Origin of the sequence: Donghicola mangrovi (genome assembly GCF_013377535.1) — a bacterium.
In the GTDB taxonomy this organism is placed as follows: Bacteria; Pseudomonadota; Alphaproteobacteria; order Rhodobacterales; family Rhodobacteraceae; genus Donghicola; species Donghicola mangrovi.
The window spans coordinates 56,380-114,050 of record NZ_JABCJE010000010.1 but is presented as its reverse complement, the minus strand read 5'-3'; the positions used below and the strand labels follow the sequence as shown (position 1 = coordinate 114,050).

The following is a 57,671-nucleotide window of genomic DNA, read 5'->3' as shown; positions in this document are numbered from 1 at the left end:
CCCCCCGCCGTCCCATCCACTCTGAAAAAGTTCCGTTCCTGCTGCTCGTCCCCAATATGGTGACGCTGGCGGGGATGTGTCTGGGTCTGACCTCGATCCGGTTTTCGATGGATCACCACTATGCAGGGGCGGTGACGCTGATCCTGCTGGCGTCGGTGATGGACGGGCTGGACGGCTTGCTGGCGCGTCGTTTGAACGCGACCAGCAAGATGGGCTCCGAGTTGGACTCCCTGTCGGATTTCCTGTGCTTTGGCGTTGCGCCGGGCGTGCTGCTCTACAAGTCCATTCTGGACCAGCTGGGGACCTTTGGCTGGGTGTTCGTGCTGATCTTTGCCGCCGCGACCTGCCTGCGACTGGCCCGCTTCAACGTGATGAAGGGTCAGGCCGACGAGGACGAGAAATCCCACAACTATTTCGTCGGCGTGCCCGCCCCCGGTGGTGCCTATCTGGCAATGTTGCCGCTGTTCCTGTGGCTCGGGGATGTGGTGGACACCCATTCGGTGCCGACGCTGGTCGCCTTGTGGATGGCGTTCACCGCGCTTCTGATGATCTCGACCCTGAAAACCCTGTCGCCCAAGGCGCTGCGGGTGCCGCGCCCCCTGATCGTGCTGTTCATGTTCGCGGTTGTGGTCGGGATCGGCGTGATCTTTACCCGCCCGTTCATGCTGCTGGTGGCGGTGGACTCGATCTACGTGGTGCTGCTGGCAAAATGCGTGTGGGACGCGCGGGGCCGGTTCTTTAGCTAACAACAGGGGGCGTTTAGCGCCCCCTTAGTATAGCACGAACTTACGACTGTTGCGGCAGTCGGCAATCAGAACCATCTTCTGATGCACCGGCATTTCGGTGCCAAAGAACTCCACATCCTTGTATTTTGGGTTGAACTCCAGCCGCACGCGGTTCCGTTCGACCGTCTGCAAAACGGCGTTCCCCCCGTAAAAGGGCGCGAATTTGTCGGTCTTCATATCGCGCACCACAAAGACCGAGTCATTGTATTCGCAGCGGTTATCCAGCTGGATCTCGGCCACAATCGGCAAAGGCTCCAGCGTCAGCAGATCGCCGATCTCGTAGCGGAAATTATAGGCCATCAGGCCCGAAAACACTGTACCAAGCACCCCAACCACAACTTTGGCAGCGTCCATAGCCCGATCCATTGTGATGAGTGGACCCGCCCGCAATGGGGCGGCCCCGATGGCTTTACCTTCGGCACTCTGGGGGCAAAGGTCAATCGGGGGCGCTGTCGCACGCTCCCACAGGCATCATGCAGACCGCTGCAGAATTTCCAGATAATCGCGCTGGGTGGCGTTGCGCGGGTTGGTGGCGTGGCAATGATCCTTGAGCGCCTCGTGCGAGATTCGCTCCATCATGGCGGGGGTCACGCCCATCGCGGACAGCCCCGAGGGCATCCCAAGGCGGCGGTTCAGTGCCGCGCATTGCTCAGCAGGATCGCCGCCCATGCGCTGGGTCAGAACCTCCCATTTCGCGCCGATGGCGGGACGGTTAAAGCGCAGAACCTCGGGCATCAGGACCGCATTCAGGGTGCCGTGGTGCAGGTTCAATTCGCGGATCGCACCCAAGGGGTGGGTCAGCGCGTGCACCGCCCCAAGGCCCTTTTGGAACGCCATCGCACCTTCCAAAGCGCACACCATCATGTCACGGCGCGCAGCGCGGTCCATGCCGTTGGTGGTCGCTGCCTCGATAGCGCGCAGGCCGCAGTCCAGACCGTGCAGGGCAATCGCCTCGGCCGGCGGGTTGAACGCGGGCGCCATGTAGGTTTCCAGACAGTGCGAGATCGCGTCCATCCCCGTAGCGGCCGTCAGCATCGGCGGCAGGCCATAGGTCAGCTCGGGATCGCACAGGGCAATCGAGGGCAGGTTATAGGGCGACAAAATCCCCAGCTTGCGGCCATCGGCGGTGATGATCACCGCGCCGCGCCCCACTTCGGAGCCCGTCCCCGCCGTGGTCGGAACCGCGATCAGCGGGCGAATTTTGCCGTGAATGCGGGTCACGCCGCCGTTCACCGCCGCGTATTGCCCCAAAGGCGCGGGATGGCCGGTCAGGATGCGCACGCCCTTGGCCAAGTCCAAAGACGATCCGCCCCCGATCCCGACAATGCCGTCACACCCCTGATCCTTGTAGACCTGATAGGCGTCCAGAACGGCCTCTTCGGTGGGGTTGGCGGGGGTGCCATCATAGACGGCGAATTCTTTGATTTCAGTGGTGGCGCGGCTGATGACACCGGCAGCGACCAGACCGCGATCGGTGCAGATCAAGGGCCGCGTGATCCCCAGTTCGTTCAGCAGCGATGGCAGCTTGGCAATCGCGCCCTCTCCGAACTCGATGCGGGTCAAATACGAAATGACGCCCGCGACAGAGTCCTGCTCTGCCCCAAGCGTTGCGCGGATATTCATGGATTTCCTCCGGTCCCGATTTGTCGGCGGGGGCCACGCTCCTCTTCGTGATTGCCCCAGCGGTTTGCGTCCGAGAGTGAGGGCTGCCAGCCCTTGCGTCAACGATAGATAAAGGAAAATCCGGTCAATTCCCGCCATGCACGACTGCATTTCGCGCAAAAAAGCCAGCATGCGTAATGCTGGCTTTCGTGTTGTAAAAATCCGCCCGATCAGAAGGTTTTGGTCAGGGTCAGCTTCAGGTTCCGGCCGGGGGCAGAGCGGGTCGCCAGATAGGGTGTGTAGTCCAGATCCCCCGCATTCTCGAGGCCGAGGCGCACCTCGAATCCGTCCAGAACACCGGCCTGCGGACGGTAGGTGGCGCGCAGGTTGTGGACGACGCTGGCCTCGGTGATGGTGTCGGCATACTCGCGCTCGGCATTCGCGACGACTTCCCAGCTGAGGTCCAGTTCCTCGTTCCAGCGTTTGCCAAGGGTGACGCTCAGCTGGTTGGCGGGGGTGTACTGCCAGTCGTTGTCCGCCCCGTTGGTGGTGTCGCGGCCAAAGCTCCAAGTGCTGTTCACGTCCGTATAGAACCCGGTTTCGGTGCTGTAGGACCCTTCCAACTCATAGCCCTGAAGCGCGATGTTGGTGACGCCGGAATAGCTGGTCACATCCCACAGCTCGGTGCGGTAATGGGTCAGCTTCACCGCCGCACTGTCGCCCGCCGCAAACAGACCCGTCCTGTCATAGGCCGCCCCCAATTCAAAGGTGTGCGCCTTCTCGCTGCGCTCCATGTAATCGGCGTTGGTCAGGTCATCGAGGATCGGCAGGTTCTCGGAATAGGCGGCGCTGCCGAACACCGACATGCCGTTCTGGAACGCATAGCGCGCGGACAGCCCGCCCATCAGCGCCTCGTTTGCGTAGTCGCCATAATCGCTGCGGATCGCCTGCTTTTCATAGCGGATCGCGGGGGTCAGGGTCAGGCCGCCCCACTGGATGTCATCCACCACAAAGACCGCATCGCGCAGGTCCTTGCCCCCGGGGGCAGAGGACGCATCCAGACGGTCCTTCTGGTTATGCTCGTAGCCAAAGCGCAGATCGTGGCGCAGTGCGCCGGTGCTGAACAGCGACTGGTTCTTTACCGTCGTTTTCGCGGTCACATAGTGTTGGTCCGCATTCACCAAGGGCTGCAGCGACGGCCAGATAAACGGGCTGGCCTCATAAACGGAACTACCGGAGACATAGCTGGAGTCGATCTGCTGCTCGGCCCGCGAATGTTCGACCGACACATGGATCAGGTCATTGCCGGGCGCGTCATAAGTATAGCGCAGGGTCCGCGTTTCCGAGAACACACTGCGATCCACATTGCCGAAGCTGTCCGTGGACGCGGCGAAGCTGTTATAGGGCACGTCCTTTTCTTCGGAGGTGGTTTCCGCCATCGACAGGGTCAGCGCATGGGCCCGGTCCTGCCCGAAGCGGTAGCGCGCCTTGACCGCCCAAGAGGGCAGCTCATAGCCGTCATCGCTGACGTTGTCGCCATTGCCGTCCTTCTGCGCCTCTTGGCTGCGGTAGGTGTAGTTCCCGAGCAGCTCCAGATCCTCGGTCGGCTGCCACGCCAGAATGCTGGAGCTGGAAAACTGCCCACCGTTCGAGCCGAATTGCAGGGTCTGGCGCAGTTTGAAGCCGGTTTCGCCACCGGTGAAATCGGACGCATCCTTGGTTTCCAGTTGCACCATGCCACCGATCGCCCCGGAGCCGTATGCAAAGGTCCCCGCCATCCCGCGGATCACCTTCACCTCTTTGTACAGCGCCGGATCGGTATAGAGCTGCGTGCCGATACGATAGAGTTCCTCGGAACCCACATTGGCGCCGTCCACTTGGATCAGCACCTTCTGGTCATTGCCATAGGTGCCGTTCGCCCCGAACCCGCGAATGTTGATCCCAGACCCTTGGGGGCTGGAGCCGTTCACCAGCGTCACACCGGGAACCGAGTCCACCAGTTCCGCGATGGTGCCCGCCTGACGATCCTCGACCTCTTCTTCGGTGACGATGGTTTCAGAGGTGGCGGTGTCGGTCTGAACCTCGCGCTTGGATTTCGCCAGCAGAACAGGGTCCAAGGTGATTTCTTGCGCAGTAGCAGCGGTGGCCAGCAGGGTTGCCGCGCTGGCCATCAGGGCCAAACGCAGGGTGAGTGAAGTCCGCATGAAGCAGTCCCCTTTTTCAGGAAGGTTGGAGTGCTGGCGCAGCGGCTGGCATTTGAGGGATTTTGGATTGTGATCGGCCTGTGTGCAGATCGGACTTGCATCGGATAGATTCGTTGACTAATTTTGTCAAGATTACGAAATCACCCCGCAGCGCCGCCGTGTCCCCTCATGCACCGCCGCGTCGCCAGGCACCCCACGCAACCCATCCTGCACGGTGCCCAAATGCCCAAAGACATCCACCTGACCGCCGCCGATATCCGCTCCTTGCGGGCTGAAAACCCCAAGCTGCGCATCCGCGACTTTGCCACCCAGCATGGCCTGTCCGAAGCCGCCGTGCTGGACGCCCATATCGGTCAAGGCGTGACCCCGATCACCGCCGATCTGACCACGGCGCTGGCCCAAGTGCCCCGTTTTGGCAAGGTCATGGCGCTGACCCGCAACGACCACGTGGTCAGCGAAGTGCATGGCGTCTATGGCGAATACCGCGCGGGCGAACGGGCGGGCATGATCCTGAGCCGCCCCATCGACATGCGCTACTTCCCCCGCCATTTCGTACGGGCCTACGCGGTCGAGCGTCACACCGACGAAGGCCCGCGCCATTCCTTGCAGTTCTTTGATCATTCGGGCGATGCGATGCACAAAGTCCACCTGACCGGAGCCTCTGATGCCTCGGTCTGGCAGGACGTGGTGAACACCCTGCGCGTGGACCTCCGCCCCGCCGATTACGAACCCCGCCCCATGCCCGAGGCCCCCAAAGAGAACTACGACAAAGCCGATCGCCTGCGCGAACAGTGGGCCGCGATGACGGATACGCACCAGTTCCTTGGCCTCGTGGACCGTCTGAAAATGAACCGTCTGGGGGCTTACCGCGTGGCCGGTGCGCCCTATGTCCGGCAACTGGACACCGGCGCGGTGATGGAAGCGTTAGAGCAGGCCGCCCTGCGCGAAGTGCCGGTGATGACCTTTGTCGGCAATCAGGGCTGCATCCAGATCCATTCCGGTGCGCCCCAGAACATCAAGGTCATGGGCCCGTGGTTCAACATTCTGGACAACGGTTTCAACCTGCACCTGCGCACCGACCCCATCGCCGAGGTCTATGCCGTTGAAAAGCCCACCCGCCGCGGAATGGCCGTCTCGGTCGAGGCGTTCGACGCGATGGGCGGTTTGATCCTGCAAATCTTTGGCGTCCGCACCCGCGAAGAGGATCACTATGCCGGTTGGAACGACATCGTCCGGGCTCTGCCCAACGCGGCGGTGGCAGTCTGATGCGCTGGCTGGCCCTGATCGCCCTGCTGCCGACCGGAGTGGCGGCACAGGAAACGCCCCGTGTGCTGTCCCTTGGCGGGGCGGTCACGGAAATCGTCTATGCTCTCGGCGCAGGCGAGGCTCTGGTCGGGCGCGACCAGACCTCGACCTATCCGGCACAGGCGGAGGCACTGCTCGATGTGGGCTATGTGCGCCGCCTGTCGCCCGAGGGCATCCTGTCTGTCGATCCGACCCTCATTCTGGCCGAGGCTGGCGCGGGCCCCGCTGAAACTGTCACCTTGATGGAGGGCGCGGGCGTGCCCTGGATCACCATCCCTGGCGGCTATGACGCCGATACCGTGCCCGCCAAAGTCCACGCCGTTGCCGACGCCTTGGGGCTGCAGGAACAAGGCGATGCATTGGCCGCAGAGCTAACCCAGCAACTGGCCGATGCGCAGGCCGCCGCCCCCGATCAGCCGCTCAAGGTGATGTTCGTGATGTCCCTTCAGGCGGGCCGAGTTATGGCCGCCGGACAGGACACCGCCGCGAACGGGATGATCACTCTAGCAGGTGCGCAGAACGCCATCACCAGCTTTGACGGTTACAAACAGCTGACGGACGAGGCGATCCTGACCGCCGCCCCCGATGTGATCTTGATGATGGCGCAGGCAGGTGACCACGCCGTTACCAATGCCGACCTACAAGCCCATCCCGCCTTGGGCGCGACCCCCGCCGCGCAGAACGAGGCTGTGATCCGCATGGACGGCATGTACCTCTTGGGGTTCGGGCCGCGCACCCCCGCGGCAATACGCGACCTGTCCGCCCGACTGTCCGCCCTGCAACCGGAGGCAGGCTGATGGTGGCCTACGCCGACAGCATAGCCCCCCGCCGCGCCATCGCCCTGCGCGTTCGCGGCTGGCTGTGGGTGGCGCTAATAGCCTCTTGCATCCTGAGCCTGACCACTGGCGCCACCGGCGTGACCCTGTGGGACGCCTTGGTCGCCCTGTTAACCCCCGCAGAGCTGCCCCTGTCGTCCAAGGTCGTCCTGTGGGACATCCGCCTGCCCCGCATGTTGATGGCGATGGTGGTGGGGGCGTCCTTGGCCGTGTCGGGAGCGGTGATGCAGGGGCTTTTCCGCAACCCCTTGGCCGATCCGGGCATTGTCGGGGTCAGCGCGGGCGCCGGAACGGGCGCGGTGGTGGCAATTGTGCTGGGGGGCGCGATGCCCTTCGCCGCCTTGGGCCCTTGGCTGGTGCCTGTGGCGGCGGCGGCGGGCGCGTGGGCCACGATCATGGTGCTGTACCTGATCGCCACACGGCGCGGCGTGACTGCCATCGCGACCCTATTGCTGGCGGGCATTGCCATTGCCGCGCTGGCAGGGGCGCTGTCGGGCGTGCTGATCTATGCCGCCGATGACACCCAGTTGCGCGATCTGACCTTCTGGGGGCTGGGGTCCTTGGCCGGAGCCACATGGACCAAACTGCTGGCCGCGGGGCCGCTCATGCTGGCGGGTTTGGCCTGCGCCCGCCCCTTGGCGCGCGGATTGAACGGGCTGGCGCTGGGAGAGGCCGCCGCCCACCACATCGGCCTGCCCGTCCAGCGGCTCAAACGTCTGGCAATCCTGTCCACCGCCGCCGCAACGGGGGCCGCCGTGGCCGTCAGTGGCGGGATCGGTTTTGTCGGGATCGTGGTGCCGCACCTCTTGCGCCTGATCTCTGGCCCCGACCACGAGGAACTCCTGCCCAACGCCGCCCTCATGGGGGCCAGCCTGCTGCTACTGGCGGACCTGATCAGCCGCGTCATCGTGGCCCCTGCCGAGCTGCCCATCGGGATCGTGACGGCCACCCTTGGCGGGCCGTTTTTCCTGTGGCTCTTGCTGCGTGGCCGCACCTTCGGAGGGCTGTAATATGTTGATCGCAAATGACATCCACGTGCGACTGGGGCACAAAGAGATCCTGCGCGGCGTCACCACCAGCTTTGCTCCCGCCCAAGTTTCGGTGATCGTCGGGCCGAACGGGTCGGGCAAAACCACCCTCTTGCGCGCCCTGACCGCCGAATTGCCCTGTGCGGGCCAGATCACCTTGAACGGTCATGACATCCGCGCCACGCCCGCGTGGAAGCTGGCGGCAATCCGCGCCGTTCTGCCCCAAAGCACCGTGCTGACCTTCCCCTTTACCGTGGCCGAGGTGGTGCGGCTGGGGCAGATGGGCGGCATCGGCGCGGGTGGGCCTGACCGGACGGTCGAGGCTCTGAACCGCGTCGGGCTGCAAAGCTATGGCGAGCGGTTCTACAGCGATCTGTCGGGGGGCGAGCAACAGCGCGTCCAGCTGGCGCGGGTGCTGCTTCAGGTCTGGCGGCCCGTGGGGCCGGACGGCTCCCCCCGCTGGCTGATCCTCGATGAACCTGTCAGCAGTCTGGACATCGGCCACCAGCTCATGGTCATGCAGATCGCGCGGGATTTCGCGGACCAAGGGGGCGGGGTCGTCGCCGTAATGCATGATCTGAACCTGTCGGCGATGTTCGCGGATCATATGGTTCTGATGCGGAATGGCCGGATCGCGGTCCAAGGCCTCGTGCGCGAGGTGCTGGTAGATCACCATCTGAGCGCCGCCTACGGCTGTGGTCTGCGGGTTGGGGTGACCCCGCCTGAACAGCCCTTGTTCGTGCTGCCCCAAGCCGCCCTGACCGAGGACTAACCCATGCGCAGCGCGATCGAATTCGGTGGATTTCTGATGCTGGCCACGGTCCTGCACGGAGGCGTTGCGCTGATCGGCGCGCCGGAGGGGGGCGTACAATCTGCGGGGGCTGGCGGGGCGGACCTGATGTCCCTGACCGCCAGTTCAGAGTCTGTGGCTGCAATGGTCGCCGCGTGGGATGCTCCTCCGCCCGCGCCAGCCGCTCCGCCCGTGATGCAGGCGCCGACGCCTGTGATGACCGCGCCCGAAATGCCGATCCCGAGTGTGCCAGACATGCCCGTGATCGGCTTGGCCCTACCCCAAGCAGAGGTCCCCCCGACTGCCCCCGAATTGCCAACGGTTGACCACAGCACTCCGGACCCAGCGCCGAAAATGACCTCACTCAGCCCCCCCGTGCGCCCCACTCCGCCGGTCCGCACAAAACCCGCGAAGGTCGCGCCAAAGGCCAGCGCTGCATCCTCCGCATCGAACGGGGCCAAAGCTTCGGGTGCGGGCGACGGGACGGCAGCAGGCACGCAAGGGTCGGCGCAGGTTGCCACCTTGTCCCCTGCCCGCGAACGCAGCCTGATTGCCGAATGGGGGGCGTCAATCCGCGCGCGGATCGCCCGCAATGTTCCGCGCGGCGCGGGCAAAGGGACGGCGACGCTGCGGGTCGTGGTCGGCTCTGACGGGGCGCTACACGGGGTGACTTTGGCGCAGTCCTCGGGGGATGCGCAGATCGACCGGCTGGCCCTGCTGGCGGTAGAGCGCGCGGGCCCCTTCCCCGCCGCACCAAAGGGGCTGAAGGCGCACGCGCAATCCTTCAAACTGCCGATCCAGTCACGATAAAGGGCGGTCAGGTTTCCCTGCCGCCCCGATCGCATCCTTAGCTGGCTGCGATCATCTTCTGGATTTGCGCCATCATCTCTGGCGGGATGTTGGACAGGTCCGGCAATTGCGGCCCGCCGCGCCCCGATTGAACCTCTCGCAGGCTGAAGTGCTGCACCTTGTCCAGCATCGCGCGGGTAGCCGACTGCATCTGGATCGCGGCGGCGTTCAACTCGTCGGCCTGATTGGTGATCCGGCCGCCCGAAACCGACAGTTCGCCAAGGGCCGATGCAATCTGCTGGGTGCCGCGCGCCTGTTCCAGGCTGCCTTGTTCTACGCGCAGGGCTTCTGCCTCGATCTCTCGGATGTTGGTGAAAATCTCGGTGAAGGCGGATTTGGTGTCGTTCGCCAGTTCCACGCCGGAATTCACCTTCTTGGTCGAACTTTCGATCAGTTCGGCGGTTTCCTTGGCGGCCTTGGCCGAGCGTCCGGCAAGGTTGCGCACCTCTTGGGCCACAACGGCGAACCCGCGACCATGGGTGCCGGCGCGGGCGGCCTCGACCGCAGCGTTCAGCGCCAGAAGGTTGGTCTGGAAGGCGATGTCGTCGATCACCTTGATGATGCGGCCAATGTCGTCCGATGATTTGCGGATGTCTTCCATCGCCTGAACCATGCCCGCGACCTGCCCCTCGCCCGAGGTGATGATCGTCAGGGTCTCGCCCACAGAGGACGCTGTTTTCTTGGAGGCTTCGGCGTTCGAGCGCACCATGCTGTCGGCTTGCTCGACCGTGGCCGAGATTTGCGCCAGCGCGGTGGCCTGCCCTTGGGCGTTGTCGTTCAGACTGCCCGCCGAGCGGGTGACCTGAGTGATCGCCTCGGAAACCTGCGCGACCTCTTCCTTGACCGCCGACATTGTGGTGTTCAGCGCCTCGAAAGAGCGGCCGAAATTCTCGACGATCAGGCGGTAAGCGCCCTCGTATTTCGCGGGATCGGGCTGTTTGGTCAGATCACCGTCAACCAGAGCGTTCGACAGAAGCTCGATTTCCGACATGACGGCGCGGATGGTGCCACGCACGCCTTCGATCGCGCCGCTGATCTTGGCCCCTTCGCCCGGCAGATCAGGGAAGGGATGATCAAAGTCACCGCGGGCAAAGGCCTCGATCACGTCGATGATGGTGTTCTTGATGCCTGCGTGCCCGTCGATCATCGAGTTCACGCGGCTGGCCAGATCGGCATACTCGCCCTTGAGCGCATCTACGTTGATGCGCTTGCTGTGGGCACCGGCCTCTTGGGCTTCGGTCAGGATTTTCACGCCGTTCAGCAGGGTCGTGGTCTGGCTTTGGGCAAAGTCGATATCCGTACGGTCCGCCCATTCCACGTAGAAGGCCACGGTTTTGCCCGCCTCGTCGAACTGGGGGGTGGCCTTGAAGGCCAGCGACTTGCCGCCCACCTTGAACTTGCCCTCATGGGTGTTTCTGAGGCCCGCCAGCATCTTGCGCTGGTTGGCGGGGACGCGGTGGAACAGGTCGATCGACCGGCCGATGATGTCTTCTGTGTTGAACGCCGGAAGGTCCGCACGAAGGTCCCCCTCAATCACACCGAACATCGCGTAGGCGGCTTTGTTCACGAAACGAATGATCAGGTCCGAGTCCGAAATCATCACGGGATAGGACAGCAGATCCAGCGCCGCAGACACGTCCTTGGTAACGGTAAAGTCGGTCTTGGAGGTCATTGTCAGTTTCCTTGTGTAGTCCGCCGGCACGTCGGCGTCCGAGTTACCCTTTGGCAACGGCAGGTCCCCCAAACTTTTAGAGAAGAACCGCCCGCTGCTGCCTTCGGGTGCGACCAAGGGGCTGCAAACCATGTGCCAACTCCCGAAAGGCCATGAAATTGCAGGCAATTCGCTCAACCCATGCATGTTTTAGGCTGGATTTCAGCCCGCGGCTGGGTGCGGCCGGAAACTCTCAGATCGCGAATGATTTTTCTGCAGTTGCACAATCGCAAGACAATGACAGGAATGTGACAGCCCTTACATCTGGTTACCGTCACAATCCCGATACATCTCAGAGGGATAAGGGGTCAAACTCTGCAATGCCCCAAGCTGATTTTGAGCTCGCCGAGACCGATGTTACCGTTCAAAGAAATACAGCCCGACACCCGAATTAGCTGCCGCAGCATTTTCCTGTCTGATTGGCATCTGGGGGCGCGTGCTGCAAATCCGGCGACAATCCTGTCGGTCCTGCGCAATCTTAAGGCGCAGAACATATATTTGGTAGGTGACATTCTGGACATCTGGCACGGTGGACGCGTCCATTGGAGTGCAGAGGCAGACGAAATCCTGTCCGAGCTGCGCCGTATGGCGCGGGCGGGTGCCCACATCACCTACCTGCCCGGCAACCACGATGCCCCCATGCGCAGCGGAGCCGAGGCGCCTCATGGCGGGTGGAAAATCACCAACGAACTGATCCACGAGACCGCCGATGGCCGCCGTTTTCTGGTGATCCACGGGGACCAGTGCGACAGCCGCCTGTTCCGCCAGCACTTCATGACCCGTCTTGGCAGCCGTCTGGACAGCTCGCTGCGGTGGCTGGACAATATCTATCGCAAGAAATTCGCGCTGGAGCGCGGGCAGCAGACTCCGTTCGAGTGGATCATCTCCAAATCGAACGAGCTGATGAGCACCGGCTATGTGTTCGACCACCGCGCCCTGTCGCTGGCCACTGCGGTCGGGGCGGATGGTGTGATCTGCGGCCATTCTCACAAGCCAGCGATGCGCGAATGGGACGGCAAGCTGTTCGCGAATTGCGGCGACTGGGTTGACGGCATGACCGGCTTGGTCGAACGATTTGACGGCACGCTTGAGCTTCTGGACTTTTCTCCGGTGGCCCATGCGGTATGGGCCGCGACCCACGCCCCCGAAGAGGCCGAGGCGCTGGCCGAGGTTATTGGATGACGACGGTACTAATGATTGCGCTGGTTGCGGCGGTTCTGCTGCATCTGGCCACTGTTTTTCTGGCGGCGCAGCGGTATTCCGGCCGCCCGCCTGTTCCCGCCGAGGGCGCGGAGCTGACCCCGTTAACGCTGCTGCGCCCCGTCTGCGGGGTCGATGCCTTTGACGAGGAAACCCTGCGCAGTTCATTCTTACAGGATTATCCCGACTACGAGATCATCTTTTGCGCCGCCCGCGCGGACGATCCCGCCTGCGCACTGGTCCAGAAACTGATGCAGGACTACCCGCAGATTCAGGCCCGCCTGATGATCGGCGAGAGCACGATCACCGGCAACCCCAAGGTCAACAACATGCACAAGGGCTATGACGCGGCCCTGCATGACCACATCGTCATGACCGACAGCAACCTGATGCTGCCCCCCGATTACCTGCGCCAACTGGTCGCCCGCTGGACCGATGACAGCATCGGTCTGGTGACCGCACCCGCTGCGGGTAACCGCGCGGTTTGCCTGTGGGGGGCACTGGAATGCGCCTTTCTGAACACCCACCAAGGGCGCTGGCAGTTGGCGGCGGATGCGGTCGGGTTGGGGTACGCTCAGGGCAAGACGCTGTTCGGCAAACGCTCGGTGATCGAGGCGGGGGGCGGCTTGGCCGCCCTTGGCCGTGATCTGGCCGAGGACGTGGCCATGACCAAGTTGATCCGAGGCCAGAACAAAAGCGTGCGCCTGACGCAGCAGCTGTTCTTTCAGCCGATCGGCAAAAAGACGTTCAAACATGTGTGGGCCCGTCAGGTGCGCTGGTCCCAGATCCGCAAACAGGGCTTTTTGCATCTGTTCCTGCTGGAAATGGTTCAGGGGCCGGTGCTGCCGATCGTGCTAACGGCGGTTCTGATCGGCTTTGGCGTGCTGCATTGGCTGGTGTTGCCCGCGCTGCTGGTTCTGTGGTACGGGGCCGAATGGGCGCTGGCGCGGCGCGCAGGCTGGCCGTGTGGGACCAAAGATATCTTCGCCTGTATCTTGCGCGATGCGCTGATCCCAGCCATCTGGTGCGTGACATGGACCCGAAAAGGGCTGGTCTGGCGCGGCAACGCGGTGGGCAAGCCCTCTAGCCAGAGCGCCGTATGATTGACCTATCGACGATCCAAGACCTGATAGCCGCCCACGGCCTGTGGGTGGTTGCGCCGATTGCGGTTCTGGAAGGCCCGATTGTCACGGTGATCTCGTCCTGGCTGGCGCAGCAGGGACTGTTCGATCTGCCTCGGTTGATCGCAGTCTTGGTGGCGGCAGATCTGGTCGGGGATGCGATCCTGTATGCGGTGGGCCGCTGGGGCCTGCACCGTTTGCCGCCCGCGTGGCTGCGCCGCATCGGCCTGCGCGAAGGGCGCATTCGCCTGATGTCCCGCAGGTTCGATCACCAAGGGGGCCGCATTCTGGCCTTTGGCAAGCTGACCCATGCCGCAGGTGCCGCCGTGCTGGTCGCCGCCGGTCTGGCGCGGATGCCGTTCGGGTCGTTCCTGTTCTTTAACACTCTGGCAACGATACCCAAGACTTTGGCATTTGTTGCACTCGGCTATCTGATCGGGCACGCTTATCGTCTGATTAACCTGTGGATTTCCAACGCATCCATTGCCCTCCTCGTTTTGATTATTCTTGGGGCGGGCTTCTGGATGCTGCGCCCGAAGTTTTGTAAATGAGTGTTTCCTGCATCATCCCCGCCTATAACGAGGCTGGCCGCATTGCCCATGTGTTGCGCGTAGCCCTGTCCCATCCCGACATCACGCAGGTGATTGTCGTCGATGACGGCTCGCACGATGGCACCCCCGAGATCGCCGAGGCCACAGCAAACGGCCACCCCGTTTTTCAACTGATCCGCCAGCCCCAGAACGGCGGCAAATCCCGCGCCATCGCTACGGGGATCGAGGCCGCGACCGGCCGTCACCTGCTGTTTCTGGACAGCGATCTGGTTGGCGTCAAACATACAGACCTCAGCGCCCTGATCGCGCCGGTGCTGGAGGGGGACTCGGACGTGGCCCTGTCCTTGCGCCGCAATGCGCCGCGGGTGTGGCACTGGATCGGGCTGGACTATATCTCGGGCGAGCGGATCATGCCCCGCGCCCTGCTGGCTGAGCACACAGACCGGATCAGCGCCCTGCGCAGCTTTGGCCTTGAGGTGTTTCTGAACCGTCTGTGGATCGCCGAAGGGCTGACTGTGTCCGTCGTCCAATGGCCCGAGGTTGACAGCCCCCTAAAGGCCCAGAAATACGGGATGATTGCGGGTGTTCTGGCAGATGTACGGATGCTGGCAGACATGTTCCGCACCGTCACCCCGATGACCGCGCTAAAGCAGATCGTCGCCCTGCGGGGAATGCGCGTCCCGCAATAGGGTCTGCCATCGCGCCCCGATCCATGCCATAAGCCGCCAATCGCGGAGGGCAAAATGGGTCACGATCTAAACCTGAACGCCATGAACTATTTCGAGGCCGTCGCCCGTTTGGGCGGCGTCTCTAAGGCTGCCGAGGAGTTGGGCGTCTCCGCCTCTGCCGTCAGCCAGCAGATCCGCCAACTGGAGCAGCAGTTCGGTGTCCGCCTGTTCCGCCGCGAGAAACGCCGTCTGTCCCTGACCCTGGACGGAGAGCGCCTGTTCCAGACCACCACCCAAGCGTTCCGCATGATGCGCGACGTGCGCAGCGCCATCGTCCGCCAGCGCGAGAACCGCCATTTCATCATGCGCGTCAGCCCCAGCTTCGGCGTGCGTTGGTTGGCACCGCGTCTGAAGGGGTTTCTGGACGCCAACCCCGGCTGGGATTTGCGCGTGGACGGGGCGCCGGACTTTTCGGATTTCGAGACCGAGATCGTGGACCTTGACCTGCGCTATGGCGCAGGCGACTGGTCGGGCCTGCACCAAGAGGCCGTGGTTCATGACTATGTTCTGCCCATGTGCTCGCCCGCCTATCTGGCCGAGCTCAAAGAACTGGCGGGCGATCCCATCGGGCAGCTGATGAAGGCGCGCCTGATTGACTCGGTCAAAACGCACTTCCGTTGGGATTTCTGGCTAGCCCGCCACGGGGCGATGGGCGGCCGGATGGTCTATCCCTTGCGGTTCGACCGCTCGACCATGGCCATTCAGGTGGCCGCTGACGGGGGCGGTGTGGTTCTGGAAAGCGCGACCCTTGCCATCAACGAGCTAGAGCGCGGCGATCTGGTGCCCCTGTCCCGCGCCTTTGAGGTGATCAAGGTGCCGACCTATTGGCTGGTCTGCCCTGCCCGCCACACGAACCGGCGGATCGTGCGCCTGTTCTCGGACTGGATGCGCCGAGAGGGGTTCGAGCACGACATCAAGACCGCAGAAATCCTGCGCAATCTTGGCTGCACCATCACCGAAGAAGAAACCACGCTGCTGTCCCGCGACAGCTAAGCAACCGCGCCCCAAAACCCGCCGTGCGACCGCGTCTGCGCGCGGGCGGAACGCGCGCCCACCATACCTTTGCCCGGATATGGCCGGTGGGACATATGCGCCCTAACCGGTCGCACATCTCTTTTTCAGAAGTGCCCTACACCATCGCATACAGACGAAAATTGCAATTACACTTGTACCAAGCGACTTTTTTGCATTCACGCAAATACAAACCGCGATGGACATAAATTTTCGTCGAAGGCGCTAACATTTTCTACACAGGCGTGAAAACGCACGCATCTCCTATGGGTTGCAAATTTGCAATGCATTCAGGGTAAAAAATATGCTTTTTCATATAAATTTCAGATCGCTTCGCAAAGCCGAAAACTAGCCAAACCACTCGCCATTTACGAGAAATTAACCCGTAGAGCGGTTATTCCTCGCAACGTTTCGAAAACCATTACCCGACAATTGTGCAAACAACGACGAAACTTCCTAAAGGCGCTGTCCGTCCAGTTGTTATAACAAATCGAAAGTGTGGGCTGGCTTATGGCACAGTATCTTCTTGGTGGTTTGTACAAGTACAATGGTTCCCTTCTTGGCGTTGATGTTACGTCTCTCGATGACGTTCTCGGGATTTCATATGTCCTCAGCAGCTTTGACCCTGTCACGAGCGGTACGGTTTCTGACTCCGATGGCGTTCTGACATCCAGCGATACGGACAGCACGATCTGGCTGGATGGCGCGACCGAGGCTTCGGCCGTCAACTATCTGGGTGGGGGGACGATTTCTGGCACGTTCCTCGACACGCGCGACGTGTCGATCATGGTCATCGACGGCGAAATCTATTTCTACATGCCCGAAGGCCAACCGCTGCTGTCGTTTCTGGCATTTTCGCTGAACGTCAGTGCCAACACCAGCCTGACCCTGCCCAACGAAACCGATGGCATCGTCAATGGCACCTCCGGCGGAGAGGTGATGGGCGTTGGCTACACGGATGCCGACGGCGACGTAATCACAAATGACGCGGACACCATCAACGGCAACGGCGGCAACGACACGATCTCAGCCGGTGGCGGCGATGACGTGGTCAATGGCGGCGCGAACAACGATGTCATCGACGGTGGCGCAGGGGATGACACCATCGACGGTGGCAGCGGCGCTGACGCCCTGACGGGTGGCGACGGGGACGACACCTTTGTTTACGTGGCCGGACAGGGCGCCGATACGATCACCGATTTCGGGAACGACACCGGCACTGCCGACGATGGCGATGCCACCAACAACGACTTCATTGATTTAACCAATTTTTACAACGACACGGTCGTGACGGCGGTCAACGGGTCCGACGCCAACGCCGACAACGATTTCAAACACGCGCTCGAAATGCTGAAGGCCGACCAGGCCGATGGCACCTTGGACGGCATCATCAATGGCGTGAACTACAGCGCCTATATTTCGGGGATCAACCTCAAGCTGGAACTCAGCGGCGCGGCGGTGGCCAGCAGCGAGCTGACCGCCGAGACCACCGGCGTGATCTGTTTCGGCGCGGGCACTCTGATCACCACCATGCGCGGGGCAATCCCGATCGAATACCTGCTGCCCGGTGACAAGGTCCTGACCATGGATAACGGCTATAAACAAGTGCGCTGGCTGGGGAACCGCACCGTGCGTGCCACGGGCAAGAACGCTCCGATCCACATCCCTGCGGGGGCACTGGGGAATGAGCGCGATCTGGTCGTGTCCCCGAACCACCGGATGTGGCTGCGCTCGTCCGAGGCAGAGCTGCTGCTTGGCGACCACGAGGTTCTGGTGCCCGCAAAGTTTCTGGTCGGTTTCTTTGGCATCACCCAGCAGCGGGGCGGGCTGATCGGCTATCACCATATGCTGTTCGACCAGCACGAGATCGTCTTTGCCGAAGGGTGCGCCAGCGAAAGCTTCCACCCCGGGGTTCAGGCGATGGACACGCTGGAACAGGCCGCGCGGGACGAAATTCTGGAGCTGTTCCCCGAACTGGCCAAAATAGACGGCGACGCCATGCGCAATATGGCGCTGGCCCGCCAGTCGGTCAAAGCGCACGAGGCGCCCTTGCTTCTGGTCTGAGTTACCGCCGGACGCACCCCCAACGCGCGTCTGACGGATGGACGCCCTGCCACCTCCGCAGCGGGGCGTCGCCAATTTTTGCGGCAATTCCGCGTGGATGTATCCCAGCTTAACAGACCTTGTAGGATTTCTTAAATTAAGCCCCGTTCCCCACTTGGACGGCTTTCGCTAACACTCGCCTCCAACACAGGCGCGGCAATTTCCGTGCGTCGAGGAGGACATATCATGAAATTGGGTTTGGGCAGCTACGCCTATCGCTGGTCTATTGGCATCAAGGATCAACAGCCTGCCGCGCCGCTGAACGCGTTCGATCTGCTGGACCGCGCCGAGGCCTTGGGGCTGGAAGTCGTGCAATACGCCGACAACATGCCGCTTGACCGCTATTCCGAGGCCGATCACCACAAGCTGTACGAAGTCGCGCAATCCAAAGGCATCGCGCTGGAGCTTGGCACCCAGTGCTTTGACGCGGCTCAGGTCGAAGAATATCTGGCCATCGGCCAGCGTCTGCACGCCAAAATCATGCGCGTCGCGCTGGACGAAGAAGACAGCCACATGGCTGTGCCCGATCTGGCCGAACAGCTGCGTCCCCTTCTGGACAAAGCCCGCGCCGCCGGCATGCGCATCGCGATCGAGAACCACTTCAACTACCCCTCACCGCGGATGGTCGAACTGCTGGACACCATCAATGATGACACGCTGGGTGTGTGTCTGGACGTTGCGAACTCGATCTGCGCGAACGAATGGCCAGAAGAGACCATCAAGATGCTCGCGCCCTACACGATCAACCTGCACCTCAAGGATTATGAGATCACGCCCGATCCCTATGGCGTCGGTTTCCGCATTCACGGCACCCCGCTGGGTCAGGGCCGCGCGCCGATCCCGTGGATTCTGGATCAGCTGACCCACTGCCCCGCCGACATGAGCGTGCTGCTAGAGCATTGGCTACCCCTCGGTGCCGGTCTGGAAGAGGCCCGCGCGCAGGAACAGCCCTGGATCGAGCAGACCGTCGCCGCCGCAAAAGAATTCGTCAAAGGCCGCTAAGAGGAGGACGACCAATGACAGCAGATATCCGCACCAAGAAACTGATTAACGCGCCCGAGAATATTATCTCGGAAATGATTGCGGGCATGGTGTCCGCGCACCCCGACATCCTGTCCGTCGAAGGCCCCACCGGCCGCGCGGTTGTGGCCGTGGATGGCCCCCGTGACGGCAAGGTCGGCATCGTGATCGGCGGCGGCTCGGGCCACGAGCCTGCGTTCGCGGGCTACGTGGGCCGTGGTCTGGCGGACGCAGCGGCTGTGGGCAACGTCTTTGCCTCGCCCTCGCCCGAGCAGATCATGGATGCGGCGCGTGCCGTCGATGGCGGCGCTGGCGTAATGTTCCTGTACGGGAACTACACCGGCGACGTGCTGAACTTCGACATGGCCGCCGAAGAGTGCGAAGGCATGGGCATCCCCACCAAGTCGGTTCAGGTGATCGACGACGTGGCCTCCGCTCCCAAAGAGCGCCAGAACGAGCGTCGCGGCATCGCGGGCGACTTCTTTGTGTTCAAGATCGCAGGCGCTGCCGCCGAACATGGCCGTGACCTAGAGGCGTGCTATGCCGCCGCGCAGGCCGCGAACGCCAACACCCGCAGCATGGGCGTGGCGCTGACTGCGTGCTCTATGCCCCAGACCGGCAAACTGAACTTTCACCTCGGCCATGACGAAATGGAAATCGGCATGGGCGTTCACGGCGAACCCGGCATCCGCCGCGGCCGTCTGGAAAACGCGGACGCTGTCACCGACGAGCTGATGCAGCCCATTCTGGACGACATGGGCCTGACCGAAGGCGACAAGGTTGCTGTTCTGGTGAACGGCCTTGGCGCAACCGGCCAGCTGGAACTCTACATCATCCACCGCCGCGTGGCCGAGATTCTTGGCGAAAAGGGCATCGACATCCACCACAGCTGGGTCGGCGAATACGTCAGTTCGCTGGAGATGGCGGGCGCGTCGATCACCTTGCTGAAGCTGGACGATGACCTGCAGCTGCTGCTGGACACCCCCTGCCGCACCCCCGGCCTGACTGTGGCTGGCTCGCTCGAGCCCAAGGGCACCCGCACCCGTCGCCACGCGGACACCGCCAAAGAGGTGACCGCCGTTGACACCAGCAAACTGAACACCGATGGCCCCATCACCCCCGCGATGTTCAAGGACATGATGCTGGCCGCCGGCGCCGCCATCCACGAAAAGCGCGACTGGCTGTCCGAGCTGGACGGCGTGATCGGTGACGGTGACCACGGCGTGACCATGGACATCGGCTGGACCGCCGTGCGCGGCAAGCTGGTGACCGATGACACCGAGAAAACCATCAGCCAGACCTGCGAGATCATGGCCAAAGCGTTCCTTGATGCGGTTGGCGCGTCGTCGGGCCCGCTGTACGCCTCGGCCTTCCGCAAGGCGGGCGAAGCGGTGTCGGATCGCTGGAATCTGGACGCTGGCGCGATGGTTGCTTGGGTTGATGGCCTGTGCGCGGGCATTCTGGCCCGTGGCGGCGCTCAGGTCGGCGACAAGACCATGATCGACGCTTGGGTCCCCGCCGTTGCCAAAGCCAAAGAGGCGCTGGCCGACAACGCGGACGCGATCGGCTGTCTGGCCGCCGCGACCGAAGGCGCCAAGTCGGGCCGCGACTACACCGCTGAAATCGAAAGCCGCCGTGGCCGCTCGGCCAAGTTGGGTGCGCGTTCGATCGGCCACGTGGACCCCGGCGCAGCCTCGGCCCACGTGATGCTAGAGGCAATCACCGCAGCTGCCAAAAAGGCGCTGGGTTAAAGGCTCCCCTCGTCCTGCCGGTAGATGATATCGGCGGGGCGGCTCCCTTGGATCACATCGCGCCCGTTGGGCAGGTCATTCCCGTCCAGCTTGTGCGCGATCTGATCCTCGGTGAGTCCGAAATGCTCCCACCGGGCGCGCAGGCGGCGGCGGAGCTCGTCTTCGGGCACATCAATCATCACCGTCAGATCGAACATCCCGTCCAGCGCATCCCAAGGGGCACGGTCCAGCAGGACATAGTTCCCCTCGACCAGGATCAGCTTCACATCGTCGGGGATGATCCGCGCACTGCCGCGCGAAATCTCTAGAACACGGTCGAATACAGGGACCGCCACGCGGGTTTCCGAGCCGTCCTTCAGCCGCCTCAGCACCGACACAAGGCCACCCACATCAAAGGTATCCGGCGCGCCCTTCCACGGGCGGCGGCCCATCTGGTGCAGCACCGCATCGTCATAGTGGAACCCGTCCATGGGCAGGATCGCCACCTGTCCGGGGTGGTCCGCCTCTAGCGCCTCGAGCAGACGTTCGACCGTGGTGCTTTTGCCGGAACCGGGGGCCCCGGCGATCCCGATGAATTTGCGCCCCGCGCCGGACATCAGCGCCCCAGCCGCCTGAACCAGTTCATCAAACCCGACACTTTGCGCAACCATCTTTGGGCCTCTCCTCTGACCGTATTCAAGGCCCGAAACCTAACGAAACTAGGTCGGAAATCCAGAGCCCGCGTGCGAGCAATGGTATGGATTTCCCTACCAAGCCTCCCGTAAGCACTGTTTGCCGGAGGACCCGCCGCCCCATACAAGTGAACCCGTAACTGTTTGTTAACAAGTATAATGGGTCAAAAAATATGGCGTTCATCAACGTACTGTCGGGGGCGGATACCGCGCTTCTGACTGCGGGCATCGACATCACCGCAAATAGCTTCATGCTCGTTCCGTCGGATTTCAACATGAGCATGGAACCCGAATTCTACGAAGGCGGGGAGTATTACGGCGAATACGTGGTGGATGGCGATACTTATGCCGTCGAATTCACCTACGGCGAAGAAGTCTATATCCCGACCGAGACCGAGTTTCTGGATATCACCGGTTTCAATCTGTCCGATAATCCCGAAACCAATGGCGGCATGAACAGCTTTGTTTACGGCAACGCTGGGGGTTACGTTTCCTTTGTCACGAATAACCTTATTCCCGAGATGAAGATTTACGAATACCTCAATTCCGGCGCCTCTTTCACCGCGCTGGCCCTGCGCGGCAACGATCTGATTGTCATCGAAGAAAGCGCCCGCGTCGAAGCCTTTGCCGGCAATGACACCATTCTGGGCAGCAATGGTCAGGACACCATTTTCGGCGGCAAGGGAAATGACCTGATCAAAGGCATGGACGGCGCGGATATCATCCTTGGCGCCAGCGGAAAGGACACCATCATCGGCGGCGCAGGCGAGGACACCATTAACGGTGGCACCGGCCACGACCGCATTCTGGCGGGCGAACAGTCGGATCTGGTGCGCGGCGGTGGCGGCAACGACAAGCTCTATGGCGAGGACGGCCTTGATATCCTGCTGGGTCAGAACGGCCGCGACGTGCTGGTGGGCGGCAAAGGTAACGACACACTGACCGGTGGTGCCCGTGCGGACAAGTTCATCTTTGTCGGCCGCGCAGGCAATGACGTGATCACCGATTTCGACGCCGATCTGGACGATCTGATCCTGCGCCGTACCGGCAATCACAGCATCGACGATCTGGAAATCACTCAGCATGGTCATGACGTTCTGATTGACTACGGCAAAGGGGAAATCCTGCTGGAGAATACCGAGCTTTCGGACATCCTCGGGGCGGATATCTCTTTCACCTAAATTTGGGCTCGGGCCGGATAACCGGCCCCTTTTCCATTCGCCGAATACAATCATGGGCTGTGAAAACGTGATTTGCCATCACCAGAGGCGAACCGTAAGCCCCGCGCATAAGCCCAAATGGGCACAGGGTCAGACTGGAGGCAATTCAATTGGCCAACATCAATCTTTTCGATCGCTTTTCGTCCATCATCTTTACCTACGGCTTCGACGTAACAGCGGCGTCTTTTTTGCCCCAGACAAATCTCTGGAATAGCGCAAGCCAAATCCAGTCCGAGACGGCCACCGAGGCAGCCTACGAAGAGTTCTATTTCGAGGGCGACACCTATTACCTGAGCGTGGACGTCGAAGAGGCCGTCTATGCCGAAACCGCCAATGGTATGCTGGCACTTGCCGGGAACGACCTGAGTGATTTCGCCGACAGCAACGGCGACGTCTATGCCGCAGGATATTTCGGCGACGACGAAGCCTTTGCCTTTATGACCAGCAGCCCGCTCTCTGAGAAAACCGTGCTCGACAGCTTTGCGTCTGGCCAGTCGCTTGGCACCACGTTGCTGGCGGGCCACAACGTCATCGTCGTTGAGGACACCGACACCCGCGTCGATGCGCTGGGGGGCAATGACTGGGTCATCGGTGGCGATGGCGCAGACTCCCTGAATGGCGGCACCGGAAACGATCTGCTCTATGGCAACTACGGGCGCGATGTTCTGAACGGCGACGATGGCAACGACCAACTCTTTGGCGCAGAGAACGCGGACACCCTGAATGGTGGCAACGGCAACGATCTGCTGTTCGGCGGCGACGATTGGGACAAGCTCTATGGCGATGACGGGGCCGACAGCCTCTATGGCGAGGACGGCAATGACACGCTGACCGGCGGCGCAGGCAATGACCTGTTGTCCGGCGATTGGGGCTGGGACCGGCTCTATGGCGGCCAAGACAAGGACAAGCTGTATGGCGGCGCCAATGGCGACTACCTCAACGGTGGGGGCGGTCGCGACAAGCTGTTCGGTCAGGACGGAGACGATACCCTGGTCGGCGGCGCCGGCTTGGACAAGCTGACCGGCGGCAAAGGCGACGACACTCTGACCGGTGGCGGTGGGAACGATCGCTTTATCTTTAGTGGTCGCGCGGGTCATGACACCATCACCGACTTCGACGTCGATCATGACACCATCGTGCTGAAGCACACTGGCCGCGAGAGCGTGGACGACCTGCGGTTCACCCAAGTCGATGACGACGTGCTGGTCGGCTACGGCAAGGGCAAAATCCTGCTGCTGGATACCACCTTGGACGACGCGACCCACGGGCACTACGTTTTCGGATGATCTGAAAGGGGCCGCTCTGTCGCCAGCCGTTAGCATAAATGTTGAATGGAATGAGTGCTGGCGCTATTGTGCCAGCACTTTTCTATTTGAATGAATGGGTTGCTGGCGTGTCAACTGAAGGTGATGACGAGAAAGCCCCGAGGATTTCTTCGAGAGCATTGCGCCGAAGGTTGCCTCGTACACCTGCCGGATTTTCGGTGAATTTTTGCCGAGATCCACACTGTGATCTCTTCGGTGTTCTGCCAGATCCTTACGCTCGCAGCGGGCGCGGTCAGGATGCAACCAGAGGCAGAGTTTCTGGTTCGGATGAGGAGAGATCGTTTCGCTGCTCGAGTTGCACGGGCTTCAACATCATAAAATCCAACATCGCGATCATGCAGGAATTTTCGCGTGTCTCACAGTGGCATAGGAAATCTTTTTTCGCAACCTGCCCGACGCATGGCTGCAGGAACCACGGACTTCCACCGGTGTTCGCGCCCTCAGCCTATTTCCGGTTCGGCAAGACTGCTTCCGGAGATCAAAGACTGAGATGCAAGGCATGTGGCGCCACCTTCTCTACCGGGAAGGCCACCAGACGGCACAAGAAGACCGACAAGACGGGAGCAATCTTCAAGGCTTTGGTCAATAAAGTCCCGATCCGGCGTATGACTGAGATACTTGATGTGAATGCACCGCATATCTACAGCAAGATCGATTTTCTGGCCGAGCAATGCAGGCTCTTTGCGGCACGCCGTGAGACCCGCTTGGCGAGTTGCTTCGCCAACCAGGCTCCGATTTTCGCAACCGACATTCAGGTTGTGCTGGTGAATTGGCCCATCAAACAGCGTCGTGGCACTATTCCGCTTTTGCACATGGCGACGGTTCATCAAGGCAGCCAGTTCGTGGTGGCAGCGACAACCGACTTCGATCCAGGTGTCTCGATGGAGGACATCGAAGACGAGATGCTGGCGTCAGGCGATTTCGAACTTCCAAGATCGATGCGGTCACAGGCTCGAGTTTGGTCGGCGTCGGAATACCTGCGCATGGTAATGAAGATCAACAGGTCGATCCGTTCCGAGGATGACTTGCTCGTCGGCGGCTCCTGGCACCTCCCTGGCGAGGGTGCCCGCGTCCGAACAGATATATTGATGTACGCACATATGATGCTGGTGAAGAAATTGCTCGGGCGTGATTACAGGCGCGCGTTCTTTTGCCTCGACGCAGAGAGCGGTCTTGCTGCGGCCACTTCTGCACTGTTCGTGGATGAGGTGGCCATGGGTCGAGTAGACATCGCCGAAGTGCTCTTCACCAAGGGGCAGACCAATGACCGGAGAAGTGAGCTGTCACGCGAAGGGCGTGCCATCCGTGAGATCCTTCAACAGGAGCATCGTGACGAAGTGCTGCGCGTCATGGCCCGCCGACCCACATTCTCGGAGTTGGAAGCGCTGACGTCGGTACTTCTGGAACGGAGGTTTGCAGATCAGCCTCAAGAGGAGCGTGGCAAGATCCTCAAGGCCGAAGGCTTCAACTGGCCTTTCCATACAAAAGCGGAGCCCGAAAAGCGAATTCGTTTCCGGACCGACTTGGGTCAACACGATGTCGATGACCTCGCAGGTCTGCTTGCCAGATCTTCTCTCCATCCCGTGGACACCTACTTCAATCTGGCGAGACGCCGTCTTACGGGATTCGAAAGGGGTATCCCGACCAGCGCGAATGCAGAGCGGATCTGGCATGCCTACGCGTACTATCGCCCCGACCTCGTCCCGAAGGTGGCCATGATCTTGCGCTTTTACTACAATTACATGCTCGCCGACCGGCGCGGACAGACCCCGGCGATGAAACTCGGGCTGGCCAAAGGCAAGGTCTACGTCCGTGACCTTCTGGCGTTCAGGTGACCCTCCCGCTCAGCGAACTCAGATGCCTCACGGATGAGGCATCTGATGTTCTTCGTTCGACCACCGCACCAGATGCACCCCAGTTTAATGATATTTCCTCTGTAATGCCGCAACCAACAGGATAATGGCCCCCATGTAAGGTGTGGTTTCTTTCTCAGGCATCTCTATGAATGCCTCACAGTTTGCGTCTAAGATGGGTTCATGTTGAGCTGGAGATGAAAAATGCCTCACATCCTTGGAAGCCGCCTGAAATTCGAGTTCGAGAAGCTCGGTCTGAACAAGTCACAATTCGAAAAAACGCATAAGCTTGGCCGTAAGCAACTTGGGGAACACCTGAAACACTCCGACCGGATCGAGGTCAATGAGAATACGGCGGTTATCTATCAGCGTGCGTTCAAACGCACTCTCGAGGACTTGCAACGCCCTCCTGCCACGGAGGACCGCAAGAACTCCACGCCTACGGGATGGACGCGCATTGCCTTTCCAGTGTCGGAAAATGATCGGATGATCCTCAAGTTGACCGCACTCCGGTACAATGTCGAGGTATCGACGATACTGCGGATGTCTGCGGCCCTGTTCACAATCGTGGCCGAACTTCAGCTCTCTGATCGCCGCCGACAGGTTGCCGAAATGCAAGCACAACTCGACGCCTTCCCGACGGGCCTCAGGCATCTGGCCGCGACTTCTCACGGCCAAGGAGAGATCATGGAGGCCCTGGAGTCCGAGCGGACTGCGATCGAAGTACGCGACCTTTCCGGGTCCAGTTTCCGCGACTACGAATGGAATGAAAACCACGAGGGTTCCGGCGATCTCTTCGACGACTTCCTTGATCAGAAACTCGAGGAGCTTGCGCCCGACATATACAGACACTCGGGCGTCGCACCTTGCAGCGACCTCTTCGGCGACCTGCTCGACGACATGTGCCAGGGCGATCAACTGGGGCGCATGGTCCTGTTGAAGGGCGATGTGCAGCCTCGGGATGTCTTGAACCTCCCGGCGCAGGAGCGCGTCGCGTATCTGCATGAACACTGCAGGGCGGAAACGCGCGCGGCATTCGACGAGCATGAGGCCTTGCTGGCTTCACTTGATCTCGATTTCGATTTCGAAACCGACGCTGGGGACGATGATGCTTGATCTCCAGATGACCAACCACGCCGAAATTCGCAGGCAGCAGCGCGGCTTCAGGAAAGCCGATATCGATGTCCTTGTCGCATTGGGCGAACCCTGCGGCCACGATGGCTATCGCATTCCACGCCGTGTCGCCCAGGATGAAATCCAGAGGCTGAAAGCTCGCATTCGCCAGATCGAACGGCTTTCAGAGAGCATCGCGATCGTCACAGGAAATGCGGTGATCACGGTCCACCATGGAGAAAATCGCAGGGCCAATGGCAGGCGTCGTAAAGGAGGAAACAATGAAGGCAACTGACCAGAGTGATGATCTTGTCACCATCCAATTACCACTGCCATTCGTGCATGGGCTCCTGGCCTTGACCCATCTGCTGGATGGGCGGGTCGTCGAGGCATTGCTGGATGCCGTCAGCGCGCCTCCCGCTTCGGGATTTGAAACCGACCAACAAACGGAAGAAGTCGAAACGTTGCCTGTTCGAGCGAAACGCTCATCCCCCATACTTCACGAAACTGACCTTGTGGCGAGCGTCCTTGGGCAAACGGTAAGAGGTGCGACACTACCCGACCTGTTTGGAAAATGCGTTGATCTGATCCACAAGCTCGATCCGGCAGCCATCGAGCAATTTGCAGAGCAGCAAACCCACGCACGTCGGTATGTGGCCAAGAGCCGTGAAGATATTCACTTCCGGTCACCGCACCTTGTTGCCGAGACGCAGAAGACAGAATCAGGCTGGTGGATCAGCAAGAATGTAAGCGAAAATCAAGTAGTCGCGGGTCTTCGAGCCTTGGCAGATGCCGCAAAATTGCACTTTGGGGACGACATAAAATTCCCGTCAGGCGGTAGCTGACCGAAGAGCTCGGAGCGCGCCAGACGAGAAAAAAGCCTTGGTGACGTTCAGTCGAGAACGAATGATGCGCACGAGATGCCGAGCGCAAGAAAAACAGGGCGGCGAAGAAAATCGCCGCCGCCCTTTCGCTCCGAAAACAACATTTATCGTAACGGCTGGCGCTCTGTCGGCCCCTTTTTCGTTTGAGCGCGGCCCAAAAGTGATTCGGAAACGCAGGATTTCTCTGGCCTGTTAGTGGATCGAACGCCGAGTTTCGTTAATCACCCTTACTCGACTCCCCTGCGCATCGCTTAAAATTTAGGCAAACAGCAGCGAAAGCAGCAGACTCTTATGCAATTTACTGCATGTTTTTTTATTCGTTAGGTCAGGGTAAGATCGCGTTCAAAGAGCGATTTGCAACGCCAGCGAACAAGACTTACGTCCCGCGCGACGAAGCCACCTATTTTCCCAAAGTATAGTTAACAAATGCAAAATAATTGCTTTGAGCTGCCCCCTCAAAAATCGCTTGTTGTGCGGCGGGACAACATCCTTCAAAATATGAGGAATTTCCGCGTTGGGCTCGATGGGACAGCTGATGTTACCGTAGGTCAACAGATTGTGTCTAAACGTCTGACTTCCGTAAAACCGTAGTTGCGTTATCGTAAGTCACTGCCTAAACGGATAGTCGTTACCAGTTCTTATCCCTCAAAAAGGGGCTTTTACATATGCTTACGCAGCCGACCGAAGAGATCGATTTCGATATTCGTGACTTCACACCTTACATGCTGAACGTCGCGGCCGAGGCCATGAGCGAAGGCTTCTCACGTTATTATCGTGAAAATTTTGGCATGACCCGCACCGAGTGGCGCGTGCTGTTCCACCTTGGCCGCTATGGCAACATGAGCGCCAAAGAGTTGGGCCAACAGTCCAAACTGCACAAAACCAAAATCTCGCGTGCCGTCGCTGGCCTCGAGGAAAAAGGGTTCCTGACCCGCGAACAGCGCCCCGAGGATCGCCGCAGCGAGACCTTGATCCTGCTGGCGGATGGCACCGCGGCCTATGACACTCTGATCGGATATGCCGAGGAATACGAAAACCAGCTGGCGCGTGCCCTGGGTGTTCGTGACGCCCGCGCTCTGAAGCGCGCTCTGGCGAAACTCGTGTCGATTGGCCGGCGCAACTAAGCACCGGCCTTTTTCTTTGGGCGCTTAGTTCGCGCTCTCGAGGATCAGGAACACGGCTGCCGATAGCGCTGCCGCCGCAGGAACCGTGATCACCCATGCCGCCACAATGGTCATGAAGTGCGAACGGCGCACCAGCTTGCGGCGCACGCGCTCTTCGGGGGCCAGACGTTTCGCGGGTGCGCGGCCCTGATTGACCGTACGGGCGCGGCGTTCTGCATGCCATTCACGGAAGAAGCCCACGCCAAAAATGCCACCCACCGCGATGTGGGTCGAGCTGACGGGCAGCCCCAGCCAAGACGCAACAATCACAGTCATCGCAGCCGACAGCGCCACGCAGTAGGCGCGCATCGGGTTCAGCTTGGTGATCTGGTTGCCGACCATGCGGATCAGTTTCGGCCCGTACAGCACCAGACCGAACGAAATCCCGAACGCCCCGATGATCATCACCCAGTGCGGGATCGAGACTTTGCCCGCGAATTCGCCCGCCTCTTGGGCGTAAACGATCGCGGCCAGCGGGCCGACAGCGTTCGCCACGTCATTCGCCCCGTGGGCAAAGGACAACAGCGCCGCCGAAATCACCAGCGGCAGACCGAAAAGCACCTTCAGGGATTTGTTGCGGTTTTCCAGCCCTTCGGACTTTTTAGCGATGTAGGGGACGGAGGCCAGATAGGCCAGCAGGCCGACGCCAGCGCCGATCAGCAGCGCAGTGGGCATCGAAATCTTGATCAGGTGCTTCACGCCCTTCAGCGCCAGATAGGTGCCAAAGGCCGCCGACATAATGGCGATCAGAACAGGCACCCAACGGCGGGCAGAGGCGATCTTGTCCTCGGTATAGATGATCTTCCACTTGATGAAGGCCAGGAAACCGGCCGCAATCAGGCCACCCAGCGCAGGTGAAATCACCCAGCTGGCCGCGATGGTGCCCATGGTGCCCCAGTCAACAGCGCCCATACCGGCCGCAACGATGCCTGCGCCCATGACGCCGCCAACCACCGAGTGCGTGGTGGAAACGGGCGCGCCAATCCACGTGGCAAGGTTCACCCAGATCGCCGCCGCCAGCAGCGCCGACATCATCGCAAAGGTAAAGGTGTTCACATCAGCGACGCTTTCGGGCGCGATGATCCCCTTGGAGATGGTCGAAACTACATCGCCGCCCGCGAGCAGCGCACCCGCGCTTTCGCATACAGCTGCAATCGCAATCGCCCCCGCCATAGATAGCGCGTTCGCACCCACCGCAGGGCCCATGTTGTTGGCAACGTCGTTCGCGCCGATGTTCAGCGCCATATAGGCGCCAAAGGCCGCCGAGATCACGATGATCAACGATCCGGGCTCGTTGCCGGTCATCATCACCGCCGCCAGCGCGGCCAAGGCGATAAATGTCAGCGAAATGCCGACCCCGACCAGTGGGCGGGACACAGACATCGTGCCGGTTTCAAGCTTGGCGACCCGCTTTAGGTCCTTGTCCAGTGTCTTCCACTGGTAGTCGTTCGGTTCTGTCATGACCGCCCCTTGCAGTTTTCAGTTCGCTGCGTTCTTGGGCGGACCTGTTAGCGGTCGAATAGATTCAAGGCAAGCTTTGTAACAGTTTTGTAAGACTCGGCTCGTGGACGGCTTCGGCGGCCTCATCGCGGGTCATCCAGCGGCGCTTGCGCTCGGACACCTCGGGATACTTGTTTTCAAGCTTAGACAGCTCAACCTCAAAGACGTTCACCTCAACAGTAACAACCAGCCCTTTGCCAAGTTTCTTGTTGTAGGTGTAAGTGCCGACCTGATGGGGTCTCGTTTTTTTCGGCACAATCCCCGCCTCTTCCCAGCCTTCTTCCAAGGCCGAGCGTTCCGCGGACTTGCCCTTTTTGATCCAACCCTTCGGAATGACCCAACGCCCTGTATCTCGCGAGGTGACCAGCAGGTACTCGCGTTCCGTTCCCTTCAGCCGATAGCACAACAGTGCGACTTGCTGGGAAGAAGGGCGTTTGATCATTGGCATTATGAAATCCCGGAGGACGGTTTGAATCATCGAGTGCTTTTCGTTTTGGGGTGGGGACTTCTAGCAACGAGATAGTCCCCTTCGCAACGCTTGGAGCCGCGAAACAGTGCATTTCACCAAGTAAAATAAGGGAATCCTGACCCCAGAGACGGTAACCGCCTAATGTAACAGTGAAATTTCTGCTGTCAGATTGAACCGGCTTCGACCATGTAACTGTTAGCAGTGCACATCATTGCATCATCTGATGATAAAAACAGCACCATCCGCGCGATGTAGACCGGTTCAATGGGGTCAGGCAGGCACTGACGCTCTAGATGATCGGCCAATGCTTCGGGGGTGACCCACAGCTCTTTTTGCCGGTCTGTCATGACCCAACCGGGGATGACGGCGTTCACGCGAATGCGGTGGCCTCCAAGATCGCGCGCCATCGTGCGGGTTAGGCCCTGCACCGCGGACTTGGCGGTGGTATAGGCCGGAAAGCCGCCGCTGGCCTGAAACCAGCTGTTGGAGCCCATGTTGATGATGGAGCCTCCGCCAGCCTCGATCATATCAGGCGCGGCGGCCTGAATGGCAAAGAACATGTGGCGGATGTTGGTCGCCTGCCGTTCGTCCCAGTATTCGGGGGTCACGTCGCGCCAGTCGTGGCGGTCATCGCGAGCGGCATTGTTCACCAGCACCTGAGCCCCGCCAATACGCTCTTTGAGTCGCCCGAACGCAGCGCGCAGGCCATCAATGTCGCGCAGATCGCAGATTTCGTGGGTGACATTCTCGAACTCCGCGCTCAGCTTGGCGGCCCCGTCCGCGTCCAGATCGACAAAGCCGACCTTGGCCCCTTGGGCGGCAAAGGCACGAACGATCTGCTCGCCGATGCCAGATGCGCCACCGGTAATGTAAACGGTTTTATCCTTTAAACTCGGATAGTTCGCGAAATTGTCAGCCATAGTCTCTCTCCCTCTTGAGGGAACTATGGGGGCGGCTTCGGGAAATGACAAACGGAATTGGCTGAAACGGTATACCATTTTGCCAACGCATTTTCGCAGGGTCGGGTCTGCATTTCCGGCGGCTTTCTTTAGTACGGACCATTATTATAATAGTCCGTATGAATATCGGAGTTTAACCTGTGAAGTCGCTTGCCTTTTCGCTGCACGAAACCGCCAACCTGATGAAGCGCCGCTTTGAGCAAGAGGCCAAACCCCTTGGGCTGACCTTGCAACAGTGGCGCGTGCTGGGGGTGCTGTCGCGCGAGGGCACCCAGCGGCAATCGGCGCTGGTCGAGGCCACCCAGAGCACGCCTATGACCATCAGCGACGTGCTGGACCGGCTGGAAAAGGCGGGACTGGTGCACCGTGCCCCCTCGGCCGAGGACAGCCGCGCCAAAGACGTGTCCCTGACCGACCAAGGCACACAGAAATCCCAAGAAATCAAAGCCATCGCAGAGGGCGTCTTTGCGCAGATCTTTGACGGCATCCCCCAAGACGATCTGGACACCACGATCCGCACTCTGACCCACATCTGCAAGAACATCGAAGGCGCCTGAGCGCGCCCGTGTCAGGAGACACAGAACATGAACGCACAATCCCCCTCTATGGCCGCTGCGGCTGCCGCCCCTGTTTCCGCCCCCGCCAAGCCCGCCAAAGCGCGCCGCAAGCGGCTGTTGATGATCTCGCTCCCTCTGGCGCTGGCCATTGCGGGGGGCGCTGTCTGGCTGACCGGCGGGCGCTATGTGACCACGGACAACGCCTATGTGCACCAGCCGATGGTGGCCGTGTCCGCCGATGTCAGCGGGCGCGTGACCGAAGTGACCGTTGGTGAAAACCAGCACGTCGCGGCGGGTGACGAGTTGTTCGCGCTGGACCCCGTGCCCTATCAGATCGCGCTGGCTCAGGCAGAGGCCGCGCTAGCCTCGGCCCGTTTGAATGTGGCACAGCTCAAGGCGTCCTATGCATCGGCTCAGGCGCAACTGGCCGCAGCGGAAAGCATCCTCGAGGTTCAGGAAAAGGAACTGGAGCGTCAGCGCGCCCTGACCAGCCGCGGGGTTGGATCGCAGGCCGATCTGGATGACAGCATCATCTCGGCCCGCAATGCCACCAACAACGTCGCCGTCGCCAAAGCGCAGCTTGAAGCCGCCGCGTCGGCCCTGAACGGCAATCCGGATGTCGAGGCGGACGCCCTGCCCTCGGTCCAAGCTGCGATGGCGGCGCGGGATGCCGCGGCCCGCAATCTGGCGCAAACCCGTATCTCGGCGGCCTCTGCCGGGACGATCGCGCAGCTGGAATCCCTGAACGTCGGCCAGTACCTGAGCGCGGGGTCGCAAGCCGCTGTTCTGCTGGAGCCGGAAAACACTTGGATCGTCTCGAATTTCAAAGAGACCCAGCTGGAAACCCTGCGCGTTGGCCAGCCCGTCGAGGTCGAGGTTGACGCCTATCCCGGTGTGACCATCCACGGCAGCATCGAAAGCTTTGGCCCCGCCACGGGTTCGCAATTCTCGTTGATCCCCGCGCAGAACGCGACCGGAAACTGGGTCAAGGTTGTGCAGCGTGTACCCGTCCGCATTCGCCTTGATGGCCTGCCCGAAACGCCCCTGCGCGATGGCATGAGCGTCCATGTCAGTGTCGATACGGGCAGCAGCCGTCTGGACAATCTGTTATGACAGCCCCTGCCCTATCCGCCCCAAAGATCACGGTCGCCAACCCCGGTTGGCTGACCGCAGCGATCATGCTGGCCACGATCATGCAGGTGCTGGATACCACGATTGCCAACGTGGCCCTGCCCCACATGGCCGCAAGCCTTGGCGCCACGCAAGAAGAGATCACTTGGGTGCTGACCTCCTATATCGTGGCGTCGGCCATCGCGACCCCCATGACCGGCTGGGTCGCGGACAAGGTCGGCCGCCGCATGGTGTTCATGGGCGCGATCATCGGATTCACCCTGACCTCGGTTCTGTGCGGCCTGTCCCTTGGCCTGCCCGAAATGATCCTGTTTCGCGTGTTCCAAGGCATCTTCGGCGCCGTGCTGATCCCCTTGGCCCAAGCAGTTCTGCTGGACATCAATCCCCGTGAAAAAGTCGGCCAAGCCATGGCGATCTATGGCGCTGGCATCATGGTCGGCCCGATCATCGGCCCCACCTTGGGCGGTTACCTGACCGAGGTGTTCAACTGGCGCTACGTGTTCTTCATCAACCTGCCCATCGGCGTTGTGGCTCTGCTGGGGGTCATGGCCTTTATGCCGCGCGAAGAAATCCGCCACCGCAAGTTCGACCTGTTCGGATTCAGTATGCTGGCCATCGCGATGGGCTCGCTTCAGCTGATGCTGGATCGCGGCCAGTCCGAAGGGTGGTTCGAGTCCGTTGAAATCTGGCTCTATCTGGGTCTGACGATTTCGGGGATGTGGGCGTTCGTCATCCACTGCCTCGACAATCAGGATGCGTTTGTCGATCTGAAGATGTTCCGCGACCGCAACTTCGTCATGGGTCTGGTGTTCATCTTTATCATCGGGATGACGCTATTCTCGGGCCTCGCGCTGCTGCCGCCGCTGCTGCAAAAGCTGCTTGGCTATCCGGTGATCGAGACTGGACTGGTCATGGCGCCGCGTGGGGTCGGGACGATGGTGTCGATGATCCTGGTCGGGCGCTTGGTGGCGCGGTTCGATGCGCGGGGGCTGGTTCTGTTCGGCCTGCTGGTCACTGCGGCATCGCTGCACGTCATGGCGGGCTTTGACACCCAGATGGGCTCCATGCCGATCATGGTGTCCGGCGTGATGCAGGGCTTTGGTCTGGGGTTCGTCTTTGTGCCCTTGTCGACGCTGACCTATGCGACCATCGAGACGAAGTACCGTGCGGATGCGACGGCCTTCTTCAGTCTGGTGCGGAACGTCGGCTCTGGCGTCGGGATCTCGGTGGTGACAGCGGTGCTGTCGCGGATGACCACCGTCAACCACGAAGAGATCGCCTCGACCCTGACCGCCAGCGCGCCGGAACTGCGGGCCGCCCTGCCCCAGCTGATGTCGAACAGCGCCTATTATGCGTCTATCGCGGATCAGTTGGTCAGCCAGCAGTCGGCTATGATCGCCTATATCGACAACTTCATTCTGATGTTTGTCTTTACGCTGGCGGTGGTGCCGATCGTGTTCCTGCTGCGCAACCCCAAGCACCACGCCCCCAAAACGTAAACACAACGGTGGCATCCGTTGCCCCCTGCCACCCAAGACAGAGCGGCGCGGCTATGCTATCATTTCGGTTAGCCGCGCCTGCTTTTTCGCAAAACCTTTTCAGTCTGCGGCCCCCATATTCCGGATTTTGCCGCATGCTTTTGATCTGCTTTTCGTCCCTGCCCCGTATCCTTGCCAGTTGGCTGATGATGGCCTTGGCCGCCGTGATGCTGTCCGGCTGCGCCCAACGGCCCACCTCGGCGGTGCTGACCCCCGTGGGGTCCGCCATCCCCGAGGCCGAAGTGGTCCGCGTCTACGTCGCCACCAACCGATCGCCCGAGGCTGTCGGGCCCGGCTATGGCACCAACCCCACGTTCGACACCACCTACCTGTATTACGATATCTCGATCCCGCCGGTGCGCAAACCGAACACCGTCAAGTATCTGTCCCGCAAAGTGGACCCCCAGACCCAGTTTCTGGTCGTTGGTTCTGGCGTCATCAGTCGCCCCGAATTCCGCCGGATGATCGAGCGTGACACCCCCGCTGGCGCGCAACCGGGCCTTTATGTGCACGGCTTTAACACCCGCTTCCCCGAGGCCTTGCTGCGTCTGGCGCTGCTGAAATCCGACAGCGGGTTCCAAGGGCCTGCGGTGCTTTTCTCTTGGCCCTCTTATGGGCACCCGCTGGAATACGTAAACGACCGGCAAAGCGCGCTGTTCTCTCGTGATGCGCTTGCCTCGGTGCTCAAGGACATGACGCGGAACGGAAACCGCGCGCTGCTCTTCGCCCACAGCATGGGCGGCTGGCTGTCGGTCGAGGCCTTGCGGACCCTGAAACTCGAGGGTCGCGAGGACGTTCTGGGACGGCTGGAGGTTATTCTGGCAGCCCCCGATATCGACGTGATGGTCTTTGACCAGCAGATGCGGACCATCGGAAATATGGGCCGACCGCTGGTGGTTCTGGTCGCCAGCGATGACAAAGCTTTGGCCATCAGCTCGATGATCGGCACGGGGCGGCCCCGCCTTGGGGCGCTGGCCATTGACTCGCCCGAGGTTCAGAACTCTGCCCGCGCGTCCAACGTGAGGGTGATTGATATCAGCGCCGTCACCGCCGATCCGATTGGTCACAGCCGCTATGTGCCGCTGGCCGCGCTCTATACCAACATCCAAAAAGGCGGGCGCGGAGAGAATGAATTGGTCGTCGCAGGGGCCTATGTCCTGAACACACTGACCACCGAAATCCTGCTAAGGCCCGTGGCAGCGATCACCAAGTAAGCACATCAATGTGTGGGGATTTTTGTGACAATCGGTCGGTGATCGCCTAATCAGGGGCTACCCCTCTGCGATTGGATTTCCGATGCCCCAAGTCGATTCCCGTATGTCCGAGCAAACCCGATTGAACCGCCGCGCCGGACTGGCTTCGGTGGCGGTGGCGGGACTCCTTGTGATCGCCAAGCTTTGGGCGCTGGCGGTGACGGGATCGCTGTCCGTGGGCGCCTCGCTGACCGATAGCAGTCTGGACCTGATGGTCTCTCTGGGGGGGCTTGCTGCCATCGCCTATGCGGCCCGCCCGCCGGACGAGGACCACGCCTATGGCCACACCTCGGCCGAGGATTTGGCGGCCCTTGCGCAATCTGCATTCATTCTGGTGTCGGGCGTCGTCATTCTGTTCGCCGCTGTCGGGCGTCTGATGGACCCGACCAAATCGGAACTCGCGTCCGAGGCGGCAGGCGTTGCCGTCATGCTGCTGTCGATCGTGCTGACCTTGGCCTTGGTCTGGTACCAGCGCCGCGTGGCCTCTCGGACCGGGAACAAGGTCGTGGCCGCAGACAGCCTGCACTATGTCGGGGATTTGGTGCCGAATATCGGGGCCATAGTCTCGCTTCTCGCGGCGCGCCAACTGGGGCTGACGGCCATCGACAGCGTGGTCGCCATCGGCGCTGCGCTCTTCATGATGTACGGAGCGGTGAAGATCGGGAAATCCGCGATGGACGCCCTGATGGATCGCAAAGCCCCTGACGAAGAGATCGCAGGCATCGCCGAGATCGCAGGCACCTACCCCGGTGTTCTGGGCTTTCATGATCTGAAAACGCGGATGGCTGGGTCGCGGACCTTTGTGACGATCCATATCGAGCTGGACGGTCAGCAATCGCTTTATGATGCGCATGAGATCAGCGCGGGTCTGCGCGCCAAGATCCTGAGCGAATATCCCCACACCGATGTGATGATTCACAAAGACGTCTGGTTCCCGCCCAAGTAGAGTCGGCCTTCCCCGCGGGGAAGACCCTTAGATGCAGGGGATAACCAGACGGACGCGGGTGCCTTTGCCCTCGGTGCTTTCGATTTCGACGTGACCGCCAACATCCTCGGCCAGACCGATGACCGACGACACTCCCAGCCCCGAGCCTTTGCCGCGCCCTTTGGTGGTGAAATACCGCTGACCGACGCGCTCCAGCACTTCGGGGGACATGCCGCAGCCGGTGTCCGCAACAACCAGCACCTGACACATGGGCTGATCGCCAACCGCAGGCACGACGTACTGGCGGATGGTAATCTCGCCCGCGCCTTTGATCGCGTCACGGGCGTTAGCCACCATGTTGAACAAGGCAGAACGCACGCGGATCGGGTCGACCATCACCTTGGTGTCGCTGTCCTGCGTGTCGATCTTCAGGGTGATCTGGCGCGAAACGATGTGATCCAGCAGTTCCAGTTCGCCTTCGACAATCTCGGCCAAGTCCACAGGCTCGCACCCGTTGCCGTCGTCATGGACATAGTCCAGCAGGCGGCGGGTCATGATCCGGCCAGTATTAGCAGAGCGCGACAGACGGCGCACCAGCGCCCCAAGATTGTCGTCCTCTATATGCATGTCCAGAAGACGCGAGATCGCCTCGACCGCAGCCAGCAGGTTGTTGATGTCGTGCACCACGTCCGATGCCAGCTCGCCCATAACGCGCTGACGCTCTGCGCGCTGCTCTGAACTGGCCGTATCCAGCAGAACAGGAGCAGTAGTGTTGTACACAACGCGCTCTGCGCGGGCGTCCTGGGGAATGGGGCGTTCAAGGGTCATGGTGTGGCACCTCGGGCTTAACGCGAATAGTTGCATCCGCGACTTCTTAGATGAGTATTACGCAAACCCCGCTTTCCACATACGCCGATTATTGCAAAGGGGTGTATTCATATATCGAAGGTATGGCATATAACATTTCTGGCCATCCTGTCGTACACCCTGAAACAATCCAATACTACTTGCGGACAATGTTTCCCCAGTATCGTCGCCCTTTGGTTCACTCGCCAAAACTTTTTAACCACTCGCAGGTCCAGTTGGCACGCTTTTGGCTAGGGAAGGGCCATGACCGATATAAAGCACAACTTCGACTTAGCGAATCCCTGCCCCCGCGCTTTCCTGCGCTCAGACCCTCAGACATTAGAGGTTGCGCTGGATTTCGGGGATGGTGAAACGCCCCGTCCTGTCGGTACGCTGACTTGGGACGAAAGCCGCCGTCAGGCGGTCCTTAGGTGGGACGACCGGTTTGTGGCCGACCCTCTGCCTGTGTCCCCCGTTCTGGTGCGCAAACTTGATGGGAGTTTGCGTCCGCGTCAGGGGACCGTCTACGAAGGGGTCCCTGCCCTGCTTGGCGACAGTCTGCCAGATGGGTGGGCCCGCCTGCTGGCAAACTATGAGATCCGCGCCTGTGGGGGTAGTCCTGACCATATCAGCGCCCTGACCCGCCTGTCGCTGGTCGGTCTGCACGGGGTTGGCGCCCTGACCTATCGGCCCGCCTACCCCCTGTCCGAGCCGCGCGCGGTCTCGCTGGAATGGTTCGCCGATCTGGCCGCCGATGTCGGAGAAAGCGTCACCATCGAAGGCCTGACCCGTCTGCGCAATGCCTCTGGCGGGACGCACGGGCAAAAACCCAAACTTCTGGCCCAACTGTCAGCCGACGGCCAAACCCTGCGAAACCACCGCGCCCCCGTCCGCAGAGGATGGAAACAGGTCCTGATCAAGCGGCGCGGACCAGATGATCGTAACGGGATCATCGAGGCAGAGGTCGCATATGGCATGATGGCTCGGGCCGCGGGTATCAACACCACTTGGATGGACATGCTGACCTCGGCCAACCGCGAACGGTATTTCGCGACCGAGCGGTTTGATCGCACCCGACGTGGCAGACTGCATGTGCAAACGGCGGCGGCCTTGTTCGGGGTCGATTTCCGGACGGCCAATCTGGACTACATCGACCTGCTGAAACTGACCCACGCCCTGACGCGGGATCAGAAGCAGGTGCGCCAGATGATGCTGCGGATGATCTTTAACGTGCGGGCCGTGAACCGTGACGATCACCTGAAGAACCACGCCTTCTTGATGAATGCCGAGGGGAAATGGTCTTTGGCCCCGGCCTATGACCTGACCTACAGCCACGGCGCCAGCGGGCTGCATGCCCTGTCCGTCGCGGGCAATCGCAAGCAACCGGGGCGCATCCATTTCCACGATGTCGCCCGCATCGTCGGGATTGAACGCGAGGACATCTGGGACATGATCTCGGCTGTTGATGCCGCCCTCGCCCGATGGCCCGAATTCTCGGAGGCTTGCTCTGTGCCGCGCCTGCTGCGGAACGCTATCCAGGACGACATCGAACGCGCCCGCACCTGGACCTGAAGTCACCAAGAGCCGCTCAGCTCTCCCCCGTGCCGTTGGCGCGGGGGTTTTTCGTTCCTATATCTGCATCAAAGGACACACCCCATTTCAGAGGTGAACCGATGGGATATTTGAAAACTGCTTTACTGATGGCCGCGATGACCGCCCTATTCATGGGCTTGGGATATCTGCTGGCTGGCACCGGCGGCATGATGATCGCGTTGATCGTGGCGGCTGGTATGAACATCTTTACTTGGTGGAACTCGGACAAGATGGTCCTGCGGATGCACAACGCGCAACTGCTGTCCCCGTCTGACCGCTCCGGCATTCCGCAACTGGTTGCCGACCTGGCTCGCAACGCCGACCTGCCCGTGCCTGCGGTCTATCTGATCGACACACCGCAGCCCAACGCCTTTGCCACCGGCCGCAACCCCGAGAACGCCGCCGTCGCTGTGACCACAGGCATCCTGCGCGTTTTGAGCCGCGAGGAACTGGCCGGCGTGATCGCGCACGAACTGGCGCACATCAAGAACCATGACACAGCCATCATGACTGTCACCGCGACCTTTGCCGGTGCCATTTCGATGCTGGCGAACTTTGCGCTGTTCTTTGGTGGCGGCAACCGTGACGAAGAAGGCAACGGCGGTCTGGGGATCGTCGGCGCGCTGGCGATGATGTTCCTTGCGCCGATGGCAGCGGCTCTGGTCCAGATGGCAATCAGCCGGACCCGCGAATACGAAGCCGACCGGATCGGCGCCGAGATTTGCGGTCATCCTCTGTGGCTGGCCTCGGCTCTGCAGAACATCCAGCGCGGTGCGGCGCAGATCGACAATATGGCGGCCGAGCGTAATCCGGCCACCGCGCATATGTTCATCATTAACCCGCTGCACGGCCGGAAAATGGACAACCTGTTCGCAACGCACCCTGCCACAGAAAACCGTGTCGCCGCCCTGCGCGACATGGCAGCAGGCATGGGCCAGCGCACGCCCGAGGCAACCACCAGCCGCACCCGCGTCCCCCCGACGCCGCGCCATTCCGGCCAGCGACACGGCCCTTGGACCTGATCGGGGAAAAACCTTCCCCACGGGGAAGCTATCGCGGCTTCCCCAAGAATTTTAAGGCGCTCCTATCCCAATCGCGCCTTGCTACGATCCTGCCCCAAAGGTCATACTCGTATTGAAGAATATGTACTGAATCGCAGGCCTTTAAACGATTGTTGGTTGCCAGTTCCCTGCATCGTGGGGAAATCGAGAGTGGACCGTCATCACAACTCCAAATTCGTGGCGCTCTTGGCGAATGCATTGACGTGGCTCGTGCTGCTTCTTTGCTCGGTCGTCATGCTGGGATGGATTTTGGATCTGCCCGCGTTGGTCAAACCGATCCCGAATTCTTCGCCGACCCAAGTTACCACAGCGCTTTCCCTTGGGCTGTGCGCTTTGTCGCCGATCCTTCTCAGGCGGAACATCGCGCCAAGGTGGGCCACCGCCCCGTATGCGCTGGCAATTGTGATCGCGGGCTTGTCTGCGCTGTCCCACTGGTTTGAATGGGCAAGCTTTATAAACGAGCTTGTCCCGTCCGAAGTGCTGGAACGCGGCGCAAAGCCCGGACAGATGTCCCTGATGACGGCGCTCCTCCTGATCTCCATCGCCGGCTACGGCATCACCTATGCCAATCTGCGCGCGACAGCGACATTGACAGTGCTGGGGCAGGCGATCCTTGTCACGCTGCTTGGGGTGACCATCACGTTCATGGGCCTGCAATTCAGCGACCTGAGCGACTTTCTGCACGTTCACGGTGCCACTGGCCCCGGGATATTCACCATCGTAGGGGCGCTGTGTCTGATCCTGACACAAGTCACCACATCCAGTGACGAGCACGGTCTCTATATCCGCCTGACCGACATGACCGAGGTTGTCGCCACAGGCATCATCTGCGGTGTGGTGCTGTTCTACGGCATCGTCGCCACATCGGGACCGCGGGACTTTAGCCAGACCAATCTGGACCGGATGGCCCACTTCATTGAGCATCGCACCGCAGAAATCGCCTCGAGCTTCCACGACGTTGCGGCCGAAGCCTATGTCCCCAAGTCGCCGGATCGGGCAGGGGACGCCAGCTACCTGCGGGCCTGCCGCAATTCCCGAGACACGCTGGTCCTGTCTATTTCCTATCGCTACGGTGCCTTCCGCCAAGTCGATTGCGCCTATTCCGGCACGCATCCCAGCCCCGGCGGAAGCATTTATGCCTATTTCGAGAACGTGGGCCCCGAATGGGGCACCAATAATCCGACCGCCACAGGTTCTTTGATCAAGTATTGTGACGCCGAGACCCGATGCCAGCTTTATGCGACCGTCGCGACCTATGCGAACCAGAGCCAGAGCACCATGCATCTGATCATCCTTAACGTGGGTCTGGCGCTGCGTGACTTTCTGGCCGAAGAACTGGTTGTGGATCGCACGCTGGCGGACCAACAGCTCTATCGCTGGATTTCGACCCTGTCCGAGGACAGCCACCTTCTGGAGGCGCTAGCAAGCTTCGACACCGTTCTGGCCGAGGCCGGATTTTCGCGGTTCCAATTCAAGACCCAGCGTATCCAGACCGCGACCGAGGTTATGACGTTCCTGCTGCTGGCGGCGGTTCTGACGGTCTTTGTGCTCATGCAGATCAACCAGCGCACCTTCTATCAGTTCCGCGAAGCATCGCGCCAACTGTCCATCCGCCAGTACTACAGCCGCCGTTTCGTCTATGCCGCAGCGCATGACCTGCGCGCGCCGTTGCGCGGGATCGAGCAGCTGTCCTCTTGGGCCAAAGACGATTTGGATGACAACGATACCGAGGCCGCGTCCCGCTATATGGGCCTGATCAACTCTCGCATTCATCACCTGAGCCGCTTGATCGAAGGCATTCTGGACCTCGCGCGCCTTGAAAACCGCGAAAGCCAGATCGAATACCAGCCTCTTGCGAATGCGATCGAGGCTGCGGCAAACCTCTACCGGTCGCCCAACATCCGGATCGATACGACCTATTCGCCGACGAACCTGCACATCCAGTATGAATATGACGGTCTGGTGCGGGTGCTGAATAACCTGATCGCCAACGCTGTCAGCCACCACGACAAGGACGAGGTGTACATTCTGATCAGCAGCAACCTCTATCCCGACCGCGTGCGCATTCTGATAGAGGATAACGGCCCCGGCATCCCCGAGAGCCGCCACGAGATGATTTTCGAGCTGTTCCGATCCTATTCTAACAACCAAGGCCACACCGGGGTCGGCATGGGCCTGTCCATGGTCCGGCGCTTGGTCGAGGAATGGGGCGGCTCCATCGGCGTGGTGTCACCCTGCAAGATGGGCCGCGGTGCCCGGTTCGAGATCGAAATTCCGCTGGATCTGGTCTGGAAGCGCGGCGGTTAAGCCAGCCCATCCAAGCGCGCACGCGCTTGCGAGGCCATTTCTGCCAGTAGGGCAGGGGTCAGATCGCTTTCGCGTTCCATATGCTCGATGATCCTGGTCAGCATGGCGCTGAAGTCGCTAATCTGGAACAGTGTCGCGATCCCGTGAAGCTTGTAGGCTAGAAATTTGGCCTGCTCCATGTCGCCATCGGCGACCAGTTGTTCGATCATGTGGACGTCCATCACCATCCTTGCCAAGGCCATGGGGAACAGGTCTTCCAGATCGGGATCTGATGGGTTGCGGTCGTGCAGGGAGTCTAAATCGTCCATTGGGAAACACATTAAATACTGATTTGAGGTACAAATTACCCCCCAATCCAAGTATTGAATAGCGCTAGAAAGGTAGCACTCGGCGCGAGACGGGCCCAGATATCCCCTAAAGATCATAAAAATTCGCTAATCTAAGGGTTATTCAGCCTCTGATTGCATTTTTATCATGTTGATAGGGAGTTCATTGCTTCCAGAAGTGGCGCATTAATCACGTTTTTGGAATATTTCTTTAATGTACGACAACGCCATCGCCTAGCATCCCTTCACTATATACCCTCTCGAATACCAAAATTCGACACATCATATGGTATGCACTGCCCCTTCAGCACTTCCCCACGGGGAAGAAACCGGTGAATGCTCACGCACCTTCTGCAAACTGACCTTTGCACGACCGAAGGTGTGTTTGGACTCTGCTAGCCCCGCCCGCCGCGCTATCCTCCCTACAAAGGCGCCCCCTCACGCGCCGTTGGGAAACAACATGTCCAGATTAACGCCAATTCTCGATCTGATCGATGCTCAGCGCAGACCGATACGTTTGTCGCTGCTCGCGGCGGCGTTGATCGTGCTTGGCGCAACGTTGCTAGGGCAGGGGGGACTGCTGCCATCGCTCGGGGCTTTCAACAGCACTTTGCCCGACGCGATCTCTGTTGCGGCCCTGATGGCATTGTTCGCGTTCGGCACGCGCAGCCATTATGCTCTGCCGATCAACATCTGGCTCGGACGGTTGGTCGCGCTGATCTGCTTATTCAACCTGTGCGCCCTGATGGTCCTCCAAGGTAGCTATCTGGACCCGTCCAAACTGCGCCTCGCCGCCTATCTGATGGACCCGGAAATAGCGTTAACCGTAGGCATGGCCGCGCTCTTTAGCGCCAGTCAAAAACAGACAGAGGCGTTCCGGAACCTGTCGCGTCACATCATGGTGCTGCTGGTCCCGGCCTTTGGCCTGCTTTCGACGACAATCGGGCTTCATGACTCCGCCCACACCGGCAATTGGCAACCGACAAACGGCATGTCTATCCCGCTCGCGATCCTCCTGAGTGTCAGCGCACTCTCGGAACTGGCGCGCTTCTCTCTGACCCGAAACCAGAGGGTCCTAGCGATCTCGCTGCCGCTGCCGGGGATGGCCTATTTCATTCTGTCCGATCTCTATTCCCATCTCGGAGAGAAGCAGATCGGCCTGATCCTGATCGATGTCGCCATCATCGGCTCACTGATCGTGGGGGCGCGCGTCATCGCCGACGCGGTAGACGTCTTCTTTAACATGATGGACCGGCTAGAGCGTCGAAACAGCACACTGATCCGCCAGAACACCGTGATCCAGGACCTCGTCTATGCCTTGGCCCATGACCTACGCTCACCGGCCCGCGGGATCGTTCAAACCGCCGAATGGATGCGCGAGGACATCCGCCATCAGGATCTGGCACAACTGGAGCAAAGGGCAGGGATCATCAGCGAACGTGCCGAGGCCCTTTATGAGCGGCTGGATGCGTTCGTCGAATATGTGCGGCTCGGCAGCTTTGTCGCCCGTCGTCAGGACGTGGCCCTGAACCTGCTGGCTGAAAATCTGGTGGGGGCAATGCCGAATGCGGCGCAGCGGATCATAACCCTTCATGGAGAAGAGCTGATCGTCACGACAGACGAAAGCGCGCTTGCCTCGATCCTGTCCAATCTGCTCGAAAACGCGGTGCGATATGCCGACAGCGCCGCGCCCAAAGTCGAGCTGACTTGGGAGAAAAGAGGCACGGATTTGATGATCCGCGTCACGGATAACGGCCCCGGGCTGCGAAAATCAGCGCACACGAAACTGTTCCAACCCTTCCGCGGGGCCCGCGCCGAGGATGGGATAAACGGCATGGGACTGGCCTATGCGGCCCGCCTGACCGAAGCTTTGGGTGGCAAAATCGCCGTCATCTCCGAACCCGGCCGCAAGGTTGGCACCGAGTTCCGCTGCGAACTTCCCCTGTCAAAACTGGGCCTGACCTAAGACACAAAAAATGCCCCCCGACGAGCGGAGGGCAGTGAGGCAGTTTTTCCCTAATAGGGAACTCTTATTCCAACGCTTCGAGCATCTGACGGATCGCCTGTTCAAGGCGCGACTGATCGATGTTGGAAAAATCTCGGTCCAATTTGATTTCCAGTTTGCCTTGGGCAGCGGTGCACTTGGCGGCACCGTTGGCCATCGGCAGGGCGAAACTGGTCTTGGACGGGGCAGGGCGGGCCGACGTTTTGGCAGCTGTCACCTTTGCGGGGGCGTCTTCTTTGACAAAGCCGCGCAAAATTTCCAGCTCTTCGGCGGCGGTACGGCCCGGATTGGTGTTCAGCGCGAGCGCGATCTTGTCTGCGGCAACGGGATCAGCCTCAATCAGCGACGCTAGGGACAGACCCAAAGCCCGCGGGATGTCCGGCATATATTTCAGACTGCCATCAAGCGCGCGCACCAACCGGATGAAATTCCGAATATAGCTGCGCTTCTGGTAACCGGCCGATTTGAACAGGGTCGCAACGGCTTTGTCGGCGTCACTCTCGTCCGTCTGGGGATCGTTGGCGTATTCCAGCGCCAGCTTCGCCATTTCCGCGAACGAGATGTCCTTGCGAACGAGGTTTTCGTCCACCATCCGGCGATAGAGATCCTCCAGCTTGTCCCCGGGCTCGGTAACAACCGCCGGAATGGCCTGAAAACGCTCGTCTCCGGTGTTTTCGAACAGCTCGCGATAGGCGCTAAGGCGGCGGAAACCCTGAATAAGCTCGTACAGCCCGTCCGAGCGCGCCTCCAGACGGATCGGGTTCGACAACCCGATATCGGCGATCGAGCCTTTCAACTCTGCCAATTCCAGATCGGGCCCTTTGGCACGGTCGCGGGTCAATTTACTGGTCGAAATGGCGTTCAGCGGCACCAATTCCATGACCAAACCCAAGCCTTTGAGCCGGACATGTTCATGGGCCAAGGCGTCATTTTCAGCACGGATCTGCGCTTCGACTTCCTGTCGCTGACGGGTGCTGTTCGCGGCTTCGGAAATGGCAGTTGCCATCGGTCCGCGGCGCGGGGCAGGGGCCTGAGTGGGAACTTGCACCTCGGGGGCTGCGACGGGCAGTTCCTCGGGCATGTTGATGTCGAACATCCGGCGTTTCTTGGCCATGGTCGTTCTCCTCAGATCTTGTCCCAAGCGTTGACGATATTGCCGCGGAATTCCTCGTAGGCGCGGTCAAAGCTGGCACGGGCACGGCGCCACGTCTCGCGGGTCATGTCGCGGTAGTCGATTTCATAGACCGAGGCCAAAAAACGACCCGATTGCTCGACCGCACGGGTCATTTCAACGGGATGTTCGGTGACATGCTCGCCGAACACCTTCTGGAACGCCTCATACATTGCGCGGTGCAGTTCGTTGCCGGTCTCGAAGCGGGTCATCAGGAATTTGATGTCGGCGAAGGCCTTGGGCAGGGTCATGTTGCAGCCCGGAACACTGCCTTGGTATCCGGCGGACAGGTCCTCCAACGCTTCGGCAAGCTGACCGATGAAGCTGGTGGTCGAGTCATATTCCCAATAGCCCGGGCCGGATGGGATATAGAGCATGTCCGCCGCGAAAACTGCATTCATGGACTGATAGCCGATCGCCGGCGGGCAGTCGAAAATGATCAGGTCATAGGCGTCATCGGGCAGGCTGTCCAAATACCGCGAAACGCAGGCAAAGAAGCTCCATTCCGGGTTCAGATGGCGATACTGCGCGCTGGCGAATTCGACGAACGCCGCATTCGCGCAGCTGGGAACAACGTCGATGGTGCTCCACGCCGTGGGCTTGATGAAATCCGCAGGGCGCAGGGCGTCCAGCCCCATTTCGCGGATCGAGGCCGGAATGCTGCGTTGGGGCAGGGCGGTTCCGCTGGCCGCGCCGACAACCGCCGCATTCATCCGGTCGGTTTCGCGGATCAGATCACGGGCCATGATGCCCCAAACGGTGTATTCTTCGGCCACATCGGTCAGGCCCATCGAATGCGAGAGGGTCGCCTGAGGGTCGAAATCCACGAGCAAAACGCGATACCCATCCAGAGCCGCCGCATGGGCAAAATGCAGCGCGACCGTGGATTTCCCCGCGCCGCCTTTGAAGTTGGCAATTGCCGCACGGAAGGCCCGTTTGCCTTCGGGCCTAGGGGGCATCAGCGACTTGCGGTTCACCTTGATCCGGCGGCGCAGTTCGTTGATCTCGTCCAGAGTGAACCAGCGCTGACGGCCATCGGGCTCGACCTCGCCACCGGGCAGGTCAGGGTCCGCGACAAGACGCCCACGAAACGTCGACTGGTTGATCCCGAGGATCAACTCCGAGACTTCCCAGCTCGAGAACCGGCGAAGGCGCTTGATATTCTCCGGGCTGAACGTCTGCTGACGGATCCAGCTCTGAAGTTTCAGCGATTGGGCCTGTAGTTGGCTAAGCTCTTCGTGGGTGTACACGGGCCAGTCTCACAACGTTATTTTCTGCTCTGGATTAATTTACGCTGAAACAACGTCCAACGCAAAACTTTTCGTTCTCGGGAAAAGCGTTTGATGCAGGATTTGGCCCGTACAAACGACCCACATGTTGTGTCGAACGAAAACCTAACATCTCGATTCCCACAACATCCTGCTCAGAACGCTTTTCGACAGAAATCGCGAAATAATCCCGAAGGACGTTTCGCCACCTAGTCGAAGGGCTGAGACGCCAAATCCCGCAGGCTCTAGAAAAACGGCACCGAGCGTCAAGTTGACAGCTGTCAACATTGCCAAGGGCCCGTCAACACGCGTCACCATCAGTTCGCCCTCTCATTCTCGGTGGACAGCAAGGCCATGATCATCGGCCCTGGAGAGAAGGCCCCATCTTCGGCTTTGCTGGTCAATGCACGCAGATAACCGCCCGGACTGCGGATCTCGGACGCCCGTTGAAGGATGCCGACCATGGTAATCGCGGCCGCATCCGCCCCCATCGCGGATTGGGCCCTTTGCCAAGCATCCTCGGAAATCCCGAGCATCGGCCTGACAAAGCTGGCAGCTGCCACAAGTTCCGCCCAACTCGAAATCCCTGACGGAACATAGTCCATCAGATCAGGGCAGGCCTTGAGCACCAAGTAGAGCGGAAGCTTCGGCTTGGCCTTCGGGTCCGGAGTAAGCTCGACCGGCGCCGCCTCTTCCTTTTCTAAGGAAGGTTCAGAATCTTTTTGTTGTAGGTTTGAATATTGTAAGTGCCGCTCATTAAGCGCGGCATTGCCGTTCATATTTTCTGTTTTATTGGCAGAAAGCAGTGTGTTGACGTCCCCAAGCAAAGCTTCGCTTTGACGGTTCAGTTCCGACAACTCATCTGCATAGAGCTTGCGGCGCAAAGTGCGCTGGATCAGACGTAGACGATCCTCTGCTTCGTCCCAGTTCGCTGGGGTCTCTTCTTGTCCAAACTCGATCAGTTTGGCCGCGTCACGCAAACGCAGAACAACCGCCTCTCGCAGACGCTTCAGGCGCAGAGCCGCCGCTCGAGCCTCTGACGCGGCCTGAGCGATCTCGGGCAAGCGCACCAGCAACGGACGCAGATCAAAGCCGAACGCCCGGTCGATCCCCCCGTCCATCCCGCGCGCCGCGTATCGCTTGCCGTTGGGACTGTCGTGACGAATGATCAGTTGCGCTTTGACCAACGCGGCCAGATGCCGGCGCAGCGTGCTTTCTGCCATGCCGTGGGCGCGCTCCGAGAGCACGGCGTTGGATGGAAAGACAATCGTGCCCTCTCCGTCCGAGAGACTGTCGTGCGGATGAAAGCTGACCAGCGCGTGCAGAACCGCCAAGTCGCGATCAGACACGCCGAATGCCATCCGTGCTGCTGTCAGCTCTTTGATGATGGTCCATTTGTCAGGCACGACTTCAGGGATCGGCGCCTCGAGCATAGCCTGAGCCGCCAAGTGACCGGCGGAAACCGGTCGCCGCCCAAAGGGCGTCGTTGAGATGTGTTCCATTTTTTGTCACGACGACACAAAAATCCCGCCCCATCGACTCAACGATGGTTGACAGCTGTCAACTCCCAAGGGTAGGTTCGAAATGCTAAGACGAATTGGCCTCTCGGGATGTATGTCCTGGGGGGTCTTTTCTTTTCTGGTGCCGGGTGTCGTGCCTCCTTTTCTTGTTGCTGCTCTGCGGTCTGTGCCGCGGGTTAATCGCCAGAGTTTTTCAGGAACTCTTGGTGAATCCGGTCGAAGTTCTGGATCAGCCAGTCATCGAAACCATCCTGATCCTTTAGGGTCAGCACGGTCTTGTCGCCCTTGCGGCTAACCTCGCCCAAGGCGGTACCATCCGGGGCGCGCAATTCCTTGGAGGACGAGCGTTTGGGCAGCTTCTCGGGGGCCAGCCCATCGAATACCGACTGAAACCTGTCATCCGAGGTCTTGCCCTCTGCCATCTCGACGATCTGGTCCAAGGGCCGCCCCTTGATCCGCGCGGCCAAGGACAGCCAGCGATCGCGCCCCACACTGGGGGCCGCGCCGATCGCCATGATGATCGGATAGGGGACCGCATCCGTGACCGACAGCATCCGGCTGATCACCGTCTTGTCGATGTGCAGCGCGTCGCAGATCACTTTGCGGTCGAACCCGTTCTCGACCATCTGGCGGGCGAAGTTCGCCTTTTCGATAAAGGTCAGGTCTTTGCGGGCGGCGTTTTCCTGACCCTGCGCGACGATCAGGTCGCGGTCGTTCAGAACACGCACCATTGCACGAACGGGCATCCCCAATTCACGCAGGGCGGCCACACGGCGACGGCCATAGACGATCTCGTAACGGTTTCCGTCCGTCGGCGATTGCCGCAGCAGCACCGGAACCTGCTGACCATATTCACGGATCGAGGCAACCAGCGCGGCCAGTCCCTCGGGATCGTCGTCCAGACGGTCTTTCAGACCCGCGTCGTCGATCAGTTCGGGCGGGATCTCGGCCAAGGCGCGGGTCTTCAGGTCAGCGATCTGCTGGCTCACAGCGCCAATAGCCCCGGTCGTGCGACGGGGCTTTGCGGGGGCAGGGGCATCGGCACCGGCCGGTCCTGATAGATTTCCAAGCAGGTTCTTGCGTGCCATCAGCGTCCCCATGCCTTCTGGATCAGATCCTCGATTTCCGAGTTCACCGAGTTCAGGCTCTCCATCGCGCGCTCATAGGTTGCGCGGTGGAACTGGCCCTTTTCGACCTCATAGAGGGTCTGCTTGGTGATCCCGGCGTCACTGATCGCGGTGGATTTCAGGGCGGTGTGGTTCAGCACATGTTCGCCGAACATCGACCGCATGAAACTGACCATCTGGTTCTGCGGCCCGTCACCGGGCTCATAGCGCGTCACCAAATACCGCAGCCAGTCATAGGACATGTCGCCCCCGGCCTCGGCCACAACGCCGAGAAGGTTCGAGGTCATGAGCAGGAACTGACACATGGACATCACGTCCAGCATCTGCGGATGGACGGTCACCAGTACCGCCGTCGCCGCAGACAAGGCCGACATGGTCAGGAACCCGAGCTGCGGCGGACAGTCGATGACCACCACGTCATAGTTCGCCTCGACCTCGGCTAGCTTCTCGCCCACGCGGGTGAAAAACAGATCGCCCGACCGCTCGGCCAAGGCCTTGGGCGTGTCGTGCTCGAACTCCATCAGGTCCAGATTGCCCGGAATGATGTCGAGGTTGGTAAAGTAAGTTTTCTGGATGACATCTGCCAACGGCACCGGATCGTCATACCGGATCGCATCATAGAGCGTCCCGCCATCGGGCAGATCGAATTCCGGCTGGAACCCGTGCAAGGCCGACAGGCTGGCCTGAGGGTCCAGATCAATCGCCAGCACGCGATACCCGTCCAAGGCCAGCTTCTGCGCCAAATGGGCGGAAGTCGTGGTTTTCCCCGACCCGCCCTTGAAGTTGATCACAGTGATGACCTGTAGGTGGTTCCCTTCGGTCCTGCCCGGCAGATAGGTGCCTGGGACTTTGGCGCCCTTTTCCAGCATCTGCCGCAGGGCCTGAATATCCTCGGTGGAATAGTACCGCCGCCCGCCCGTGCGAATTTCCGGCTCTGGGCCGCGACCATCCAGATGAAGTTTGCGCAGATAAGCGTCTTTGACCCCAAGCAGGGTCGCGACCTCACCGCTGGTGAACTTGCGCAGGGCACGGCGCGTGTCAGGGGGGAACAGCTGCGTGCGATGGGCTTGCAGTCTTTCTGACAAGCTTGCAGCATGCTGCCCGACCAATAGATCTATGCGGCCCTGTTGTGCCATCCGTTCTGTCTGCCCTCGGTGCGATGCCGTTTGTTACGGTAATCGGCGTCATATTCTGTAGTTAGCGTAATTAATGGCCTACGCTCACCGAGTCTGACAAGCACTTTTTGAAAATGCGCGGTTTCCGCACCGGATTCCTAGCCCTTTGGCGAGGATTCATGGGGGTCCGCCCCGCCCAAAGACGGCCCATCGCGCCAGCATCGTCCGACAGAAGCAGAATCGCCAAAAGAAAAACGCCCCGCACGAGGGCGGGGCGTCTGGCCAAAGGCTTGGGTTCCTTCGGGTGTGTCAGGCCGCAGCGCGGGCCGATGTTTTGGCTTCGATCGCTTCGGCGTTCAGGTTCATCACTGCCACCGCGTCAAAGACGTTTACGCGGAACAGGAACGATTTTTTCATCGTCTCAATCATCTCGGCAAAGAAACCGTCGGCTTTCTTGAGGGTCTTCGCGTCCTGGAAGCCGGCCGAGACGACCAACTCCCCAGCTTTGCCAATGATCACCTTGAGATCGATGATGTTCAACTCATCAAGTTGGGTCGCGAGTCCCTCGACCATGAACGGAGCCGCCATTTGTGCCCCTTGGAGGTCGGGAAAACGCAGAATGAGTGATTTGTTCAGCATTTCGGTCTCACGGATTATATGTTGTGTGGCGCGTCTTTAGAAAGAACGGCCCTCCTGAGACAAATTTAAAGCGGAACGGGGTTTTTTAGAATTATCTCGATAGGGCAATGCACCTACCCATGGGGATAGCAATCTATCGTTCTATAGTTCAGGATTTTTTAGCCCCCTGAACATGCGCTGAAAACAAACGATTTTCTTGCGCCATCTCTACAGCCATTAGAGAAATGAAGCCCCCGACCCACAAGACTTAGCGTGGCGGGGGCTGTCAAAAAATCTTCACGAGCCTGAAACTTTTCGCAGGATTAGCCGATTCTGACCCTTACGGGCCGAGAATCCTGCAAGATTCAGGCCCATTCACCGGCGCGGAAAACCGGCACGCGGGTGCCATCCTGCAGAATGCCGTCGATGTCCATTTCACCGCTGCCGATCATCCAGTCGACGTGGATCATGCTGCTGTTCCCGCCGCGCGCCGCGATTTCCTCAGGGCTCAGGTCTCCGCCATTCAGGAAGCATTTGGAATAGCACTGCCCCAGCGCGATGTGGCAGGCGGCGTTCTCGTCATAAAGGGTGTTATAAAACAGCACCCCCGACTGGGAGATCGGCGAAGAGTGCGGCACCAGCGCGACCTCGCCCAAACGGCGTGCGCCTTCGTCGCTGTCCAGCAGCTTTAGCAGGACTGCCTCGCCTTTGGTCGCTTTGGCCTCGACGATCTTGCCAGCCTCGAAACGCACTTCGATCCCGTCGATCAGGCTGCCCTGATGAGACAGAGGCTTGGTCGAGCGGACAACCCCATCGACCCGCGCCGAATGGGGCGTGGTAAAGACTTCTTCGGTCGGGATGTTCGGATTGCAGGTGACGCCGTTGGTCGCGGTCGACGCGCCGCCGTGCCATTCGTGATCCTCGGCCAGTCCAACCACCAGATCGGTTCCGGGCCCTTTGAAGTGCAGAGCGTCGAAGCGCTGGCCGTTCAGCCATTTGGTCCGTTCGCGCAGGGCAGCATTGTGGCCAGTCCAGTTTGCTACCGGATCATCATTCAGCACGCGCGAGGCCGAGAACAGCGCGGTTGCCAACTTTTCCACCGCTTCGGCCTCGGGCAGGTCAGGGAACACACGGGCGGCCCAAGCGGCGGTCGGGTAGCTGACGATCGTCCAGTTGATGTCGAAATTCGCGATCTTTTCCAGCGCGGGTTTATAGGCGATAGAGTTTGCCTTGCCTGCGCGGGCGACCTTTTCGGGGTCTTGCTCGGCCAGCAGCATCGGGTCCTCGCCCACGATGGCCAGACGGGCTGCGTTGTTCTTGTACGCCTCGGCCATACCGGCATAGAGCCAGTCCGCCGCCTTGTCGAAGGACGCGTCATTGGCGTTTTCGAATCGCGCCAAGGCGATTCCCGAATCGGAGAGAATCGGTGTCACCAATCCGGCCCCCGCGCGGTAGGCCGCCGCTGTGATCCGGCGCACCAGCGGCAAAGCCTCGACAGGGGCGGTCAGAACCAGATCCTGTCCCTCTTGCAGGTTCAACCCGACACGAACGGCAACTTCTGCCAGTTTATCAAGAGCTTCGGTCAAAACGGGATCGGTGGTCATGATGGCTCCTTTGAATACCTTGAGGCTCAAGGTGTGGATCACCCGCCCCAAGGTCAAGGGGCCATGCCCGCAGAACAGCCCCCATCACGATGACGCCACGGAAACGGGTAAAAATGATGCTTCCTTCACAGAACTTTAACCCTCTCCGCAGAGAATTGCGCGAATCGACCGGAAACTGCCCCGATTTTGGACGAAACGACGGCAGTCCCCCTTCGATTCGAGAGAACTTCCCGCCCCAATGTCGTTAACTTCCGTCAAATCTGTTGATGGTATTCATAACGAAAGTTGGAGTTGTCGATGACCGAAAAGATCGTCGTCGCATACGACGGTAGCGAAAACGCCCATGACGCGGTGAACTTTGCTCTGTCGATCGCGAAAGCAGCCGGTGCCGACCTTATTGTCGCTCACGTGCTGGAATGGTCGCCCTACTCGTTCCTCACCAAAACCGAGGTCGAAGAGCGTCACAAGCGCCGCAAAGAAGAACTGGAACGCGCCGACAAGGCGATCGTCAGCCCCCTTCTGCAGGAAATCCAGAGCAGCGGCGTAAACGTCGAAGTCATGGTAAAATACGGCCACATCGCAGAGACCCTGCTGGCCATCGTCAAGGACACCGGCGCAAGCCAGCTGATCCTTGGCCGTACGGGTCAGTCCTCGCTGACCTCTCGTCTGTTCGGTTCTGTGGCGGGCTCGCTCGCGCAGGTTGCGCCGGTTCCGGTCACCATCGTTCCGTAACAAACAAAGAATAACAGGGAACTATAATGTATAACAAAATCAAAGCTCCGGTTCTGGGGGCTCTGGCTTCGTGCGCGCTGGCGGCGCCCGCAGCGGCCAGCAACATCGACGAAGCGGTCAACGAAGTTTTCGCAAACTCGACCGGCTGGTTCGTGAACTTCATCTTCAGCCCGTTCCCCGGCACCACCTTCCCTTGGATCGTGGCATGGCTGGTGGTCGCGGCGACCATCTTCACCGTCTATTTCGGCCTGATCCAGCTGCGCGGCTTCAAACATTCGATTGAGCTGGTGCGCGGTGACTATTCGGACCCAAATGACGCGGGCGAAGTGAGCCACTTCCAAGCCTTGGCGACCGCTCTGTCGGGCACCGTTGGTCTGGGGAACATCGCAGGTGTGGCCGTAGCAGTCGGCATCGGCGGTCCGGGCGCGACCTTCTGGATGATTTTGGCCGGCCTGATGGGCATGGCGTCTAAATTCACCGAATGTACGCTGGGTGTGAAATACCGCAACGAATACGCAGACGGCACCGTTTCGGGCGGCCCCATGTACTATATCACCAAAGGTTTCGCTGAACGCGGTCTGCCCGGTGGTAAACCGCTGGCCATCCTGTTCGCGATCTTCTGTATCCTTGGGTCGTTCGGCGGCGGCAACATGTTCCAAGCGAACCAGGCGCACGCACAGCTGACCAACGTTTTTGGCGACTTCCCCGGCTGGATCACAGGCGTTGTCTTCGCAACCATCGTGTTCCTTGTGATCGTCGGCGGTCTGAAATCCATCGCCAGCGTCACCGAAAAAGTCGTCCCCTTCATGGGCGTTCTCTACGTGGGCACCGCGCTGATCATCATCGCGATGAACGCGGACAAGATCGGTTGGGCCTTTGGCCAGATCTTTGACGGCGCTTTCACCGGTCTGGGTGTGGCTGGCGGTCTTGCCGGCGCGCTGATCCAAGGCTTCAAACGCGCTGCATTCTCGAACGAAGCGGGCGTTGGCTCGGCGGCGATCGCGCACTCGGCGGTGCGCACCAGCGAGCCCGTGACCGAAGGCTATGTGTCGCTGCTGGAACCCTTCATCGACACCGTTGTGATCTGTACCATGACCGCTCTAGTCATCATCATCACCGGCCAGCTGGTCATCGACCCCGCAACCGGCCTGTATGTGCTGAACGAATCCGGCTCGATCCAGACCGTTGGCGGCAACAGCGGCGTTGCGCTGACTTCGGCGGCCTTCTCGTCGGCGTTCGGCTGGTTCCGTTATGTGCTGGTGGTTGCGGTTCTGCTGTTCGCGTTCTCGACCATGATCAGCTGGAGCTACTATGGGCTCAAGGCGTGGACCTTCCTGTTCGGTGAAAACAAGGTATCGGATCTGTCGTTCAAACTGATCTTCTGCCTGTTCGTTTGGATCGGCGCGGCAGCCAGCCTTGGTCCGGTCATCGACTTCTCGGACGCATCGATTTTTGCAATGGCGGTGGTGAACATCATCGGTCTGTACTTCTTGATGCCGATCGTGAAGCGTGAACTGACCAGCTACAACGCTCGTCGCAAAACGGGCGAGATTAAGAAGTTCAAGTAATTTCCGGTCTTTTGGTTAACCATTGCGCAGGCCCCGTCCCCAACGCGGGGCCTGTTGCATTTTTATATGGCGAACAATGTTTTGCCCTTCGGCCGGTCAATTTCTCGTGCAAAATGGTCGGGACTGCCCTACCTGTCGAAACAAGGGAATTGATCCAAAGCGCAAGGCCCGCTTTAACAGCGCGGAAGAGCCCGACGCGGACTTAGGCATTCGAGGAGAGATTTTATGGCTGACGGAACCTTTGCAGTTCTTACACTGGCGCTTGGCCTGTTGGATATGGGCACCAATTACTGCCCGACCGGCAGTTGCCTTGGCCCCAACACCGTTGACAGCCGCATGTCCTTCTCCTTGGGCGAGACCTACTTTCAAGAAGAGAACTATGGTCAGGAATTCTATGTCCGCCGTGACACCGCGCTGGCCTACGGTCCGTTCCAAGTCACCTACGGTCTGTCGCTGACCGATACCAACGACGCGTGGGTTGGCGTTGGCCAGTCGTGGGACACGAATTTCGGCGCGGGCTATCTGGAACTGCACGCCATGCCCGGCATCTATATCCAAGGTGACGGCGTCGATCTAGGGGGCCCCATCGAGTTCCGCTCGGGCATCGAACTGGGCTACGAGGCGCGCAACGGTATGCGCATCGGTCTGGGTTATGACCACCGCTCGAACGCGGGCATTTACCACAGCAACATGGGCCTCGAGACGGTCCACCTGCGTGTGTCCATGCCCACCAACTGATCCGGTCGCTTTACGCGATCCCAAGGCCGGCTCTGCCCCACGCAGAGCCGGCTTTGTTGTTTTTGCCCTATGGCAACGGGGCGGCGGTTCTTTGCGGTTCGGGGTTGGAACGGTTTGACACAGGGGCCGATTTATGTGTTTTCCCTTGGGAAAATGCCCTGCGGAAAGCCCGAGTTTTGAAATCTACGCCAGCCGACCTTCTGACCGAAATGGCCACGCCCGTGGCCGCGAAACGACTGGTTGCGGTTGTGGTCACCTACAACCGGCTAACGAAACTGAAGGTCACGCTGGCCCGCCTGCTGGAAAGCCCCGCCCAGGAATTGGCCGCGGTTGTGGTGATCAACAACGCCTCGACGGACGGCACCGGAGACTGGCTGGACGCCTTCGCAGCCGAAACCCTGAGCCAAGGTGAAACCCGCCTCGACATCATCAACAGCGCGGTGAACACTGGCGGGGCAGGGGGCTTTGCCACCGGCATGCGCCGCGCGATGGAGCATCACTCCCCCGACTGGCTGGTCGTGATGGATGACGATGGCCGCCCCGAGCAGGGAGCGTTGAACCGTTTCCAGACCATCCCCGACAGCAAATGGGACGCGATCGCGGCCGCGGTCTATTTCCCCGACGGCCAGATTTGCGAGATGAACCGTCCCTCTCGCAACCCGTTCTGGCACGGCAAAGAATTCCTGCGGACCGCGCTAAAAGGCCGCTCGGGCTTTCACCTGAAAAGCACCCATTACGAAGGTGACGCGATCGGCATCGACGTGACGTCCTTTGTCGGGTTTTTCGTTTCGGCACGGGCTGTCAAAGCGAACGGTTATCCCGATCCGGACCTTTTCATCTATGGCGATGACGGGATTTACACGATCGAACTGACCCAAGCGGGCCACAGCATCGGCTTTGAGCCCCAAATCCGGTT

51 protein-coding genes (2 of these 51 only partly in view) are annotated in these 57,671 nt (G+C 60.3%); 34 read left to right on the top strand and 17 right to left on the bottom strand.

Annotated features, from left to right (window positions below):
• A protein-coding gene (gene pssA, locus HJ536_RS16775) for a CDP-diacylglycerol--serine O-phosphatidyltransferase (RefSeq protein WP_176854556.1) crosses the window boundary here: on the top strand, window positions 1–746 show its 3' portion. The gene continues 10 nt to the left of window position 1, outside the view; only the last 746 of its 756 coding nucleotides appear in the window; the start codon falls outside the window, past its left edge; its stop codon occupies window positions 744–746.
• A 24-nt stretch (window positions 747–770) separates the two neighbouring features.
• Here pssA and HJ536_RS16770 read toward each other — a convergent pair whose 3' ends face one another.
• The 3 genes from HJ536_RS16770 to HJ536_RS16760 form a co-directional block, all read right to left on the bottom strand.
• Window positions 771–1,139: a hypothetical protein gene (locus tag HJ536_RS16770; RefSeq protein WP_176854558.1), complete on the bottom strand. Its 369-nt coding sequence runs from the start codon at window positions 1,137–1,139 to the stop codon at window positions 771–773.
• A gap of 117 nt (window positions 1,140–1,256) precedes the next feature.
• Window positions 1,257–2,408: an iron-containing alcohol dehydrogenase gene (locus HJ536_RS16765; RefSeq protein ID WP_177158605.1), complete on the bottom strand. Its 1,152-nt coding sequence runs from the start codon at window positions 2,406–2,408 to the stop codon at window positions 1,257–1,259.
• A 209-nt stretch (window positions 2,409–2,617) separates the two neighbouring features.
• On the bottom strand, window positions 2,618–4,591 hold the full coding sequence (locus HJ536_RS16760; RefSeq protein ID WP_177158604.1) for a TonB-dependent receptor plug domain-containing protein: 1,974 nt from the start codon (window positions 4,589–4,591) through the stop codon (window positions 2,618–2,620).
• Between the two features lie 222 nt (window positions 4,592–4,813).
• Here HJ536_RS16760 and HJ536_RS16755 point away from each other — a divergent pair, with 222 nt between their 5' ends.
• Genes HJ536_RS16755 through HJ536_RS16735 form a run of 5 tightly spaced genes read left to right on the top strand, consistent with a single transcriptional unit; the run spans window position 4,814 to window position 9,360 of the window.
• Window positions 4,814–5,857, top strand: a complete 1,044-nt coding sequence (locus HJ536_RS16755) for a hemin-degrading factor (protein ID WP_177158603.1) — start codon at window positions 4,814–4,816, stop codon at window positions 5,855–5,857.
• The gene (locus HJ536_RS16750; protein ID WP_177158602.1) at window positions 5,857–6,693 is read left to right on the top strand and encodes a heme/hemin ABC transporter substrate-binding protein; all 837 of its coding nucleotides are present in this window, start codon (window positions 5,857–5,859) and stop codon (window positions 6,691–6,693) included. Before HJ536_RS16755 ends, HJ536_RS16750 begins: the two co-directional genes overlap by 1 nt.
• Window positions 6,693–7,742 (top strand): FecCD family ABC transporter permease, encoded by a 1,050-nt coding sequence (locus HJ536_RS16745; RefSeq protein WP_177158601.1) that lies wholly within the window; start codon window positions 6,693–6,695, stop codon window positions 7,740–7,742. Before HJ536_RS16750 ends, HJ536_RS16745 begins: the two co-directional genes overlap by 1 nt.
• 1 nt (window position 7,743) lies before the next feature.
• Window positions 7,744–8,532 carry a heme ABC transporter ATP-binding protein gene (locus HJ536_RS16740; protein WP_177158600.1) on the top strand — a complete coding sequence of 263 codons (789 nt, stop codon included), beginning with the start codon at window positions 7,744–7,746 and terminating at the stop codon, window positions 8,530–8,532.
• Between the two features lie 3 nt (window positions 8,533–8,535).
• Entirely contained in the window at window positions 8,536–9,360 is an 825-nt protein-coding gene (locus HJ536_RS16735; RefSeq protein ID WP_177158599.1) for an energy transducer TonB family protein, read from the top strand.
• Between the two features lie 37 nt (window positions 9,361–9,397).
• Here HJ536_RS16735 and HJ536_RS16730 read toward each other — a convergent pair whose 3' ends face one another.
• Window positions 9,398–11,071 carry a methyl-accepting chemotaxis protein gene (locus HJ536_RS16730; protein ID WP_177158598.1) on the bottom strand — a complete coding sequence of 558 codons (1,674 nt, stop codon included), beginning with the start codon at window positions 11,069–11,071 and terminating at the stop codon, window positions 9,398–9,400.
• A gap of 393 nt (window positions 11,072–11,464) precedes the next feature.
• Between HJ536_RS16730 and HJ536_RS16725 the strand changes: the two genes are divergently transcribed.
• The 8 genes from HJ536_RS16725 (at window position 11,465) to dhaL (ending at window position 20,595) form a co-directional block, all read left to right on the top strand.
• Window positions 11,465–12,292, top strand: coding sequence for a UDP-2,3-diacylglucosamine diphosphatase (locus HJ536_RS16725; RefSeq protein WP_177158597.1), 828 nt, complete (start codon window positions 11,465–11,467; stop codon window positions 12,290–12,292).
• Window positions 12,289–13,413: a ceramide glucosyltransferase gene (locus HJ536_RS16720; protein WP_177158596.1), complete on the top strand. Its 1,125-nt coding sequence runs from the start codon at window positions 12,289–12,291 to the stop codon at window positions 13,411–13,413. The genes HJ536_RS16725 and HJ536_RS16720 overlap by 4 nt, the downstream gene beginning before the upstream one ends.
• Window positions 13,410–13,982: a DedA family protein gene (locus HJ536_RS16715; protein WP_177158595.1), complete on the top strand. Its 573-nt coding sequence runs from the start codon at window positions 13,410–13,412 to the stop codon at window positions 13,980–13,982. The genes HJ536_RS16720 and HJ536_RS16715 overlap by 4 nt, the downstream gene beginning before the upstream one ends.
• The gene (locus tag HJ536_RS16710; protein WP_177158594.1) at window positions 13,979–14,671 is read left to right on the top strand and encodes a glycosyltransferase family 2 protein; all 693 of its coding nucleotides are present in this window, start codon (window positions 13,979–13,981) and stop codon (window positions 14,669–14,671) included. The genes HJ536_RS16715 and HJ536_RS16710 overlap by 4 nt, the downstream gene beginning before the upstream one ends.
• 54 nt (window positions 14,672–14,725) lie before the next feature.
• Complete coding sequence (locus HJ536_RS16705; protein WP_176854581.1) at window positions 14,726–15,703, top strand: LysR family transcriptional regulator; 978 nt, start codon at window positions 14,726–14,728, stop codon at window positions 15,701–15,703.
• Window positions 15,704–16,231: 528 nt separating this feature from the next.
• Window positions 16,232–17,785, top strand: coding sequence for a Hint domain-containing protein (locus tag HJ536_RS16700; RefSeq protein WP_177158593.1), 1,554 nt, complete (start codon window positions 16,232–16,234; stop codon window positions 17,783–17,785).
• A gap of 225 nt (window positions 17,786–18,010) precedes the next feature.
• Entirely contained in the window at window positions 18,011–18,826 is an 816-nt protein-coding gene (locus tag HJ536_RS16695) for a sugar phosphate isomerase/epimerase family protein (RefSeq protein ID WP_177158592.1), read from the top strand.
• Window positions 18,827–18,840: 14 nt separating this feature from the next.
• A complete protein-coding gene (dhaL, locus tag HJ536_RS16690; protein ID WP_177158591.1) occupies window positions 18,841–20,595 on the top strand; it encodes a dihydroxyacetone kinase subunit DhaL in 1,755 nt (584 codons plus the stop codon).
• Here dhaL and HJ536_RS16685 read toward each other — a convergent pair.
• On the bottom strand, window positions 20,592–21,245 hold the full coding sequence (locus tag HJ536_RS16685) for a nucleoside triphosphate hydrolase (protein WP_177158590.1): 654 nt from the start codon (window positions 21,243–21,245) through the stop codon (window positions 20,592–20,594). The two genes, dhaL and HJ536_RS16685, sit on opposite strands and share 4 nt — an antisense overlap.
• 194 nt (window positions 21,246–21,439) lie before the next feature.
• On the opposite strand from HJ536_RS16685, the gene HJ536_RS16680 reads away from it, so the two are divergent.
• From HJ536_RS16680 to HJ536_RS16650, 7 genes are all read left to right on the top strand, one after another.
• On the top strand, window positions 21,440–22,447 hold the full coding sequence (locus HJ536_RS16680; protein ID WP_177158589.1) for a calcium-binding protein: 1,008 nt from the start codon (window positions 21,440–21,442) through the stop codon (window positions 22,445–22,447).
• Window positions 22,448–22,596: 149 nt separating this feature from the next.
• Complete coding sequence (locus HJ536_RS16675) at window positions 22,597–23,772, top strand: calcium-binding protein (protein WP_177158588.1); 1,176 nt, start codon at window positions 22,597–22,599, stop codon at window positions 23,770–23,772.
• A gap of 644 nt (window positions 23,773–24,416) precedes the next feature.
• Window positions 24,417–25,646 (top strand): hypothetical protein, encoded by a 1,230-nt coding sequence (locus HJ536_RS16670; protein ID WP_177158587.1) that lies wholly within the window; start codon window positions 24,417–24,419, stop codon window positions 25,644–25,646.
• A 222-nt stretch (window positions 25,647–25,868) separates the two neighbouring features.
• The gene (locus tag HJ536_RS16665; RefSeq protein ID WP_177158586.1) at window positions 25,869–26,780 is read left to right on the top strand and encodes a hypothetical protein; all 912 of its coding nucleotides are present in this window, start codon (window positions 25,869–25,871) and stop codon (window positions 26,778–26,780) included.
• On the top strand, window positions 26,773–27,072 hold the full coding sequence (locus tag HJ536_RS16660; RefSeq protein WP_177158585.1) for a hypothetical protein: 300 nt from the start codon (window positions 26,773–26,775) through the stop codon (window positions 27,070–27,072). Before HJ536_RS16665 ends, HJ536_RS16660 begins: the two co-directional genes overlap by 8 nt.
• Entirely contained in the window at window positions 27,059–27,622 is a 564-nt protein-coding gene (locus HJ536_RS16655) for a hypothetical protein (RefSeq protein WP_177158584.1), read from the top strand. The genes HJ536_RS16660 and HJ536_RS16655 overlap by 14 nt, the downstream gene beginning before the upstream one ends.
• 704 nt (window positions 27,623–28,326) lie before the next feature.
• On the top strand, window positions 28,327–28,785 hold the full coding sequence (locus HJ536_RS16650; protein ID WP_176854594.1) for a MarR family winged helix-turn-helix transcriptional regulator: 459 nt from the start codon (window positions 28,327–28,329) through the stop codon (window positions 28,783–28,785).
• Between the two features lie 24 nt (window positions 28,786–28,809).
• On the opposite strand, the gene HJ536_RS16645 is transcribed toward HJ536_RS16650, so the two are convergent.
• The 3 genes from HJ536_RS16645 to HJ536_RS16635 form a co-directional block, all read right to left on the bottom strand.
• Window positions 28,810–30,285 carry an inorganic phosphate transporter gene (locus HJ536_RS16645; RefSeq protein ID WP_177158583.1) on the bottom strand — a complete coding sequence of 492 codons (1,476 nt, stop codon included), beginning with the start codon at window positions 30,283–30,285 and terminating at the stop codon, window positions 28,810–28,812.
• Window positions 30,286–30,349: 64 nt separating this feature from the next.
• On the bottom strand, window positions 30,350–30,772 hold the full coding sequence (locus tag HJ536_RS16640; protein ID WP_228028769.1) for an NUDIX hydrolase: 423 nt from the start codon (window positions 30,770–30,772) through the stop codon (window positions 30,350–30,352).
• Between the two features lie 185 nt (window positions 30,773–30,957).
• On the bottom strand, window positions 30,958–31,713 hold the full coding sequence (locus tag HJ536_RS16635; protein ID WP_177158581.1) for an SDR family NAD(P)-dependent oxidoreductase: 756 nt from the start codon (window positions 31,711–31,713) through the stop codon (window positions 30,958–30,960).
• A 179-nt stretch (window positions 31,714–31,892) separates the two neighbouring features.
• Here HJ536_RS16635 and HJ536_RS16630 point away from each other — a divergent pair, with 179 nt between their 5' ends.
• The 5 genes from HJ536_RS16630 to HJ536_RS16610 all read left to right on the top strand — a co-directional run bounded on the left by HJ536_RS16630 (window position 31,893) and on the right by HJ536_RS16610 (window position 37,177).
• Window positions 31,893–32,309, top strand: coding sequence for a MarR family transcriptional regulator (locus HJ536_RS16630; RefSeq protein WP_177158580.1), 417 nt, complete (start codon window positions 31,893–31,895; stop codon window positions 32,307–32,309).
• A 27-nt stretch (window positions 32,310–32,336) separates the two neighbouring features.
• Window positions 32,337–33,422 (top strand): HlyD family secretion protein, encoded by a 1,086-nt coding sequence (locus tag HJ536_RS16625; protein ID WP_177158579.1) that lies wholly within the window; start codon window positions 32,337–32,339, stop codon window positions 33,420–33,422.
• Complete coding sequence (locus HJ536_RS16620; RefSeq protein ID WP_177158578.1) at window positions 33,419–34,939, top strand: DHA2 family efflux MFS transporter permease subunit; 1,521 nt, start codon at window positions 33,419–33,421, stop codon at window positions 34,937–34,939. Before HJ536_RS16625 ends, HJ536_RS16620 begins: the two co-directional genes overlap by 4 nt.
• 134 nt (window positions 34,940–35,073) lie before the next feature.
• The gene (locus HJ536_RS16615) at window positions 35,074–36,192 is read left to right on the top strand and encodes an alpha/beta hydrolase (protein ID WP_177158577.1); all 1,119 of its coding nucleotides are present in this window, start codon (window positions 35,074–35,076) and stop codon (window positions 36,190–36,192) included.
• A gap of 82 nt (window positions 36,193–36,274) precedes the next feature.
• Window positions 36,275–37,177 (top strand): cation diffusion facilitator family transporter, encoded by a 903-nt coding sequence (locus HJ536_RS16610; protein WP_228028768.1) that lies wholly within the window; start codon window positions 36,275–36,277, stop codon window positions 37,175–37,177.
• Window positions 37,178–37,204: 27 nt separating this feature from the next.
• On the opposite strand, the gene HJ536_RS16605 is transcribed toward HJ536_RS16610, so the two are convergent.
• Entirely contained in the window at window positions 37,205–37,984 is a 780-nt protein-coding gene (locus HJ536_RS16605) for a sensor histidine kinase (protein WP_177158576.1), read from the bottom strand.
• A gap of 282 nt (window positions 37,985–38,266) precedes the next feature.
• Between HJ536_RS16605 and HJ536_RS16600 the strand changes: the two genes are divergently transcribed.
• From HJ536_RS16600 to HJ536_RS21235, 3 genes are all read left to right on the top strand, one after another.
• Complete coding sequence (locus tag HJ536_RS16600; protein ID WP_177158575.1) at window positions 38,267–39,574, top strand: type II toxin-antitoxin system HipA family toxin; 1,308 nt, start codon at window positions 38,267–38,269, stop codon at window positions 39,572–39,574.
• A gap of 101 nt (window positions 39,575–39,675) precedes the next feature.
• Window positions 39,676–40,617, top strand: coding sequence for a zinc metalloprotease HtpX (gene htpX / locus HJ536_RS16595; protein WP_177158574.1), 942 nt, complete (start codon window positions 39,676–39,678; stop codon window positions 40,615–40,617).
• A gap of 189 nt (window positions 40,618–40,806) precedes the next feature.
• Complete coding sequence (locus HJ536_RS21235) at window positions 40,807–42,963, top strand: ATP-binding protein (RefSeq protein WP_177158573.1); 2,157 nt, start codon at window positions 40,807–40,809, stop codon at window positions 42,961–42,963.
• Here the strand turns inward: HJ536_RS21235 and HJ536_RS16585 are convergent.
• Window positions 42,960–43,271, bottom strand: a complete 312-nt coding sequence (locus HJ536_RS16585) for a hypothetical protein (RefSeq protein WP_177158572.1) — start codon at window positions 43,269–43,271, stop codon at window positions 42,960–42,962. The genes HJ536_RS21235 and HJ536_RS16585 overlap by 4 nt on opposite strands.
• Before the next feature lie 478 nt (window positions 43,272–43,749).
• On the opposite strand from HJ536_RS16585, the gene HJ536_RS16580 reads away from it, so the two are divergent.
• Complete coding sequence (locus HJ536_RS16580) at window positions 43,750–45,255, top strand: sensor histidine kinase (protein ID WP_177158571.1); 1,506 nt, start codon at window positions 43,750–43,752, stop codon at window positions 45,253–45,255.
• Window positions 45,256–45,319: 64 nt separating this feature from the next.
• Here the strand turns inward: HJ536_RS16580 and HJ536_RS16575 are convergent, their stop codons facing one another.
• From HJ536_RS16575 to HJ536_RS16545, 7 genes are all read right to left on the bottom strand, one after another.
• Complete coding sequence (locus HJ536_RS16575; protein WP_177158570.1) at window positions 45,320–46,408, bottom strand: ParB/RepB/Spo0J family partition protein; 1,089 nt, start codon at window positions 46,406–46,408, stop codon at window positions 45,320–45,322.
• An 11-nt stretch (window positions 46,409–46,419) separates the two neighbouring features.
• Window positions 46,420–47,715 (bottom strand): AAA family ATPase, encoded by a 1,296-nt coding sequence (locus HJ536_RS16570; protein WP_177158569.1) that lies wholly within the window; start codon window positions 47,713–47,715, stop codon window positions 46,420–46,422.
• A gap of 335 nt (window positions 47,716–48,050) precedes the next feature.
• A complete protein-coding gene (gene repC / locus HJ536_RS16565) occupies window positions 48,051–49,235 on the bottom strand; it encodes a plasmid replication protein RepC (RefSeq protein ID WP_177158568.1) in 1,185 nt (394 codons plus the stop codon).
• A 194-nt stretch (window positions 49,236–49,429) separates the two neighbouring features.
• The gene (repB, locus tag HJ536_RS16560) at window positions 49,430–50,341 is read right to left on the bottom strand and encodes a plasmid partitioning protein RepB (RefSeq protein ID WP_177158567.1); all 912 of its coding nucleotides are present in this window, start codon (window positions 50,339–50,341) and stop codon (window positions 49,430–49,432) included.
• Entirely contained in the window at window positions 50,341–51,516 is a 1,176-nt protein-coding gene (repA, locus tag HJ536_RS16555) for a plasmid partitioning protein RepA (protein WP_177158566.1), read from the bottom strand. Before repA ends, repB begins: the two co-directional genes overlap by 1 nt.
• Window positions 51,517–51,804: 288 nt before the next feature.
• Window positions 51,805–52,134: a hypothetical protein gene (locus HJ536_RS16550; protein WP_176854628.1), complete on the bottom strand. Its 330-nt coding sequence runs from the start codon at window positions 52,132–52,134 to the stop codon at window positions 51,805–51,807.
• A gap of 344 nt (window positions 52,135–52,478) precedes the next feature.
• Window positions 52,479–53,717, bottom strand: a complete 1,239-nt coding sequence (locus HJ536_RS16545; protein ID WP_177158565.1) for an aminopeptidase — start codon at window positions 53,715–53,717, stop codon at window positions 52,479–52,481.
• 297 nt (window positions 53,718–54,014) lie between these two features.
• Here HJ536_RS16545 and HJ536_RS16540 point away from each other — a divergent pair, with 297 nt between their 5' ends.
• From HJ536_RS16540 to HJ536_RS16525, 4 genes are all read left to right on the top strand, one after another.
• Window positions 54,015–54,449 (top strand): universal stress protein, encoded by a 435-nt coding sequence (locus tag HJ536_RS16540; RefSeq protein ID WP_176854631.1) that lies wholly within the window; start codon window positions 54,015–54,017, stop codon window positions 54,447–54,449.
• 26 nt (window positions 54,450–54,475) lie between these two features.
• Window positions 54,476–56,017, top strand: coding sequence for an alanine/glycine:cation symporter family protein (locus HJ536_RS16535; protein WP_177158564.1), 1,542 nt, complete (start codon window positions 54,476–54,478; stop codon window positions 56,015–56,017).
• A 225-nt stretch (window positions 56,018–56,242) separates the two neighbouring features.
• Window positions 56,243–56,755 (top strand): acyloxyacyl hydrolase, encoded by a 513-nt coding sequence (locus HJ536_RS16530; protein WP_177158563.1) that lies wholly within the window; start codon window positions 56,243–56,245, stop codon window positions 56,753–56,755.
• Window positions 56,756–56,931: 176 nt separating this feature from the next.
• On the top strand, window positions 56,932–57,671 hold the 5' portion of the coding sequence (locus tag HJ536_RS16525) for a glycosyltransferase (RefSeq protein WP_228028767.1). The gene runs 307 nt beyond the window's last position; 740 of the gene's 1,047 nt are visible here — the first part of the coding sequence; the start codon lies at window positions 56,932–56,934; the stop codon falls past the right edge of the window.

Excerpts from the sequence above, each read along its gene's own strand:
- HJ536_RS16770 (WP_176854558.1), bottom strand. The coding sequence starts at position 1,139 with ATGGACGCTGCCAAAGTTGTGGTTGGGGTGCTTGGTACAGTGTTTTCG.
- HJ536_RS16765 (WP_177158605.1), bottom strand. The coding sequence starts at position 2,408 with ATGAATATCCGCGCAACGCTTGGGGCAGAGCAGGACTCTGTCGCGGGC.
- HJ536_RS16760 (WP_177158604.1), bottom strand. The coding sequence starts at position 4,591 with ATGCGGACTTCACTCACCCTGCGTTTGGCCCTGATGGCCAGCGCGGCA.
- HJ536_RS16755 (WP_177158603.1), top strand. The coding sequence starts at position 4,814 with ATGCCCAAAGACATCCACCTGACCGCCGCCGATATCCGCTCCTTGCGG.
- HJ536_RS16750 (WP_177158602.1), top strand. The coding sequence starts at position 5,857 with ATGCGCTGGCTGGCCCTGATCGCCCTGCTGCCGACCGGAGTGGCGGCA.
- HJ536_RS16745 (WP_177158601.1), top strand. The coding sequence starts at position 6,693 with ATGGTGGCCTACGCCGACAGCATAGCCCCCCGCCGCGCCATCGCCCTG.
- HJ536_RS16740 (WP_177158600.1), top strand. The coding sequence starts at position 7,744 with ATGTTGATCGCAAATGACATCCACGTGCGACTGGGGCACAAAGAGATC.
- HJ536_RS16735 (WP_177158599.1), top strand. The coding sequence starts at position 8,536 with ATGCGCAGCGCGATCGAATTCGGTGGATTTCTGATGCTGGCCACGGTC.
- HJ536_RS16730 (WP_177158598.1), bottom strand. The coding sequence starts at position 11,071 with ATGACCTCCAAGACCGACTTTACCGTTACCAAGGACGTGTCTGCGGCG.
- HJ536_RS16725 (WP_177158597.1), top strand. The coding sequence starts at position 11,465 with ATGTTACCGTTCAAAGAAATACAGCCCGACACCCGAATTAGCTGCCGC.
- HJ536_RS16720 (WP_177158596.1), top strand. The coding sequence starts at position 12,289 with ATGACGACGGTACTAATGATTGCGCTGGTTGCGGCGGTTCTGCTGCAT.
- HJ536_RS16715 (WP_177158595.1), top strand. The coding sequence starts at position 13,410 with ATGATTGACCTATCGACGATCCAAGACCTGATAGCCGCCCACGGCCTG.
- HJ536_RS16710 (WP_177158594.1), top strand. The coding sequence starts at position 13,979 with ATGAGTGTTTCCTGCATCATCCCCGCCTATAACGAGGCTGGCCGCATT.
- HJ536_RS16705 (WP_176854581.1), top strand. The coding sequence starts at position 14,726 with ATGGGTCACGATCTAAACCTGAACGCCATGAACTATTTCGAGGCCGTC.
- HJ536_RS16700 (WP_177158593.1), top strand. The coding sequence starts at position 16,232 with ATGGCACAGTATCTTCTTGGTGGTTTGTACAAGTACAATGGTTCCCTT.
- HJ536_RS16695 (WP_177158592.1), top strand. The coding sequence starts at position 18,011 with ATGAAATTGGGTTTGGGCAGCTACGCCTATCGCTGGTCTATTGGCATC.
- dhaL (WP_177158591.1), top strand. The coding sequence starts at position 18,841 with ATGACAGCAGATATCCGCACCAAGAAACTGATTAACGCGCCCGAGAAT.
- HJ536_RS16685 (WP_177158590.1), bottom strand. The coding sequence starts at position 21,245 with ATGGTTGCGCAAAGTGTCGGGTTTGATGAACTGGTTCAGGCGGCTGGG.
- HJ536_RS16680 (WP_177158589.1), top strand. The coding sequence starts at position 21,440 with ATGGCGTTCATCAACGTACTGTCGGGGGCGGATACCGCGCTTCTGACT.
- HJ536_RS16670 (WP_177158587.1), top strand. The coding sequence starts at position 24,417 with ATGACTGAGATACTTGATGTGAATGCACCGCATATCTACAGCAAGATC.
- HJ536_RS16665 (WP_177158586.1), top strand. The coding sequence starts at position 25,869 with ATGCCTCACATCCTTGGAAGCCGCCTGAAATTCGAGTTCGAGAAGCTC.
- HJ536_RS16660 (WP_177158585.1), top strand. The coding sequence starts at position 26,773 with ATGCTTGATCTCCAGATGACCAACCACGCCGAAATTCGCAGGCAGCAG.
- HJ536_RS16655 (WP_177158584.1), top strand. The coding sequence starts at position 27,059 with ATGAAGGCAACTGACCAGAGTGATGATCTTGTCACCATCCAATTACCA.
- HJ536_RS16650 (WP_176854594.1), top strand. The coding sequence starts at position 28,327 with ATGCTTACGCAGCCGACCGAAGAGATCGATTTCGATATTCGTGACTTC.
- HJ536_RS16645 (WP_177158583.1), bottom strand. The coding sequence starts at position 30,285 with ATGACAGAACCGAACGACTACCAGTGGAAGACACTGGACAAGGACCTA.
- HJ536_RS16640 (WP_228028769.1), bottom strand. The coding sequence starts at position 30,772 with ATGCCAATGATCAAACGCCCTTCTTCCCAGCAAGTCGCACTGTTGTGC.
- HJ536_RS16635 (WP_177158581.1), bottom strand. The coding sequence starts at position 31,713 with ATGGCTGACAATTTCGCGAACTATCCGAGTTTAAAGGATAAAACCGTT.
- HJ536_RS16625 (WP_177158579.1), top strand. The coding sequence starts at position 32,337 with ATGAACGCACAATCCCCCTCTATGGCCGCTGCGGCTGCCGCCCCTGTT.
- HJ536_RS16620 (WP_177158578.1), top strand. The coding sequence starts at position 33,419 with ATGACAGCCCCTGCCCTATCCGCCCCAAAGATCACGGTCGCCAACCCC.
- HJ536_RS16615 (WP_177158577.1), top strand. The coding sequence starts at position 35,074 with ATGCTTTTGATCTGCTTTTCGTCCCTGCCCCGTATCCTTGCCAGTTGG.
- HJ536_RS16610 (WP_228028768.1), top strand. The coding sequence starts at position 36,275 with ATGCCCCAAGTCGATTCCCGTATGTCCGAGCAAACCCGATTGAACCGC.
- HJ536_RS16605 (WP_177158576.1), bottom strand. The coding sequence starts at position 37,984 with ATGACCCTTGAACGCCCCATTCCCCAGGACGCCCGCGCAGAGCGCGTT.
- HJ536_RS16600 (WP_177158575.1), top strand. The coding sequence starts at position 38,267 with ATGACCGATATAAAGCACAACTTCGACTTAGCGAATCCCTGCCCCCGC.
- htpX (WP_177158574.1), top strand. The coding sequence starts at position 39,676 with ATGGGATATTTGAAAACTGCTTTACTGATGGCCGCGATGACCGCCCTA.
- HJ536_RS16585 (WP_177158572.1), bottom strand. The coding sequence starts at position 43,271 with ATGGACGATTTAGACTCCCTGCACGACCGCAACCCATCAGATCCCGAT.
- HJ536_RS16580 (WP_177158571.1), top strand. The coding sequence starts at position 43,750 with ATGTCCAGATTAACGCCAATTCTCGATCTGATCGATGCTCAGCGCAGA.
- HJ536_RS16575 (WP_177158570.1), bottom strand. The coding sequence starts at position 46,408 with ATGGCCAAGAAACGCCGGATGTTCGACATCAACATGCCCGAGGAACTG.
- repC (WP_177158568.1), bottom strand. The coding sequence starts at position 49,235 with ATGGAACACATCTCAACGACGCCCTTTGGGCGGCGACCGGTTTCCGCC.
- repB (WP_177158567.1), bottom strand. The coding sequence starts at position 50,341 with ATGGCACGCAAGAACCTGCTTGGAAATCTATCAGGACCGGCCGGTGCC.
- repA (WP_177158566.1), bottom strand. The coding sequence starts at position 51,516 with ATGGCACAACAGGGCCGCATAGATCTATTGGTCGGGCAGCATGCTGCA.
- HJ536_RS16550 (WP_176854628.1), bottom strand. The coding sequence starts at position 52,134 with ATGCTGAACAAATCACTCATTCTGCGTTTTCCCGACCTCCAAGGGGCA.
- HJ536_RS16545 (WP_177158565.1), bottom strand. The coding sequence starts at position 53,717 with ATGACCACCGATCCCGTTTTGACCGAAGCTCTTGATAAACTGGCAGAA.
- HJ536_RS16540 (WP_176854631.1), top strand. The coding sequence starts at position 54,015 with ATGACCGAAAAGATCGTCGTCGCATACGACGGTAGCGAAAACGCCCAT.
- HJ536_RS16535 (WP_177158564.1), top strand. The coding sequence starts at position 54,476 with ATGTATAACAAAATCAAAGCTCCGGTTCTGGGGGCTCTGGCTTCGTGC.
- HJ536_RS16530 (WP_177158563.1), top strand. The coding sequence starts at position 56,243 with ATGGCTGACGGAACCTTTGCAGTTCTTACACTGGCGCTTGGCCTGTTG.